Source organism: Streptomyces sp. NRRL F-5122 (genome assembly GCF_001507435.1).
Classification (GTDB): Bacteria; Actinomycetota; Actinomycetes; order Streptomycetales; family Streptomycetaceae; genus Streptomyces; species Streptomyces lannensis.
On record NZ_LMWH01000261.1, the window covers coordinates 1 to 41,830 of the forward strand.

Annotated in this window: 41 protein-coding genes and 2 pseudogenes; 21 read left to right on the plus strand and 22 right to left on the minus strand. The window is 70.6% G+C overall.

Going from position 1 to position 41,830, the window contains the following annotated elements:
* Both ADL25_RS34725 and ADL25_RS34730 read right to left on the minus strand, forming a co-directional pair.
* Nucleotides 1-616 (minus strand): maltotransferase domain-containing protein (locus ADL25_RS34725; RefSeq protein ID WP_159045068.1); only part of this gene is annotated, 616 nt, incomplete at its 3' end.
* A 110-nt stretch (nt 617-726) separates the two neighbouring features.
* Entirely contained in the window at nt 727-981 is a 255-nt protein-coding gene (locus ADL25_RS34730; RefSeq protein ID WP_059131919.1) for a DUF5133 domain-containing protein, read from the minus strand.
* A gap of 329 nt (nt 982-1,310) precedes the next feature.
* On the opposite strand from ADL25_RS34730, the gene ADL25_RS34735 reads away from it, so the two are divergent.
* Nucleotides 1,311-1,841 (plus strand): hypothetical protein, encoded by a 531-nt coding sequence (locus ADL25_RS34735; RefSeq protein ID WP_059131886.1) that lies wholly within the window; start codon nt 1,311-1,313, stop codon nt 1,839-1,841.
* 708 nt (nt 1,842-2,549) lie between these two features.
* Here ADL25_RS34735 and ADL25_RS46905 read toward each other — a convergent pair.
* Nucleotides 2,550-2,738 (minus strand): fumarylacetoacetate hydrolase family protein, encoded by a 189-nt coding sequence (locus ADL25_RS46905; RefSeq protein ID WP_079050770.1) that lies wholly within the window; start codon nt 2,736-2,738, stop codon nt 2,550-2,552.
* Nucleotides 2,739-2,880: 142 nt separating this feature from the next.
* Nucleotides 2,881-3,089: pseudogene (locus ADL25_RS50990) on the minus strand (RNA-guided endonuclease TnpB family protein); the annotation flags it as partial.
* Between the two features lie 71 nt (nt 3,090-3,160).
* On the opposite strand from ADL25_RS50990, the pseudogene ADL25_RS34740 reads away from it, so the two are divergent.
* Nucleotides 3,161-3,525: pseudogene (locus ADL25_RS34740) on the plus strand (transposase).
* Between the two features lie 33 nt (nt 3,526-3,558).
* Here ADL25_RS34740 and ADL25_RS34745 read toward each other — a convergent pair.
* Nucleotides 3,559-4,284 carry a fumarylacetoacetate hydrolase family protein gene (locus tag ADL25_RS34745; RefSeq protein ID WP_059131887.1) on the minus strand — a complete coding sequence of 242 codons (726 nt, stop codon included), beginning with the start codon at nt 4,282-4,284 and terminating at the stop codon, nt 3,559-3,561.
* Between the two features lie 227 nt (nt 4,285-4,511).
* Here ADL25_RS34745 and ADL25_RS34750 point away from each other — a divergent pair, with 227 nt between their 5' ends.
* Nucleotides 4,512-5,207: an alpha/beta hydrolase gene (locus ADL25_RS34750; RefSeq protein ID WP_059131888.1), complete on the plus strand. Its 696-nt coding sequence runs from the start codon at nt 4,512-4,514 to the stop codon at nt 5,205-5,207.
* Nucleotides 5,208-5,432: 225 nt separating this feature from the next.
* Here ADL25_RS34750 and ADL25_RS34755 read toward each other — a convergent pair whose 3' ends face one another.
* Both ADL25_RS34755 and ADL25_RS34760 read right to left on the minus strand, forming a co-directional pair.
* A complete protein-coding gene (locus ADL25_RS34755; RefSeq protein ID WP_059131889.1) occupies nt 5,433-5,756 on the minus strand; it encodes a DUF6191 domain-containing protein in 324 nt (107 codons plus the stop codon).
* A 52-nt stretch (nt 5,757-5,808) separates the two neighbouring features.
* Nucleotides 5,809-6,339, minus strand: coding sequence for an SMI1/KNR4 family protein (locus tag ADL25_RS34760; RefSeq protein WP_059131890.1), 531 nt, complete (start codon nt 6,337-6,339; stop codon nt 5,809-5,811).
* A gap of 102 nt (nt 6,340-6,441) precedes the next feature.
* Between ADL25_RS34760 and ADL25_RS34765 the strand changes: the two genes are divergently transcribed.
* Together ADL25_RS34765 and ADL25_RS34770 are read left to right on the plus strand one after the other, a co-directional pair.
* The gene (locus tag ADL25_RS34765) at nt 6,442-7,071 is read left to right on the plus strand and encodes a hypothetical protein (RefSeq protein WP_059131891.1); all 630 of its coding nucleotides are present in this window, start codon (nt 6,442-6,444) and stop codon (nt 7,069-7,071) included.
* Nucleotides 7,072-7,482: 411 nt separating this feature from the next.
* Nucleotides 7,483-9,552: a SpoIIE family protein phosphatase gene (locus ADL25_RS34770; protein ID WP_059131892.1), complete on the plus strand. Its 2,070-nt coding sequence runs from the start codon at nt 7,483-7,485 to the stop codon at nt 9,550-9,552.
* Between the two features lie 51 nt (nt 9,553-9,603).
* Here ADL25_RS34770 and ADL25_RS34775 read toward each other — a convergent pair whose 3' ends face one another.
* On the minus strand, nt 9,604-10,140 hold the full coding sequence (locus tag ADL25_RS34775; protein WP_059131893.1) for a hypothetical protein: 537 nt from the start codon (nt 10,138-10,140) through the stop codon (nt 9,604-9,606).
* A gap of 139 nt (nt 10,141-10,279) precedes the next feature.
* Here ADL25_RS34775 and ADL25_RS34780 point away from each other — a divergent pair, with 139 nt between their 5' ends.
* Together ADL25_RS34780 and ADL25_RS50005 are read left to right on the plus strand one after the other, a co-directional pair.
* Nucleotides 10,280-10,657: a VOC family protein gene (locus ADL25_RS34780; protein WP_059131894.1), complete on the plus strand. Its 378-nt coding sequence runs from the start codon at nt 10,280-10,282 to the stop codon at nt 10,655-10,657.
* A gap of 93 nt (nt 10,658-10,750) precedes the next feature.
* Nucleotides 10,751-11,191 (plus strand): ABC transporter substrate-binding protein, encoded by a 441-nt coding sequence (locus ADL25_RS50005; protein WP_059131895.1) that lies wholly within the window; start codon nt 10,751-10,753, stop codon nt 11,189-11,191.
* Between the two features lie 93 nt (nt 11,192-11,284).
* Here ADL25_RS50005 and ADL25_RS34790 read toward each other — a convergent pair whose 3' ends face one another.
* A complete protein-coding gene (locus ADL25_RS34790; RefSeq protein WP_059131896.1) occupies nt 11,285-12,202 on the minus strand; it encodes a DUF6891 domain-containing protein in 918 nt (305 codons plus the stop codon).
* Between the two features lie 233 nt (nt 12,203-12,435).
* Between ADL25_RS34790 and ADL25_RS34795 the strand changes: the two genes are divergently transcribed.
* The 3 genes from ADL25_RS34795 to ADL25_RS34805 are packed head-to-tail and all read left to right on the plus strand — an operon-like array spanning nt 12,436 to nt 13,809.
* Complete coding sequence (locus tag ADL25_RS34795) at nt 12,436-12,750, plus strand: hypothetical protein (RefSeq protein ID WP_199839260.1); 315 nt, start codon at nt 12,436-12,438, stop codon at nt 12,748-12,750.
* 46 nt (nt 12,751-12,796) lie between these two features.
* Nucleotides 12,797-13,084, plus strand: a complete 288-nt coding sequence (locus ADL25_RS34800) for a hypothetical protein (RefSeq protein ID WP_059131898.1) — start codon at nt 12,797-12,799, stop codon at nt 13,082-13,084.
* A 56-nt stretch (nt 13,085-13,140) separates the two neighbouring features.
* Nucleotides 13,141-13,809 carry a hypothetical protein gene (locus tag ADL25_RS34805; RefSeq protein WP_059131899.1) on the plus strand — a complete coding sequence of 223 codons (669 nt, stop codon included), beginning with the start codon at nt 13,141-13,143 and terminating at the stop codon, nt 13,807-13,809.
* Between the two features lie 168 nt (nt 13,810-13,977).
* Here ADL25_RS34805 and ADL25_RS34810 read toward each other — a convergent pair whose 3' ends face one another.
* The gene (locus tag ADL25_RS34810) at nt 13,978-14,739 is read right to left on the minus strand and encodes an SDR family oxidoreductase (RefSeq protein ID WP_059131900.1); all 762 of its coding nucleotides are present in this window, start codon (nt 14,737-14,739) and stop codon (nt 13,978-13,980) included.
* A gap of 292 nt (nt 14,740-15,031) precedes the next feature.
* On the opposite strand from ADL25_RS34810, the gene ADL25_RS34815 reads away from it, so the two are divergent.
* The 4 genes from ADL25_RS34815 to ADL25_RS34830 all read left to right on the plus strand — a co-directional run bounded on the left by ADL25_RS34815 (nt 15,032) and on the right by ADL25_RS34830 (nt 18,423).
* Entirely contained in the window at nt 15,032-15,490 is a 459-nt protein-coding gene (locus ADL25_RS34815) for an SRPBCC family protein (RefSeq protein WP_059131901.1), read from the plus strand.
* Nucleotides 15,491-15,659: 169 nt separating this feature from the next.
* A complete protein-coding gene (sthA, locus tag ADL25_RS34820) occupies nt 15,660-17,063 on the plus strand; it encodes a Si-specific NAD(P)(+) transhydrogenase (protein WP_059131902.1) in 1,404 nt (467 codons plus the stop codon).
* Between the two features lie 191 nt (nt 17,064-17,254).
* Entirely contained in the window at nt 17,255-17,875 is a 621-nt protein-coding gene (locus ADL25_RS34825) for an L-threonylcarbamoyladenylate synthase (protein WP_059131903.1), read from the plus strand.
* A 290-nt stretch (nt 17,876-18,165) separates the two neighbouring features.
* Nucleotides 18,166-18,423: a DUF1876 domain-containing protein gene (locus ADL25_RS34830; protein ID WP_059131904.1), complete on the plus strand. Its 258-nt coding sequence runs from the start codon at nt 18,166-18,168 to the stop codon at nt 18,421-18,423.
* 85 nt (nt 18,424-18,508) lie between these two features.
* On the opposite strand, the gene ADL25_RS34835 is transcribed toward ADL25_RS34830, so the two are convergent.
* Entirely contained in the window at nt 18,509-20,878 is a 2,370-nt protein-coding gene (locus ADL25_RS34835; RefSeq protein ID WP_059131905.1) for a glycoside hydrolase family 65 protein, read from the minus strand.
* A 76-nt stretch (nt 20,879-20,954) separates the two neighbouring features.
* Complete coding sequence (locus tag ADL25_RS34840; RefSeq protein ID WP_059131920.1) at nt 20,955-21,830, minus strand: universal stress protein; 876 nt, start codon at nt 21,828-21,830, stop codon at nt 20,955-20,957.
* A gap of 804 nt (nt 21,831-22,634) precedes the next feature.
* Here ADL25_RS34840 and ADL25_RS34845 point away from each other — a divergent pair.
* Both ADL25_RS34845 and ADL25_RS34850 read left to right on the plus strand, forming a co-directional pair.
* A complete protein-coding gene (locus tag ADL25_RS34845; RefSeq protein ID WP_059131906.1) occupies nt 22,635-23,090 on the plus strand; it encodes a Crp/Fnr family transcriptional regulator in 456 nt (151 codons plus the stop codon).
* 45 nt (nt 23,091-23,135) lie between these two features.
* A complete protein-coding gene (locus ADL25_RS34850; RefSeq protein ID WP_107116785.1) occupies nt 23,136-23,789 on the plus strand; it encodes a CBS domain-containing protein in 654 nt (217 codons plus the stop codon).
* 51 nt (nt 23,790-23,840) lie between these two features.
* On the opposite strand, the gene ADL25_RS34855 is transcribed toward ADL25_RS34850, so the two are convergent.
* From ADL25_RS34855 to ADL25_RS34885, 7 genes are all read right to left on the minus strand, one after another.
* Nucleotides 23,841-24,332 carry a hypothetical protein gene (locus ADL25_RS34855; RefSeq protein WP_234381160.1) on the minus strand — a complete coding sequence of 164 codons (492 nt, stop codon included), beginning with the start codon at nt 24,330-24,332 and terminating at the stop codon, nt 23,841-23,843.
* Nucleotides 24,333-24,542: 210 nt separating this feature from the next.
* Nucleotides 24,543-25,265: a CBS domain-containing protein gene (locus ADL25_RS34860; RefSeq protein WP_059131908.1), complete on the minus strand. Its 723-nt coding sequence runs from the start codon at nt 25,263-25,265 to the stop codon at nt 24,543-24,545.
* 325 nt (nt 25,266-25,590) lie between these two features.
* Entirely contained in the window at nt 25,591-26,031 is a 441-nt protein-coding gene (locus ADL25_RS34865; RefSeq protein WP_059131909.1) for a pyridoxamine 5'-phosphate oxidase family protein, read from the minus strand.
* Nucleotides 26,032-26,103: 72 nt separating this feature from the next.
* A complete protein-coding gene (locus ADL25_RS34870) occupies nt 26,104-26,781 on the minus strand; it encodes a helix-turn-helix domain-containing protein (RefSeq protein ID WP_059131910.1) in 678 nt (225 codons plus the stop codon).
* A gap of 6 nt (nt 26,782-26,787) precedes the next feature.
* Nucleotides 26,788-27,870, minus strand: coding sequence for a zinc-dependent alcohol dehydrogenase family protein (locus ADL25_RS34875; RefSeq protein ID WP_059131911.1), 1,083 nt, complete (start codon nt 27,868-27,870; stop codon nt 26,788-26,790).
* 662 nt (nt 27,871-28,532) lie between these two features.
* The gene (locus tag ADL25_RS34880) at nt 28,533-30,914 is read right to left on the minus strand and encodes a phosphoketolase (RefSeq protein ID WP_059131912.1); all 2,382 of its coding nucleotides are present in this window, start codon (nt 30,912-30,914) and stop codon (nt 28,533-28,535) included.
* A 657-nt stretch (nt 30,915-31,571) separates the two neighbouring features.
* On the minus strand, nt 31,572-32,480 hold the full coding sequence (locus tag ADL25_RS34885; RefSeq protein WP_059131913.1) for a universal stress protein: 909 nt from the start codon (nt 32,478-32,480) through the stop codon (nt 31,572-31,574).
* A gap of 407 nt (nt 32,481-32,887) precedes the next feature.
* On the opposite strand from ADL25_RS34885, the gene ADL25_RS34890 reads away from it, so the two are divergent.
* Together ADL25_RS34890 and ADL25_RS34895 are read left to right on the plus strand one after the other, a co-directional pair.
* The gene (locus ADL25_RS34890; protein WP_059131914.1) at nt 32,888-33,571 is read left to right on the plus strand and encodes a CBS domain-containing protein; all 684 of its coding nucleotides are present in this window, start codon (nt 32,888-32,890) and stop codon (nt 33,569-33,571) included.
* A 257-nt stretch (nt 33,572-33,828) separates the two neighbouring features.
* Complete coding sequence (locus tag ADL25_RS34895) at nt 33,829-34,530, plus strand: response regulator (protein ID WP_059131915.1); 702 nt, start codon at nt 33,829-33,831, stop codon at nt 34,528-34,530.
* A gap of 74 nt (nt 34,531-34,604) precedes the next feature.
* Here the strand turns inward: ADL25_RS34895 and ADL25_RS34900 are convergent, their stop codons facing one another.
* Nucleotides 34,605-36,320, minus strand: coding sequence for a GAF domain-containing sensor histidine kinase (locus ADL25_RS34900; RefSeq protein WP_059131916.1), 1,716 nt, complete (start codon nt 36,318-36,320; stop codon nt 34,605-34,607).
* Between the two features lie 225 nt (nt 36,321-36,545).
* Here ADL25_RS34900 and ADL25_RS34905 point away from each other — a divergent pair, with 225 nt between their 5' ends.
* From ADL25_RS34905 to ADL25_RS34915, 3 genes are all read left to right on the plus strand, one after another.
* Nucleotides 36,546-37,736 (plus strand): AI-2E family transporter, encoded by a 1,191-nt coding sequence (locus ADL25_RS34905; RefSeq protein ID WP_079050772.1) that lies wholly within the window; start codon nt 36,546-36,548, stop codon nt 37,734-37,736.
* 167 nt (nt 37,737-37,903) lie between these two features.
* The gene (locus ADL25_RS34910; protein ID WP_319115453.1) at nt 37,904-39,406 is read left to right on the plus strand and encodes a N,N-dimethylformamidase beta subunit family domain-containing protein; all 1,503 of its coding nucleotides are present in this window, start codon (nt 37,904-37,906) and stop codon (nt 39,404-39,406) included.
* A 111-nt stretch (nt 39,407-39,517) separates the two neighbouring features.
* Nucleotides 39,518-40,273 carry an NUDIX hydrolase gene (locus tag ADL25_RS34915; protein ID WP_234381162.1) on the plus strand — a complete coding sequence of 252 codons (756 nt, stop codon included), beginning with the start codon at nt 39,518-39,520 and terminating at the stop codon, nt 40,271-40,273.
* Between the two features lie 36 nt (nt 40,274-40,309).
* Here ADL25_RS34915 and ADL25_RS34920 read toward each other — a convergent pair whose 3' ends face one another.
* Entirely contained in the window at nt 40,310-41,008 is a 699-nt protein-coding gene (locus tag ADL25_RS34920; protein ID WP_059131917.1) for an SDR family oxidoreductase, read from the minus strand.
* A gap of 165 nt (nt 41,009-41,173) precedes the next feature.
* Nucleotides 41,174-41,755: a TetR/AcrR family transcriptional regulator gene (locus ADL25_RS34925; RefSeq protein ID WP_059131918.1), complete on the minus strand. Its 582-nt coding sequence runs from the start codon at nt 41,753-41,755 to the stop codon at nt 41,174-41,176.
* Nucleotides 41,756-41,830: the final 75 nt, after the last annotated feature.

Here is a 41,830-nt window from a genome sequence, read left to right on the forward strand (position 1 = left end):
CCCCCCGCACATCCGAACACGACACCCCCTCACGCAACGGAAACCGCCCCAACACCCCACCCACCTCAGGCGTCAACGCACCCGCCAGACGAGAGGCCGGCGGGCGGGACTCGTCACGAAGAGCGCGGACGGCGTCACGAACCGCCTCCCGCTGCGGTCCCTCCGGAACTCCTTCGGCTGCGCGCTCGTACAGGTCCGCGCCCTCCTCCAGGACGAGTTCGGTGTCGATACGCAACGGCACCTTGATCCGCGCGTGATGCCGCCAGGTGGTGACCGGATCGCTCCACGCCTCGACCACGTAGGTCCAGTTACCGACCGACGACGGAGTGACCTCGGCGCCCCAGCGGTCGGAGCCGGGTTCGAGTTCGTGCATCGGCGTCCACGGTCCGGGCCGGCCCTCCGGGTCCCTGAGGACGACATTGGCTCCGATGGCACCATGTCCCTCGGCGAAGACCGTGGCGGTGACCTGGAAGGTCTCCCCTTCCACCGCCTTGGCAGGGCGCCGCCCGCCGTCCACGGCGGGGCGGACGTCCACGACCGGAATGCGTCCGATCACGGTTCCGGCGCCCCCGGTGACGGGAGGTGCACCGCCACGGCGCACGGCCTGCCCTTCCATGGACTTCGCCTCCTCCGCCGTCATCGAGCCTCGGTGGACACCGGCTCTCCGGTCCTCGGGTCGCAGTCGGCCTTCCGGCCTTCGTTCCTCCGCCGCGCACGGCGGCCCCGCTACGCGTTCGCCGACGGTGCGGCACAGACATCACTGACGGGTCGCTCACGGGGCTCACGGGTGTTCAGATAAAGTTCGGCGGCGTCGACGGCCTCGCGCGCGCAGCGCTTGCCCATCAGCACGCACAGCGTGTAGCCCGTGTCCTCGAAGCTGCCGCGTACCGCCCGGTTGTCGGGGGACGCAAGCATCAGGCGTTCCCACGCCCGGTACCGCTCGAGATGCCTGGCGACCTCGTCCCTGGCTGGCAGCAACATGGCACCGGTCACCTCCCAACCTCTTCGCCCGAGCACGGTTCCGGACGGTTCGCGGGGTCGCGGTCCGGAAAGGTGCGCGAAGGCCGTGCACGGAGTGGGGTTGGTCCGTTACGGCGATCGAGACCTTCACCCATGGTGCACGGTGGGCGACGCAGCGTCCTGTTCAGAATTGAACCACTTTGGGTCGGTGTGCTTCGTGTTGCACGAATGGAGTAGTGCTCGCACCCTGGGACTGACTCAGGAGCGATGAATGCTCACGCTTCGTGTTCGGGTCTCGGCCCGCAGGGACGAGCAGGAGCGCGAGCTTCACCGGTGAGGAGCCAACGACGATGAAGACCGCAGCGCCCTACTACTACCACCTCGACGTGGAGATCAGCCCCGAGCGGATCGGGCATGTCAGGCGGATCCTGGCCGCCCATCTCCGGTACTGGGACCTGGAGATGCTCGTCGAGCCCGTCTGCCGATGTTCGGACGCACTGTTGCGCACCATCGACGCTCACGCGGCGGACAAGAACACCACCATCGAGATGTGGTGGAACGGACATCACCTCATCACCGCGGTCCAGGACAGCGAGCGGGACATCCGGCCGCACTATGCGCCAAGCGGCTGCCTGGCGCAGATCGCGGCGCTGAGCAACGGCTGGGGGTGCTGCGCGACCGATACCGGGGGCAAGATCATATGGTTCTCGCAGCGGGCACGGTCCGGCGATCACGCCCTGCTCGTACCCGTGGCCCCTTCGCCGAGCCTGCGGGAGACACGTCCGCTGCCCCGCGCGCTCCCCCTCACGGCGGACGCCGCCGCGCGGGAGCGGGAGGATGTATCGACCGAGTGGGCGGAACCGGCCACGGCCCTCGTCTGACACCGCCCTCCGGTGGGGCCGGGCCCCGCCGGAGAACGACCAAGTTCGATGAGTCCCACCGGTACGACGGTGCCCGCGCCCCACGGCGCGGGCCCGCCTTTCGTCTGCACGCGCAGGACGGGCCGGCACAGCCACCTGACAGTCGCGCCGCCATCCGTAGGCGACGGGTACCCCGGGAGCTGCTGCCGTACAGTCAGATGTGCGCCGGAGAAGGTTCGTTACCCGTGCCCGTGCGCCTCGCCGGGTGCGGGCACGCGTACGCAGGGCACGGCGGTCACGAACGGCGCCGGAGAGCCATCAGCCATCGTCAAGTGCCCCCGCTCAGGAACCATCCGTCCCCACATCGCGCGTCACCGACGGCCAGGGCCGCGCGGACGCTGACCGGCCGGTTCGACGAGCCGGCACCTACCGGGCAGGACCGTCTCTACAAGCCAAACGGCCCGATGACGCAGACCGAGCTCCTCGCCTGCTCGTCCCCCGGCCAAGTTGAGGCCCTTCTTGACGTAAGGCGCTCAGTGGTCTCGTGGGCGCGAGCACAATGCGGATACAGGCCGGTGGTCCGGGGCGGGGCCCAGAACGCAACTAAGCGGGTCCCTCTAGCCGGATGTTCCGGCGGGAGGGACCCGTCCTCGTGCGGCCCTTCCCGAGGCTGAACGAGCAGGGCAGTCAGTTCGGTTGTGGCCGGGCACAGGCATCGGGAGCAGACGGTCAGCGAGGTTCGTCGATGACAGGGTTCTCCAGCGTCCCGATTTTCTCGATCTCGACGCGAACGGTGTCCCCGGCCTTGAGATACATGCCGGGTCGATGCCAGGCGATGCCGCTCGGGGTCCCGGTGGACAGCACATCGCCGACCTCCAGGGTGAACGCGACGGAGAGGTACGCGACTTGCTCATACAGGTTTTGAAGTTCTCCCCTCCCTTCGCAAGCTCAGGAAGGGGATTCCCGTCTACCTTTCGGCGACAGGTTTGACGGATTTACCCGCCCTACGACCGCGCCTTCCGGCGGCCGGGATCTCCATGATGACGTAGCCGATCCGATACAGTCCGGCGTCGATGCCGACCTCCGGCCCCTGGCGGGGCTCGGGCCTGGCCTCCACGGTCTGCACGCGGAATGCGATGTGAGCCCAAAGCGTCCCTGACCAGCCGGGCGCCGGTGATCCGGTTCTCCTTGGTCGCTTTCTTGCCCACGGGCAGGTCTTAAGGTCCAGCGGAAGCGAACCCGGCCCACCTTGGGGACGTTGCGCCAGCCGGGCACGGTGCCCGAACTGCCGTTTCACCAGGCCGAGTTCGCTCACAACGATCACCATACACAGTTGGTCTATGTCACCACGCTGGAACCCTGATCCCGATGTCAGGACCGGACGCCCCGTCGTCACCAACCTTCACGGCCACTTGGCGTACGTCACCAAGTACCGGCGTAAGGCGTTCACCGACGAGATACTGACGCGCTGCGAGGAGATCATGCGAGAGGTGTGCACCGCCTTCGAAGCCGACCTGAAGCTGTTCAACGGCGAACAGGACCCGTCTCTGCCCGGCTGCTGCGCAGGGAGTACGACGCGCACGTGCGCCGGTACCTGTGGAGCGGACACTTCTGGTCCGGCTCGTACTTCGCCGGAAGCTGCGGCGGGGCGCCGCTGACCGTCGTACAGCAGTACATCGAGCGGCAGCAGCGCCCCGTGGGCTGAGGTATACAGTGCCAACCCATGCTCACGTGCGGGTCAGAGTGGGCTTGAGACGGCCTTCACCACCGCCCTGAAAGGCGGCGCACTGGCCAAGATCAAAGGTAGAGCATGTCCGCTGTATGGCCCTTCCTGGCGCAGGTCGTCACTGACGTACGTGCGCAACCGAAGATCAAGAGGGTCGCCGATCTCGTCCGGGGTGACGATCCATGGACCGATCGGGCGGTGGGTGTCGAATGACTTGCTGACGACCATGCCCGGCTCGAGGGTCTGCCAGTCGCGCATACTGACGTCGTTGACGATGGTGAAGCCTGCGGTCACATCCAGCACCGCGTGCTTGTCGTTCGGGACGTTCTTGCACCGCTTGCCGATGACCAGTCCGAGTTCGCCTTCGTAGTCGATCTCGTCCGGGGCGATTGCCGGAATCCAGATGGGATCGCCGGGCCCGATGATGCTGGTCTGCTGCTTGTTGAACCAGGCCTGCCGGGTCGGCCGCTCCATATGGGTCTCTTCAAGGTGGGCGGCATAGTTGTAGCCGATGGCGAGAAACCTGGGCGGCCTGGGCACCGGAGCGCACAGTTTCACCTCCGAGAGCAACACCCTCGGGGCCGAGCCGGAGGCGGCCCCCACGACCTTCGGATCGCGCTCCAGTAGTTCGATCATCGTGCCCAACGACGGATCGGCGGCCGTCAGGTCCACCATCTCGTCACCGTCGATGAAACCGACGTGCTGTCCCGTACCGCCGTCGAACGTCGCGAGTTTCATCGCTACACCTTTCGTAGCAGTGGCCGTTCGACCGGCTTGAGCCGTTCGGAGATATGCGTCTCTCAATTGCGCCGCGGGTCAGGACCTCCGGCAACTCAGGGACTTACCGCCCAGACGATTGACAAGCGTGGTTGTCGGTGAGCAATTCGCGAGCCTGCCGATGCGAGGCATTCTGCTGTCGGCCGATACTGTCGCGGCCCCGATGACATGGGCGACAGGATCGTCACATGCAGCCGATCTTCGTTCTCGTGCACAGTCCGTCCGTGGGCCCCTCGACCTGGCGTCCCGTGGCCGAACACCTCACGGCTGCCAGACACCAGGTACTGGTGCCGTCCCTGCTGCATGTCGGCGCCGGTTCTCCGCCGTTCTGGCCCCGCATCGTAAGGGCGGTCCGCGACGACCTCCGGCAGGTCCCGGCCGACAACCCCGTCGTGTTGGTGGCACACAGCAATGCCGGATTGTTTCTCCCGGCGATCCGCTCAAGCCTGGACCATCCGGTGACCTGCTCGATCTTCGTCGATGCCGCGCTGCCGGCCCGGATCGGACCTACCGCTGTCGCCTCACCGGAGGTGCTGGAGTTCCTCAACCCGATGGCCGTGAACGGCAGGCTTCCACGCTGGACCGACTGGTGGGACGAGGCGGAGGTCGCACCCATGTTCTCCGATCCCACGATGCGACAGACCGTGATCGAGGAGCAGCCGACTCTGCCGCTGTCCTACTACCAGCAGCGCGTCCCGGTCCCTGGCGGCTGGGACGACCATCCCTGCTCCTACCTGCTGTTCGGCCCTCCGTATGACGAATTTGCCGCCGAGGCACACGAACGCGGCTGGCGTGTGGCACACCTGCCCGGCGCACACCTGCATCAGATCGTCGATCCCGCCGGCACAGCCCGGCACCTCGTCGAATTGGCCACCACGACGTGATCCGTTCCCGATGCACGCACTGCCGACAAGCTGCGTGAGCAGGCCGACGGGCAGGTCCGTGCGGCGCCCTCCTCGGAGTGAATGCGCTGCCCCGTCCGCCCGGCTGGGTTCGTGCGTCGATCACGCTCATGCCGGAGGCCCTGTACTTGATCGCGTTCCGGTCGGGAGGGCGGGACAGGTTCTTCGCGGACGGAGCTGTTGGCTGCGGCCCGGCGGGACCTGCGGCTAACGCCGGCCGGCCGGTGGCATTCGGACGACCGCGGTCCCTCCGTCCAGATCCACCGTCGTTCGGTTCGGTGGCGCCCCGTCCTCCTCGTCGTCGCGCATCAGGAGTGCCGATTGACGCTCCTTCAGTTCGGACTGCTTGCCCGGCGAGAGGCTCGCGTGCAACTGCTCGAACCCGGTCGCCGAAATCTGGCCCTGCCGTGCTCCATTTCGCCACGGCAGGATGCCGGCCCTACCCAGACGCAGCAGCAGCTGGTCAACGAAGGCCAGCACGGTCAGGAGGATAACCAGTCCGGGCAAGGTCATGAAGACGAGCGAAGCCATGTCCTCAGTTTCCGGGTGACGGGGGTGATGACTCCAAGGCTCCTCTGAATCCTCAATGCTCAGCTCGGTCGACACCACTGACGAAGTGCCCTTCGGACGTCAGACCTTCGACGAATGAACGGACGTCCGCAGCAAGGCGCAGCTCCAGGTCAAAGTCAGCATCGAGCCAGGTGACCGCGGGCTCGCCCAGCCTTCCGCACTCTCGGTAGTCAAGGGCAATCCAGCAGTGACCATCGCCGAAGAGCAGTACGACCGGTGAGGGAAGGCCCCATTCCTCCACCAGGTATGGAGTGTCCAGGAGAGAGACCATGCGCTCTCGGCGACCTATGCCCATCAATTCACCGAAGGGCACATGGTCCACACTCCAGGAAGTCGGCTGGTCGGTCGGGAAGGCGTTCCATCCAGACGACACCTCGCCACCGTTTTGGACTCTCAGAAGTTCGAGCAGCGACACGGGAAGCGCCACGCCAAGCACCTGCTCGGCTTCTGTGACGGCCTGGTCCGTCAGCGACGGCTGGACACCGTACGTTCCACCGCTCCACAACGCTGCCTTGACTTCCTCAAATCGCGCCACGATCGGCATCCTACGAACCGTCACCGCACCGGCCGACCTGGGAGACGTGAGAACTCCGGCTCCTTGGAAATGCCGAGGCGGCCACACCGTCCGAAGCGCGACACTGGAGACGTGCTCATCATGGAGCCCGTGCTGGAGACCTACGAGGCCACCGACTTCGCTCCGTGGCCCGTTGTCGACCCGCCCGCAGACCACCTCCTGCCCCTGTCCGGCCGGCTGTCCGTGCGCGAGCTGGGCACCGCGATGGCAGTCCTGACCAGCTACAACAACAGCGATCACAAGCGCCGAGACCTCGACTCCAAGGACGGCACAGCGCAGGTCAGGCATCTTGTGACGACCGAATGTGTCATCGCTCCCGGCGGCCTGCTGATTCGGGACACCGAAACCGGAACCACGGCATCGCCCGGATGCTGCTTCGGTCTGGAGAACTGGCGAGACTGGCTCGTTCTGATGGACGGCGAAGAGCCGTGGCTCGGTCACGATCCCACGCCGCGCGTCGAGCACGTCGGAGCGATCGTCCGGTTGTGGCCCGATGTGGATCGCCTGGAAGGGCTCCCCATCGAACTGCCGCGGGCACTGCTGCCGGAGCTCCTGGGCTCGGTCCGGAACCAACTCGTCGGTTTCCTGACTTGTGTCGAAGGGTGGGCAGCCCGTTACGCCCCGCCCCTCGCTGCCGCCGTGGTCGCAAAGCTCGACGAGGACCTGACCATCGGAGCCCCCGTCCCGGGATGCCGGAGCTGAGACGCCGGCCTCATCAGCCGTCGCGTTGATGCGGCAACGCCGTGATCGGACAGACGACGGCGGTCGCAGAGCGAGTACGGCAAGGTAGTCGTGTCCGTCGCTGGGATGCCGGTCGATCAATGCTGGACGATGAGCCGCGCGTATACCGCTCAACGCCAAGGCCCCGCCGTCTCCGCGCTCAGCTGCATGTCTGGATGCTTGCGCGCTGCTGGACGGTGTCCCAGCCTGAACGCCCACCGTGACAAGCGCTGCACGGTCTGCGCCCTCCCCACCGGAACCGCGTCCTGACAACGGAAGGCACTCGTCCGTACACCCAGCGGATCCGGCCGGCGCCGCCACCGCCTCCGTCTCGCGGGCGAGGGAGCGCCACGTGGGAGCCAGGGGCAGGCTGGATAGTGGAGGTGGCTTGCCGTGGCTCAAGACGAAACCATTTCGCCCGCCGAGGACGCGGCAGTTCTGGAAGCCCTGTTCGACCATTCGCCCACGGGACTGTTGATCCTGGATCCCGAACTGCGAATCCTGCGGATCAACCTCACCAGGCCGGCCCTCCACAACGTCGACCTCGCCCAGATCGTCGGCCGGCACATCACCGACGTCTACGATCTTTCGGCTCCCGGTGAGGTGCAGGAGATGCTGGACGGCGTGCTGGAGAGCGGCGCGCCCGCACAGGGGTACCTGGTGAGGGTGCGTTCCAAGGGAGCGACAGGGCCGGAGTACCTGTACTCCGTCTCCGTCTCTCGTCTGGAAAGCCCGCAGGGAAGGGTCTGGGGGCTGCTGGCGGAGATGCTCGATGTCACCGAGCGCGAAAAGGTGAGCGCCCGTGTGCACGTCTACGGTGCGGTGCGCCAGTACGTGGGACAGACCCTCGATGTGGTGACCACCTGCGAGGAGCTCGTGCGCGAGTTGGTGCCCGGCGTCGCCGACATCGCCGTGGTGGAGGTGGTGGACGCGGTGGTCCGTGGTGAGAACCCTCCGCCGTCCCCGCTGCAACGGGAGGTGCCGCTGCGCCGTGCCGCCGTCTGTCGCAGTGGCGGCGAGGAGCAGATTCAGGCGCATCCGGTGGGTGACGTCCGCGCCCTGCCGTTCACGACGCCCTATGCCCAGACCCTGGCCGATCTCGAGCCCCGCCTCGTGGCGCTGGGCCCGGACACGCCCTGGTTGGCGGCCGACCCACGGCGGGCCGAGGCGATCCGTGCGGCCGGGGCCCACAGTCTGATCACCGTGCCCCTGACGCTGCGTGGGACCGTACTGGGACTGCTCAGCCTCTACCGCACCCGCCAGACGGACGGCTTCGAAACGGGTGATGTCACCCTCGCCCTGGCGGCCGCCGCTCACACCGCGCTGTGCATCGACAACGCACGCCGCTTCACCCGTGAACACACCATCGCCCTGACGATCCAGCGCCATGCGCTGCCTCTCACCCCGGCGACCCCGACCACGGTGGAGACCGCGCACATGCACGTGCCCTCCGAGACGGGCGGAGGCGGCGGGTTCGACACCTTCGCCCTGTCCGGCGCCCGGACCGCGCTGATGGTCGGCGAGGTCGCGGGCCAGGGTATCCACGCGGCCACCACACTGGGACAGATTCGAACGGCCATCCACTCCCTGGCGTCACTCGACCTGGAGCCCGACGAACTGCTCGCACGCCTCAACGACACCGCCATGAGCCTGGCGGAGGAACGTGCGGTGCTGCCTCCCGCCGACCGTCTGCCGCTCGCCGGAAGCTGTGCGTACGCCGTGTACGACCCGCTCGCCCAGACCTGCACCATCGCTCTGGCCGGACACCCACCACCCGTCGTCGCCCATCCCGACGGGACCACCGAGATCCCTCGGGTGCCGAGCGGACCTCCCTTGGGCAGCGCCGAAGGACCCCCCTTCGCCACCACCACTCTCTCCGTCGCCGACGGCAGCGTCCTCGCCTTCTACACCACGTCCCTCCCGCACATCTCGCCTTCCCCGGACACCCTGCAACGGGTGCTGGGCCACCCCGAGCGGCCACTGCAGGATCTCTGCGACGACGTGCTCTACCGGCTGCGGAACGACTCCCGCCACGGTGATGTGTTCCTCCTGCTCGCCCGCACCCACGCGTTGCCCGACGACCAGGTCGCCGCATGGCAACTCGAATTCGCGCCCAGAGCGGTCGGCACGGCCCGCAGCCAGGCCCAACACCAGCTCGCTCATTGGGGGGTGGACAAGGAGACCGCCTACACCACCGAAACGATCGTCAGCGAACTGGTCACCAACGCGGTCCGCTACGGCACTCCGCCTCTCCGGTTGCAACTCATCAAGGACCGCACACTCACCTGCGAGGTCCATGACGGCAATCCCCTCGCACCGCGGTTGCACCACGCGAAGACCATCGACGAAGGCGGGCGCGGCCTGTTCATCGTCGCCCAACTCGCCCAGAACTGGGGCGTGCGCTACGGCCTCGACGGCAAGACCGTCTGGGCCGAGCAGCCTCTGTCGACGACCCGACGCTGAAGCGCCGGGCTTGCACGTCGAGTTAATGGATGGCCCCGGCCCGGACACCTCTCACCGCCAGGGGCGCGCCCGGCGCTTGGTCTTCAGTCGCGCTCGTTCACGCAGCAGGGCTTGGTAGTGGATCGACTTCTCGCCGCCCGGATCGAGGTACTCGCAGATGTCGGCCACCGTGTCGGCGTCGTCCGCGCTGCCCGTCAGACCGATCCCGACGAGCAGCCAGAAGCCCTCTATGGCCGTGGCGCGGCACTCATCCCCCAGCGCCCACCCTGACGGCCACGCACCGCCGTCCCCCGCGCCGGCAGCTATGTGCAGCAGCGTCTGCAGCAGAACACCACGGGCCGACGACGAGAGCTCACCTGGCAGGGCGGCCATGATCACGCCGACGGCCGGCGCCGTGCACTCCGTGATGTTGGTGTCGCCCTCCACATGACCGTCGAGGGTGTACCCGATCATGTCCCGAGGAGTCTCCGCGGTGATGACGGTCTCGAAGAGCAGAGGTACATGCTCGGCGGAGTCACCACACATGCATGCCAGGGACTTCCAGTCGTGCCGCGCCAACTCGGCGCGCACCAGGGCACTGACTGCCATCCGCAGTCCCTCCAGAAGGTCGGTGGCCGGCGTCGGACTTCATGTTCTCCTCAGCTCGACGTGCGAGCGCCTCAGGGCCCCTCGCCGCGCTCCTCGATATCGAGGTTCGGGGCCGTCGGCCGGCACCTAGGATCTACCCGTGATCGCTGACGTGCAGTGTGTGGTGCTCGACTGTTCCGAGCCGACGGAACTCGCCGAGTTCTACCGGGCGTTGCTCGGTGGGGCCGTCAATCAGGAGGATCGGCGGTGGGCCCTGGGCGACGGCTGGGCGACCTTGCACACGCCGTCCGGACTCGTCCTGGCCTTCCAGCGGGTGGCCGACTACTTGCCGCCGCGATGGCCCGACGCGACCCGCCCGCAGCAGTTCCATCTGGACCTCGGTGTCGCGGACCTGGACCGAGCGGAGGAACAAGCGCTGGCCTCGGGGGCGACGGTGCTGGACGTCGGTTCCGGAGGGCGGAGTTGGCGTGTCTACGCCGATCCGGCAGGGCATCCGTTCTGCCTGGTGCGGCACTGAGGACAGGCAGTCAGCCCCGGTCGCACCACCGAGCTGTCACGAGCGGAGCCCGCGCTGGTCGCGGCCCGGGCGGCCCGGGTCCTGGAACTGCCGGTGCCGCAGAGCACGGTCGTCGACGGAGCCGCGCAGAACACTGCGGCGGACGCCATGACGCATACCGCCGGGCCGGCGGGAACGCCGACGACCCGCCACCGGCAGCGCGGTGCTCGGTGTCGCCGCGGCGGGTACGGGCGGTTGGTGGCGCTGGGGGGCCGAGCCCGGTACGGCACCGCTCCGGTCCCCTGGGCCGCCGAGGCGTACGACGCCGTACGCTTCGCGGCTCACGGCCTGACCGCCGCGGGCGACTACGCACGCTCCGCCGTGCGCTCCGAACTCCTGCGGCACTCTTGGCAGGGCATCACCCGCAGGATCAGCTACGACCCGGACTCCCAGTTCTTCGAGGCCGTCGAGGACGCGGGCGCGTTCCTGTACAGGGTGACGGACCACACCCTTCGCTTCGTGTCCCGGGCGGACGACATCGGCAGGACGACGTGAAGGGCGCGGCCCCCAGGGCCTGTCGTTTGGATCGTGCCGGCGTCGGCCGAAAGGCGCGATCTCTGCCGGCCGGCCTGACCCGAACGACAGACCCTAACCAACCAGACGGCGACGCCAGTCGATCGGGGTGACGGTGATGGCCCGGTGCGGATCCCGGTCCCACTCGGTCTGCAGACCGGCTCCGCGGAGTGCGGCGACGACCTCGTCGCCGATCGCGGCGGTGGTCTCGGAGGAGCCGTCGAAGCCGCCGTAGAGAAGCATCAGGCCCTGGCCGATTACGGCGGAGTCCGTGCACTGCGTGTGGAAGTAGACGAACCCGCGCGCGTCGGGCCCGCTTTCGGCACCGATCTCGGACTGACCGCAGCTGCGGCAGCAGGTGAAGTTCTCGCGTGCGGTGATGCCGGCCGCCTCCAGCACGGCGAAGGCGCGCGCGAGCCGCTCGGGGTCGGTCTCGCCGTGCCAGGCGGCCTGCTCCGCGACGCGCTCCCGCCACAGCCGGTCGGCCAGCGCCTCCGCCTGTTCGCGCGACACGGGTCGGCGGTCCTCGGTGACCAGGTACTCCTCGGCGAGTTCCGCCAGTTCGGCACGGGAGGCGTAGCCGCCGTTCAGTACCACCCGAACGTGTCTCTCCAACTCCGCGCGCTCGTCCTCCTCGAGGTCGAGCGGCGGCACCACACGGGCGGGGCCCATGTCCAGCAGTGACCAATCCGTACCCGCGTCCCAGCCGGCCTCCTGGCGTGCCCAGCCGGTGAGCACCGCGATCACGGACTGGGGGCTTTGCGCCGATGTCTGGAAGTGCCGTTCGGCGGTGCCGTCGCGGTGCTCCAGTGTGTAGTCGCCACCGGCCGGGTGCCAGACCTGGGCGAAGACATCGGGCAGGTCGGGTATCCGCTGGATCACCAGGAACCGGTCACCGTCGTCGCCGATACGCCGGACCAGCCCGGCCAACTCCTCGGCGGACACACGCACGTGCCGCTCCCCGTTCTCCGTCCGCACCGCGATCTCGAGCATGCCCGAACTCTGGCACACACCACTGACAACCGGTCTGCCGGAACCACCACGCGACTCCGGAAGGCGGCCAGGACTCGCGTGCCGCCGGTTCGCCCGTCCCTCGGCCCGTTGCATCAGAAAGCCGCGTCGCGCGGTGTCCCCCCGCACGCCATGAAGATGTAACGTACATGACAAGCTTCGTCTCTACGGTTTACGCGCGTCAACCCGTCCCCCGCCTGGAGGAGTCGATGACCATGAAGTACGTCAAGAACGCCCTCGCGGTGGCTGCCGCCGCCGTCGCCGCGGTCGCCCTCCCGCAGTCCGCCGCCAAGGCCGACGTCCCACCGCAGCACGCGATCATCGTGTGCCAGAGCGCCAGCTTCTACGCCAACTACAACAGCGCCTCCGGGCCCACCGGTCTTCTGCGCACGCTCACCTACGGCAACAAGGTCGGCCACACCATCGGCGCCCACCCCGTCTACAACGGCTGGGCCGCCACCTTCGACTTCGGCCCCAACGACTGGGGCTATGTGCGCTACGAGTGCATCGGCGGCTACGACTCCTGGTGAGCACCGACCGCCCCGCCCCCACACATCGGCAGTGAAAGGAATACCCATGCCCACACTCCGTGTCACCCGTGCGGCCGCCCTCGTCACCGCGTCCTGCGCCGCACTGCTCATCGGCGCCGGACCGTCACTCGCCGCGAACGGCACCGTAGGCGTACGGGAGACCGTCTGCGCCAACGACCTCTACGTCCGCACCGACCCGGGCGGCGCCTGGACGGGCACCCTGTACAAGGGGCAGACCTTCCTGGTCGAGAGCAAGCAGAGCGGCTGGGCGTACGGCTTCGCCTACGGCGACATCAACCGCCACGGATGGGTCCAGGACGGCTGGTTCTGCTGACCTCACCAGCCGCCCCCACCACGGCCGCACCCTTCGAACCAGAGGAGTACGCAGGCATGCTCCGCAACCTCATGGGCCCGCGCACCCTGCGCCGCTGCGCCCCGGCGGCGGCCGCGCTCACCGTCCTGGCCGCCACCCCCGCCATGGCCGGGAACGTATGGCAGATCCAGACCGCGAACTCCCCCACCACCGGCGCCCCGATCACCGGTGGCGGCAGCTGGATCGTGAACAAGCAGAGCGGCTACTACCTCGGCCGCTCCCTGCCCGGCTGGGAGTTCGACAACGAGCAGACGACTCCGGCCAACTGGCACTATGGCCGGGCCATCACCGGACTCAACATGTGCGGTTGGGCGATGCCCGGTTCCATGGCGACCCTGGTGCGCAGTGTGACCGACTCCTGCTCCGACGCGACCAAGGACACGCTCTCGCACCGACTGACCGTCGGCCGTGACTTCAACGCCCCCGCGCACGCCACCGGCGACGGCACCGCCTCCCCCGCCGACACCGGCTGTACGCTCTACTACAACTACTTCCACGGCACCGACTTCACGTCCAACGGCGGCCACTGGGCCGACGCCGCGGGCACCGCCTCCGCCACGGTCATGTACCGCTTCACGACCCGTGACGGGCGGGCCGCGGTGGTCCGCGACCCGAGCCGCGGCTGGGGCTTCCTGCCGATCGGCTGTGTCACCCGGCCGTCGGCGCTGTACAACGACAACGACTGAGACGACGACCGTCGTACGGCCTGGGGCACCGGGCCGTACGACCCTCTGCGGGTGGCGGCACCGGCACGTCCGTGCATGAACCGGGGCCGCCTGGCCGCACGACCCGCGCGCTCAACCGCCGTCCGATCTTCCGGAACCGCTGCTCATCCCCGCACGCGCCGTCTCGCGTCAGTGGGGCAGGAGTTGCTGGCCGCCGTCGATGTCGTACGTCGCGCCGGTCAGCGCGTCGTTGCACATGATGTGCACGGCGAGTGCGGCGACATCGGCCGGGCCGACCACCCGTCGGATGGGCAGAGTGGCGCGCAACTCCTCGCGGCGGGCCTCGAGCCGATCGCCCAGGAGCGCGGCCGACAGCGGGGTGTCGACGAATCCGGCGGCGATGAGGTTCACTCTGATCGGCGCCAGTTCCAGCGCCAGGTCGGCGACGAGGGCGGGCAGCGCCGCGGTGAGGGCGGACACGACCGCCATGCCGACGGCGGGGCGCCGGGCACCGGTACCGCCCATGAACACCAGCGTTCCTCCGGCCCTGACCTTGTCACGACTGCAGAGGGCGACCCCGAGTGTCATGGCGAGGCGCCGGCTGAAGTCGCTGCGGGCGGCGGCGAGGTCCATCTCCGCCAAGGGCATGTATGTGGGGCCGCTGCCGGTGACCATCACATGGTCGATCGACCCGGGCAGGTCCTGGAAGAACTGCTCGAGGCGGTCGGTGTCGGTGACGTCGAACGCCGCAGTGCCGACGGGCTCCAGCTCGTGTGCGGCTCGCTCCAGCTTCTCGGGGTCGCGGCCGACCAGGATCACCTGTCCGCCGTCCGCGCGCACCTGACGGGCGGTCTCCAGGCCGATGCCCGCGGAGCCGCCGATCACCGCGACGGTCTGGTCGGCGAGTCCGGGTCTGCGGTGGTTTCCGGTGCCGCCGGATGCGGCCGTCACGCCGCATCGCCGCCCAGCGCGGTCGCGTCGCCCTGGTGGTCCCCTCTGCTGCCCGTCATCCGTACCTCCGGGTGTCGGTCCCTCGTCCCATCGTCGCGCCTCGGGCCGCTGATCGCCTGCCGGCCGGGCACGGCTGTCGTCCCGCTGTCGCCGACGGCGACGTCGTCACGGACCTCCCCAACGCCCGGGCTGCGGGGTCCAGGTTCGGAAGTCCTGGCAGTTCCGCCCGATCGCCGCCGCATCCGCCCTGGCGGTGGAAGGATCGCCCTGCCGAATCGAGGAGGGGTCCCGGGTGCCGTCCACCGAGCTGCAGCACACCTTCCACATCGCCGCGCCGCCGGAGGAGGTCTTCGCGCATCTGGCCGAACCGTCGCACTACATCGGGCTGTCGCCGCTTCTGGTCGCCGTCCGCGATGTGCGCCGCGACGGCGGCAGCGTGCACTACACGGCCGTGGAACGCTTCCGGTTCCTGGGCCTCCTGCGGCACGACAACATCATCGGTGTCACGCTCGTCGCCGCTCCGGACGGGCTCCCGGGGTCCGCCGAGATCTCCGGCGAGGTCCGCAGCCCGGGCCGGGTCCAGATGGGCTACCGGTTCACCATCGATCGCCATGACTCGGGCAGCGTCGTCATCGACACCCTGAACCTGCGGACGCCTCCGGGCCTGCTGCGTTTCGCCGCCTCCCAGGCACGAGCGGTCCAGCGGGCCCGGGCCCGTGTTCTGACGGAACGCCTGGCGCGGCCCGCCTGACGGCCTCCCGGCGCGCCGCGTCCGGCGACCCCGTGAGAGTGGGCCCCGCGGGAAGCATGTGACACGTTCCGTCACCGTGGGACCGCCCGCGGCGCAGGGGCACTCGCGGCACCCGTCCCGTCAACTCGGCTCTTTCGGCCAGGGGGTCGGGCCTGTCAGACTCCGGAGCGTGCCCGACTTCGACATGCTCGTCATTGGATCCGGCCCGGGTGGCCAGAAGGCCGCGATAGCCGCGGCCAAGCTCGGCCGCCGGGTCGCCGTCGTCGACCGCCCCGACATGGTCGGCGGAGTCTCCATCCACACCGGGACCATTCCCTCCAAGACCCTGCGCGAGGCCGTCCTCTACCTCACCGGCCTGACCCAGCGCGATATGTACGGACAGAGTTACCGCCTCAAGGAGGACATCACCGTCGCCGACCTGATCACGCGCACCCGTCATGTGGTGAGCCGCGAGGTCGACGTCATCCGCAACCAGCTCGCCCGCAACCAAGTGTCCCTGTTCGCCGGTACCGGCCGGTTCGCGGACCCGCACACCGTCTCCGTCCTCGAACTGAACGGCAACGAAAAGCTGTTGAGTGCCGAGCACATCGTGATCGCCACCGGAACGCGGCCGGCCCGGCCGGCGAGCGTCGAGTTCGACGGTCGGTCGATCATGGACTCCGACAACGTTCTCGACCTGGAACGGGTACCGCGTTCGATGGTCATCGTCGGGGCGGGGGTGATCGGCATGGAGTACGCCTCCATGTTCGCCGCGCTGGGCAGCAAGGTCACCGTGGTCGAGAAGCGGCCGGGAATGCTCGACTTCTGCGACGTCGAGGTGATCGAGTCGCTGAAGTACCACCTGCGGGACCTGGCGGTCACCTTCCGTTTCGGCGAGACCGTCGCGGCCGTCGAGCGGCACCCCAAGGGCACCCTGACCATTCTGGAGAGCGGCAAGAAGATTCCCGCCGACGCCGTGATGTACTCGGCGGGACGACAGGGGCTCAGCGACGAACTCGACCTGGACAAGGCGGGTCTCACCGCCGACAAGCGCGGCCGCATCAAGGTCGACGAGCACTACCGCACCGAGGTGCCGCACATCTACGCGGTCGGCGATGTGATCGGCTTCCCGGCCCTGGCGGCCACCTCCATGGAGCAGGGCCGTATGGCGGCGTACCACGCCTGCGGCGAGCCCGTGCACGGGATGTTCGACCTCCAGCCGATCGGCATCTACACCATCCCGGAGATCAGTTTCATCGGCCGGACCGAGGACCAGCTCACCGAGGACCGCGTGCCCTTCGAGGTCGGCATCTCCCGCTACCGGGAGCTGGCCCGCGGGCAGATCATCGGTGACTCGCACGGCATGCTGAAGCTGCTGGTCTCCCCGGAGGACCGGACCCTGCTCGGTGTCCACTGCTTCGGCACCGGGGCCACCGAGCTGATTCACATCGGCCAGGCCGTGATGGGGTGCGGCGGTACGGTCGACTATCTCGTGGACGCGGTCTTCAACTATCCGACGCTCGCGGAGTCGTACAAGGTCGCCGCGCTGGACGCGACCAACAAGATCCGGCAGATCGACCGGCTCAAGGACTGAACCGCCGGTCATGACGGTCCTGTGTGCCCGGCCACCGCATGTCGTGGCCGGGCACGCAGGACCGCAGGACAAGCAGCCGGGCACGCAGGATCGCAGGACGGAGTGTCCGACACGCCGGGCGTCCGGCGTCTTCACGCTCCCGAGGGGTCCTCGCGTGGACAGCACCCCCTCCGGTCGTCGAGACTCGGCGGATGGCCAAGTACTTCGACGTTCACCCCGACAACCCCCAGCCACGCACGATCGGCCAGGTCGCCGACAGCATCCGTGACGGCGCGCTCGTGGTCTATCCGACCGACTCGTGCTTCGCGCTGGGCTGCCGCCTGGGCAGTCGTGACGGCATCGACCGTATCCGGGCCATCCGCCATCTCGACGACCGGCACCACTTCACGCTCGTGTGCCGGGACTTCGCGCAGCTGGGCCAGTTCGTGCACGTCGACAAGGACGTGTTCCGAGTGATCAAGGCGTCGACACCGGGCAGTTACACGTTCATCCTCCCGGCCACGCGCGAGGTGCCGCGCAAGCTGCTCCACCCGAAGAAGAAGACGGTCGGCGTCCGTATCCCCGATCACGTGGTGGCGCAGGCGCTGCTGGCCGAGCTCGGCGAGCCGCTCCTGTCCAGCACACTGCTCCTGCCGGGCGAGGAGGAGCCGATGACGCAGGGCTGGGAGATCAAGGAGCAGCTCGACCACGTCGTGGACGCGGTCGTCGACTCCGGTGACTGCGGCACCGAGCCGACCACCGTCGTCGACTTCTCCAGCGGCGAACCCGAGATCGTGCGCAAGGGCGCGGGCGACACATCACGGTTCGAGTGAGGTGCGGGCCGTGCCGGTGCCCCGGCGGAGTTCACGCCGGTCGCCGCCGTCGAGCGCGGTGACTGCGTCGGGGTGAGCGGCCGCCGGGCACGTCGGCGGCCGCCGATCACCCCGGTGCGCCGATCGGCGGGCATCCGGACGACTGGACCGGCGCCCGTCGGCAGGCGCAGGCTGAGAAGGGGGACGCTCGACGCGGGCCATCCGGTTCGGAGGACCCGCGGGCAAGGCTCTCGGCGCGCGACCTCGAGCCTTTCGGCCGCGCCGCACCTCAGCGCACGGAAGTGATCACTATGGAAGCCAAGCAGTGGACCGTGCAGATCTACATCACCGAAGAGGGCGACGACACCCATGCGCGTGCCGTGCTCAGCACCCAGGACACGTCGATCGTCACGGGCCGGGGCACCGCCCGGCGCAATCCGACCGACCGGCCGATCCCGGAGATCGGCGACGAACTCGCCGCCAGCCGCGCGCTGGAGGACCTCGCCATCAGGCTGCACGACGTCGCCTCCGACGACATCGTGGCACTGGCGGGCCACGTGGTGCCTTGACCGGGCACCGAGCACCGACCCGGTGCGCGCACGGTGACGGGAGTGTGCGGCCCGGCCCGCGCGGACCCCGTACGGCGCGTGCCCTTCAGTCCGGGAGCGGCACCCGGCGTGTCTCGCCCGGCTCGATACGCAGCGCCCGGCCGGGCAGCCGGATATCGATGGGGGTGCGGTCGGACGGCGGCACCGCGATCTCGAGCCCGCCGCAGTCCACCCGCATGCGCACGCCCCAGTGGCTGCGGTAGCGCACGGAGAAGCCGAACGACGACAGTTCCGGCAGCGGCACGGGGTTGAGCAGGAGTGCTCCGTCGCGGGACTCGAGACCGGTGAGTCCGCGCTGGACGAGGTCGAGGGTGCCCGCCATGGCCCCGAGGTGGATGCCCTCCCCCGTGGTTCCGCCCTGCACATCGGCGACGTCGCCGAGCAGCGCCTCCTGGCAGCACGACCATGCGTCGGCGCGCCTGGCCCGGGCGAGGACCCAGCCGTGGACCAGGCCGCTGAGGGTGGATCCGTGACTGGTGCGGGCCAGGTAGTAGTCGACGGTGCGCCGCCAGATGTCCGCGTCGAGCCGGTGGCCCAGCCGGGCGAACAGCTCCTGGAGCTCGTCGGGCCCGAACAGGTAGCCGAGCATCAGCACGTCGGCCTGCTTGGACGCCTGGTAGCGGTTGGCGCTGTCGCCCTCCGCCTCCAGGATCCGGTCCAGACGGCGGATGTCGCCGTACCGCTTGCGGTAGCCGTCCCAGTCGAGTTCCGCGAGATCCCCGTAGCCCTGGAACTGGCTGACGACGTCGTCGTGGAACGGCACATGGAGCGTGCGGGACAGCTCCTCCCAGCGGTCCGGTTCGCCGGCGTCCAGCCGGGCTCGCTCGACGAGTTCCCGCCGGCGCGGTTCGGGGAGCTCGCGCAGCACCTGCAGCGCGCGGGTGAGCACCCATGCGGCGGTGACGTTGGTGTACGTGTTGTCGTCGATGCCTGGGGCGGGCGCGTCCGGGTAGGCGTCGTGGTACTCGTCGGGTCCGACGACGCCGCGGATACGGTGCCGGCCGAGGCTCTCGTCGTAGGTCGCCGAGTCGGCCCAGAAGCGGGCGATCTCGAGCAGCATTTCGGCGCCCTTGGTGTGCAGGAACTCCGCGTCGCCGCTCACCTCGCAGTACTGCCACACGTTGTACGCCACGGCCGAGCCGACGTGCCGCTGCAGCCTGGTGTGGTCGGGCAGCCAGCGACCCGAGCGCGGGTTGAGGTGGACCTCCTGGGACTCCTCGCGCCCGTCGCTGCCGCTCTGCCACGGGTAGAGCGCCCCGCGACGGCCGAGGGCGCGTGCCGCGGCACGGGCCTGGTCCAGACGCCGGTGGCGGTAGCTCAGCAGGGACCGCGACACCTCGGGGAAGTGCAGGTTGAGGTACGGGAGCACGAACAGCTCGTCCCAGAAGACGTGCCCGCGGTACGCCTCACCGTGCAGTCCCCGTGCGGGTACCCCCACGTCCAGTTCCGCGGTGTGCGGCGAGAGTGTCTGCAGGACGTGGAAGAGGTGCAGCCGCAGCACCCGTCCGGCCTCCCCGGGCACGTCCAGGTCCGCACGGCGCCACAGCTGGTTCCAGGCGGTGAGATGGGTGGCGAGCAGTTCGTCGAAGCCGGGGGCCGCGGCCACCCGGTCGATCGCGGCGTCCAGCGGGTCGCTGATGGCACGGTCGCGCGAGGTGTGCAGGGCGACGGTCTTGTCGACGGTGACGGTCCGTCCGGGTGGCAGGTACAGACGTGCGGACTGCACGGCACGGACGGCGGGGTGCCGCGTGGTGACGAAGGCGTCGACGGTCAGGCGGGCCGCCAGACCGACCCGGATGTCGGAGGTGCGGGTGCGGCAGCGCAGCCAGGCCGTGTCCGGAGTCGCGGTGCCGGTGTGCACATGGACGAGATGGCAGCCGTCCAGGTCCTGGTAGCGCGGCACGCCGGCATTGGTGACGCCGCCGTCGAGTGCGGCCTCGACCTCAAGCTCGACGGCGGTGCCTTCGGCCGTGAACTCGGTGCGCAGGGCGGCGAGATGAGGGTCGGCCATGTGCACAAGACGCCACTGGCGCACCGACAGCGTGCCCGGCTCGCCGTGGCCGTACCGGGTCCGGCGCTCCAGCAGGCCCGAGGACAGGTGAAGCGTCTGGTCGTGGCCGAGCACGGTTCCGCTGTCCGGCGTCAGCCACTGTTCCCCGGCCGGGCGGAACCGCAGCGGAAGCCAGTTGGGAAGGTTGACCAGGTCCTCGTTCTCGATCCGGCGTCCCGCCACTTCCGAGGTGAGCCGGTCGTAGCAGCCGGCCACGTAGGTTCCCGGATAGTGCACATCGTCGGCGACGCATTCGGGCAGTGCCCCGCGCGTGGCGAAGTAGCCGTTGCCCAGTGTGCACAGGGATTCCCGCAGTCGTTCGTGCACAGGGTCATAACCCTCGTACTTCCAGGTCCAGCCGGCCACTGCGGGGTCCTTCCGCGAGCGCTGCTGCGAGGTCGGGTACTACGCCGTCGGCACCAGTCTCGACCGTTCCGGACCTTCACACCCGTCGCGGCACGACCGCGACCGGGCAGTCCGCGTGGTGCAGCAGCGTCTGGGCCACCCTGCCGAGCCGGAGGCCGAAGCGGACCGGCCGTCGCCGCGCGCCGATGACGACGAGGTCGGCGGCGGCAGAGCGCTTCAGCAGCACCGTGCGGGCCGGGCCCTCGACCGTGTCCCGGCGCACCGTGACGTGCGGGTGGTCCCGGATCGCGTCCTGCAGCAGGACGTCGAGGAGGGCGGAAGCCCGTTGCTCGTACCGGCGTGCGAATGCCTCGGTGAGCCGGGGGTGGTCGGTGCTCTCGTGGGCCGGGAAGCGCCAGGCCCGAACGACGTCCAGGACGCAGCCGCGCGCCTCGGCCTCACGGAAGGCGAAGGACAGGGCCTCGCCGATCGCGGCCGGATCCGCGGCCCCGAGCAGGATCCGCTCGTGCACGCCGGTCAGGCCGGCCTTGTCCCCGCGGACCACGATCACCGGGCAGCGGGCCCTGGCGGCCACGGCCCGGCTCACGGAGCCGAGGAGCAGGCCCTTGAACTCGCTGCGGCCGCGGGATCCGGTCACCAGCGCGACGGCGTGGTAGCCCTCGCGCAGGAGGGCGTGGACCGCGCCCTCGGCCTGGACCTCCGAGGAGACCTGCACCCGGGGGTCGCGCCGGCGGGCGCGCTCCGTAGCCGAGCCGATGATGTCCTCCGCCATCATCCACCCGGCAGGCCGCTCCTGGCCTTCGGGCGTCGTCGCGCTGTCCCGGGGTTCCGGCGGGGCCGCGTGCACCAGCCGGAGCGGCAGACCGCGCCGGACGGCCTCGTCCACGGCCCAGTCGACGGCCGCCAGGCTGAAGTCCGATCCGTCGACGCCCACGACCAGGGGCAGCTCCATCCTCTCCACCGCCTTTCGCCGGGCCGCCGAGGCGAGCACAGGGCTCCTCCGTCTCACGGTCGCATCCGGCCACCCGTGAACTGCAGGGGCGGTTCGGCCCTCGGCGGGGACGTTCGGCCCCGGCGACCGCCGGGAGGCGGCGGGCACGGCATCAGGGCCGCTCCCAGCGCCATGGGGGCCGGTCGGCCCTGGCGGTTCCACGGCACACGTGGTGTCCTGAAGACGACGGGAAGGACCCGGCGACCGACGCGGAGAAGCGGCTGACGGCCGCGCACCGCGCAATCTGGATCCGGGAGAACCGGATGGGGTCCTTCCCGCCCCGATGCCCCAGCGGCCTTCGAGGACTCCGGTGCGCCCCTTCGGCGGGAACGCCCGATGCCGGCCGCGGCCCGCGTCGGCAGCGCCTCCGCTCGCGGTTCCGCCGGCCTCGACCTTTGACTGCATCGCCCGCGCCCCATGGAGTGGGCGCCGTCACACCGCGCCCGGTGGGCCCGTTCGTCCCGCTCATCGGGCGGGGCGGCGCGCTGCCTCGAAGGTGGGGCCGAAAGGCCCCCCGTCGGGACCGGGCGGCCCGTGTTGCCGTACACCGTGGGACGCCCACGCTGGAGACAGGAAGTCCACGGCATTCCGGAGGGGCACGATGACGAGCCGTCCTGCGAGCGCCGTCCCGGACCGGATGGGGCTCGATGTCCCGGTCGAGCCCGTGGCCGCGCGGGAGGGCCGTCCGCTGCCCCGACGGCGGTCCGCTGTGCGCGTGGGCCCCGGCGACCGGCTGCGGCGCCCGGAACGAAAGGACACGGAGCGATGACCTCTGCCACCACCATGACGGCGGCTCTACCGGCCGCCTACCGTGAACGGCTGATGCGGATCGCCCGCGAGGTCTCCTTCGACGAGGGGACGCGGCTGTTCGAGGAGGGTCGGCACGCCGACCGGTTCTGGATCGTCCGAACCGGCACCGTTGCGCTCGACCTGCATGTGCCCGGTCGTCGTTCCGCCGTCATCGAGTCGCTGGCCCGCGGTGAACTGGTCGGGTGGTCCTGGCACTTCACCCCCCATGTGTGGCAGATGGGTGCGGAGGCGATGACTCCGGTGCGCGCCTACGAGTTCGACGCGGCGACCGTCCGGACGTTGTGCGACGAGGACGCCGAGTTCGGCCGCGCCATCGCGGTGTGGGTCGGCCGGGTGCTCGCTCACCGGCTGCACGCGGCCCGCACCAGGCTGCTCGATCTGTACGCCCCCTACGGCAGCGGATCCCGCTGAGGGCCGACACCACCCGACCGCACTCGACACCTCGAGGAGGAGACCGTGACCGGTAGCCCGCACCTCGTGGACGATGTGATGACCCACTCCGTCGTCGCCGTCGGCCGTGCCGCCCCGTTCAAGGACATCGTGAGGCTCATGGAGCAGTGGCAGGTCAGTGCCCTGCCAGTGCTGGAGGGCGAGGGCCGCGTGGTGGGTGTCGTCTCCGAGGCGGACCTGCTGCCCAAGGAGGAGTTCCGCGACACCGATCCGGACCGGTACACGCAGCGGCAGCGCCTGTCCGACCTGGCCAAGGCCGGAGCGATGACCGCCGAGGAGCTGATGAGCGCGCCGGCCGTCACCGTGCACCCGGGGAGCACCCTGGCCCAGGCGGCCCGCATCATGGCCCGGCTCGGGATCAAGCGTCTCCCGGTCGTCGACGGCGAGGGCATGCTCGAGGGCGTCGTCAGTCGCGCGGACCTGCTGAAGGTGTTCCTGCGGCCCGACAACGACATCGCCGACGAGGTCCGACGCGATGTCGTCGACATCCTCTTCCCGGCTCCGGCCGAGCCCGTCCACGTCATGGTCACCGAGGGTGTCGTCACCATCACGGGGAAGGTCCCGGACGCCGCCCTGATACCGGTGGCCGTCCGCCTGGCCCGCGCCCTCGAGGGAGTCGTCGACGTGGACTGCCATCTGTCCGGGAGCGAGGTGGGATGACCCGCGCCGGGACGGACGCCCGGTCCGTCCCGGCGCTGAGCCCCGGTCCGGTCAGCCGATCGTCCTGCGCCACCTGGGACCGACCGACTCCCACTCCCGGTCCCATTCCTCCATCCGCCGGCGATCCAGCCGTCCGCGCGCGAACAGTCCGCACACCAGCATCCCGCCTGCGGCACAGGCCCCGACGAGCGAGCCGACGAGTCGGGCCTGCACACGGGCCTGATCGTCACCGACCGGCTTGGCGACCAACTCGCCGCCACGGCTCGTCCACACGGTGACCGCGGTGCCCGCCCGCTGCCCCGGCTCGACCTTCGTCAGACCGGTGTGCGTGACTCCGGCGACGGTCCAGCTCACCTTGGCCCACACACTGCCGTCGCTGTACTCGGGGACCCCCTGCGGTGCCCTTGCCGCGTCCTCGACCTGAACGGCCTGCACCGGGTGCGCATGGGCGTTGCGCACGGCCACCGCGTGATCCGCCGCTCCGGCCGCCGTCCGTCCCGCCACCACTCCGGCCAGCAGGACGAACACCCAGGTCGCGAGCACGATCCACGCTTCCAGACGGTCGCTGCGACGGCGGAGCGGATTACGCCGCCACCGCCATGTCCACGCCCTTGCCCTCTCCTTCGCCCTTGCCTTCGCCCTCACCCTCCAACTGCGACGTGTCCTCGCCATGGGTCGTCACCTTCTTCCGCGGCTGCGGACCGTGACGTCTCCCGCCCGGATGCGGGGGACGCCCCTGCGGTGCGCGTCGGTTCACGTGATGCTTCCGGCTCTCCAGGGCCATCGAGCGGTGTCGCCCTCGGGGAGGTCGGGGTCCAGATCCGGTACTCGAGGCGGTCCCGCGAGCGCGCAGTCCACGTCCACCACGCCCTCGATGCCCAGAATGAGCCGGGAGACGACGGGGACGAGCGTGGTGTCCCGGACTCGGCCGGTGAGCCGTACGACGCCGTCGTGCACCTCCACCCGGACCGGCTCCAAGGGAGCGGGGAAGAGATGGGCGACGACCTCGTCCCGGATCTCCTCGGCGATGTCCTCGTCGTCCCGAAGGAACACCTTGAGCAGATCGGAGCGGCTGACGATGCCCAGCAGCGTGCCCTCGTCGCTCACCACGGGCAGCCGCTTGACCTTGGCCCGCGCCATGGTGCGGGCGGCCTGACCCAGGGTCTCGTTGGCACGGACGGTGACGGCCGGCGCGGTCATCAGCTCCTCCGCGGTCACGGCGCCGGCCTTCACCAGGTCGGACAGGCGGTCGAGGCGGTCGTAGCGGTCCGGATCGCCGCCGCGGAACTCTTCCTTCCGCAGCAGATCGGCCTCCGAGACGACGCCCACGACCCGGTTCTCCTCCCCCACGACCGGCAGCGCGCTGACGTTCCACTGCCGTATGGCCTTGACGATGTCCTTGAAGGTGGCGGTGCGGTCGAGCGCGACGACCCGCTGGGTCATCACATCGCTCACGAGGTGGGGAGTGCCGTGCATGGTGTCCTCCGGTGGTGCTGGGCGGGGACAGGGTTACGACACCTTCAGGGTGGATCACCGGCCGCAACTCTGCATGGGCCGAGTGGCCCTGCACCCTGTCCCGACCGGCTCTCGATCGGCGTATCGTGCCGCGAAGCGCCTGGTCAGCTGGGTGATGCGGGTCGTTCGGACGCCTTTGACGACGGATCTCGCGGGGCCGTGACCGCCCCGCCTCGCCACAGGTGTCACGACACGCCCGCGGACGGCACCGTCCGCGTCTGTCCGCCGTGGCCCGGGCGCGTCCGGGATCCGTAGCCGCAGAGCTGCCGCGGTGCCGTCGGTCCGCTCAGCGGGACGGGTCGAGCCCGCGCAGAGTGCGGCCGCCCATCAGTGCCCGACCCGTCACCAGCTCGGGCTCGATGCGTACGAAGACCTCCTCCGGCGACGTCACCCAGGAGCGCGGTCCCGTCCGGGTCAGCCGCTCGCGTTCCACGGGATCGGTGACCACCGCGGCCGACCCGGTCACGACGACGCTCCAGCCCGAGTGCGCGACCGCGTCGACCTCGTCGGCCTCGAAGGCGACCACCGACCCGTCGATCGCGCGGACCAGCTCCGAGGCCGCCGATGTGCGCAGCAGCACCGCGCCGTCACCGTCGAGGCTGAAGTTGAGCGGAAGGACCGCGGGCAGCGCCTGGCGGGTGTGGACGATACGGCCGACCGGGACCTTCGCCAGCAGACGCAGGCACTCCTGGCGGTCGAGTTCACGGAAGCCGTCGTTCGGATACATGAGTCAGTCCGTCTTTCGCCTGGGGCGGCGGCGCGGCCGTCGAGACCTCGTCCTCGGCGCTGCTCGGAGGCATCAGGTCACGGTGATGCGCCGCCCGGTGATGGTGTCGGGGTCGATACGGATCCACAGGTCACGCTCTCCGCCCGCCCATGGGGCGCTGTACGCCTGCTCGTCCAGGCGCCGTATCTCTTCAGGGTCGGTCACGGTGTCGGCGTGGCCGCGCACCAGGACGCTCCAGCCCTGGCTGAACGCGGGGTCGATCCGGTCGACCTCGAAGGCCACCCGGGCGCCCGCGACCCGGGACGTGGCGTGCTCGGGGGCGGTTCTGAAGACGATGGCTCCTGCGTCGACCCCGTAGTTCACGGGGAGGATCTCCGGCCCCGTGGCCGTGTCGACAGCGAGTCGCCCCACACCGTGCGTGGAGAGCAGGTCGTGACATTCCTCCGGGGTCAGCTCGGTGAACTGCGGGTGCCGCCCCGCCTGTCCCAGACCGGGCGGCAGATCGACGTCGCCGCCGGTCAGCTCGAGCACCGTGGTCTCGAGCGCGCCGGCCAGACTGAGGAGGCTGCTCATACCCGGCGCGGCGGTCGGCTGCGACTCCAGGTACTGGAGGTAGCTGGGTGCCATGCCCGCCCGGTTGGCGGTCTCCTCCAGGGACAGTCCGAGTTCTTCGCGTCGCAGAGCGATCCGGCGTCCGAGGTTGCCCGCGGGATGGCCCGCCACCGTGCCCGACGGTCCCCGTGCGGCCATGGTCCGTCACATCCTCTCTCCGGCCGCCCGGACGGCGACCACCTCGTGCTGCTGACCGCCCAGTACCACCTTGAGGGCACCGGTGTCGGCGCCCCGGCCGAAGACGTCGTACGCCTCCTCCATCCGGTCCAGCGGGAAGGTGTGCGTGACCAGGGCGGAGGTGGGCAGCCGGCCGGCGGCCGCCATCTTCAGCAGGGTGGCCGTGGAGTAGGTGTCGACCACCCCCATGGTGATCGTCACGTTCTTGATCCACAGATCCTCGAGGTGCAACGTGACGGGCTTGCCGTGCACACCGACGTTGGCCACGTGTCCGCCGGGCCGCACCATGCGGGTGCACAACTCGAAGCTCTCCGGAGCGCCGACCGCCTCTATGGCCACGTCGGCGCCCAGACCGTCGGTGAGGTCGGCGACCAGTTGCTCGGGGGCCTCCCCGGGATCCGCCACGGCGTCGGCACCCAGGCACTTGGCCGCCGCCAGCCGGGTGCCGGCGATGTCCACGGCGATGACACGTTCGGGGGCGAACAGCCGGGCCGTGGCGATCGCGGCGAGCCCGACGGGACCGGCCCCCACGACGGCGACGGTGTCACCCGGCCGCACATGCCCGTTCATGACACCCACCTCGTAGGCGGTGGGGAAGATGTCCGCGAGCAGTACGGCGTCCTTGCTGTCCACCGTGCCGGGCAGGGCGTGCACCGACAGGTCGGCATAGGGGACGCGCACGTATTCGGCCTGCGTACCGTCGATCACATGGCCGAGGATCCAGCCTCCGCCGCCGCGGCACTGGCCGTACGTCCTCTCCCAGCAGTAACCGCACCGGCCGCAGGCGGTGATGCAGGAGACCAGGACGCGGTCCCCGGGCTGCACGGTGTGCACGTCACGGCCCGTCTCGACTATCTCGCCGACCGCCTCGTGCCCGAGGACCGTGCCGGGGCGCACCTCGGGCACATCGCCCTTCAGGATGTGCAGGTCCGTGCCGCAGACGGTGGCGGTGTCGACGCGGACGATGGCGTCGGTCGACTCCTTGATGTCGGGGTCCGGCACCTCCTCCCAGGCGGAACGTCCCGGGCTGTGGAAGACGAAGCCCTTCATGTCGAACCTTCCTTCCTCTCCCCGGGTCGCAGTGCCGGGGACTGTCTGGAAGCCGGAACGGCGCGGGCGACCGGCACGGCGCCGGTGTCGCCCGGCAGATCCAGCTTGTTCCGGCCCTCCGGGGATCCGCTTGGGCCGGTCGGCCCTCATCAGGCGCCGGACGGGACCGTTCCGGGCGGGGCACTTGCCGGCTCAGGGCCGGGGCGCCGGGCGGGTGGCTTCCGGTCGGCACCGGCGTCTCCTCGACGTGCGAGACGCCGGTCCGGGTGTGCTGCGACCGGGCGGACGCGGACCATGAGCGATCACGCCGGTCGCCGCTTGTCCGCCCTGCTGCCCGACGCCGACGGCCACGACGACGTCACCCTCCTGCTCACGCAGTTGCCCGCGGCGCCACTGGCCACGGCCTCGACCGACCTCCCCGCCGAACCCGAGTCCGTGGCCGTGGGCCGCGACTCCTGGACAGGACACTCGGTATGCGGGGGTGCAACGGCGCGACGGTCGACGCGCGGCTGCTGCTCTCCGAGAGGCTCACCAACGCCGTGCAGCACGCGCAGGGTCCGATCGGCGTGCATGTGTGCCGCACGGACACCGATCTCACCGTCGAGATCAGCGACCGCAGCCCGCACCTGCCCCAGACGCACCTCGCGGCGGACGACGACGAGTCAGGACGCCCAGCTCCAGTCGGCGACCTCCGGCAGGTCCGTGCCGTGTTCGCGGATCCATGCGTGGTGGCGGGCGCGGACGTCAACCATCTGCTGACGTACGCCGGCGGCCCGCACGGCCAGTCCGGGCACGCGGTCGATGACATCCATGACCAGTCGGTAGCGGTCCAGGTCGTTGCGGACCACCATGTCGAACGGCGTGGTCGTGGTCCCCGACTCCCGGTACCCACGCACATGCAGGTTGCCGTGGCCGTGCCGGCGGTAGGCGAGCCGGTGAACCAGCCACGGATAGCCGTGGTAGGCGAAGATGACGGGCTTGTCGGCGGTGAAGAGGCCGTTGTACTCGAAGTCCGTCATGCCGTGCGGGTGTTCCTCCTGCGGCAGCAGCCGGGTCATGTCGACCACGTTGACGACGCGCACGGCCAGCTGGGGCAGGTGGCGGCGCAGCAACTGCGCCGCGGCCAGCACCTCCTGGGTCGGAACGTCGCCCGCGCAGGCGAGGACCACGTCCGGCTCGGAGCCGTTCTCGGTGCCCGCCCACTCCCAGATGCCGGCGCCGCGCGCGCAGTGGACGCGGGCCTGGTCCATGGAGAGCCAGTCGAAGCACGGCTGCTTGCCCGCCACGATGACGTTGACGTAGTCGCGGCTGCGCAGGGCGTGGTCCGCCACCGACAGAAGGGTGTTGGCGTCCGGCGGGAGATAGACGCGGACGACCTGCGGGCTCTTGTTGAGGACGTGGTCGACGAAGCCCGGGTCCTGGTGGGAGAAGCCGTTGTGGTCCTGGCGCCACACATGGGACGTCAACAGGTAGTTGAGGGAGGCGACGGGCGCGCGCCAGTTCAGCTCGCGCGATGTCTTCAGCCACTTGATGTGCTGGTTCACCATCGAGTCGACGATGTGCACGAAAGCCTCGTAGCAGGAGAACAGGCCGTGCCGTCCGGTGAGCAGATAGCCCTCCAGCCAGCCCTGGCACAGATGCTCGGAGAGGATCTCCATCACCCGGCCGTGCCGGTCCAGGTGCTCGTCCACCGGGAGCACCTCGGCCTGCCATGCCTTGCCGCTGGCGCCGAAGACGGCATCCAGCCGGTTGGAGGCCGTCTCGTCGGGCCCGACCAGGCGGAAGTCGCGGCGCGCCGTGGTGTCCTTCATGATCTGTTCGAGCAGGCCGCCCAGGACGCGGGTGGGTTCGTGCAGGGTCGCGCCGGGCTTGTCGACGGGCACCGCGAAGTCGTCCAGGGAGGCGATCGGGAGTTCACGCACGAGCAGCCCGCCGTTGGCGTACGGGGTGGCGCCCAGCCGCCGCGCTCCGTCGGGCACGCAGGCCAGCACGTCGGCAGACGGCCGGCCGTCGGTGTCGAAGAGTTCCTCGGGCCGGTACGACCGCAGCCAGGCCTCCAGCTGCCGCAGGTGCTGCGGGTTCTCGCGGACGCCCGCCAGCGGGACCTGGTGCGCCCGCCAGGTGCCTTCGACGGGCACGCCGTCCACCTCGGCCGGCCCGGTCCATCCCTTCGGGGTGCGCAGCACGATCATCGGCCAGTGGGGTCGCTGCGTGACGTCCTCCTCGCGCGCCGTGCGCTGCAGCAGTGCGATGCGGTCGAGCGCCTCGTCGAAGGCCTGCGCCAGCGCGCGATGGACCTGGACGGGGTCGTCACCGGCGACGGTGATGGGTTCGTGCCCGTATCCCCGCAGCAGCTCGCCGAGTTCGGGCTCCGGGAGCCGGGAGAGCACGGTCGGGTTCGCGATCTTGTAACCGTTGAGGTGAAGGATCGGCAGGACCGCGCCGTCGTGCACCGGGTCGAGGAACTTGTTGGAGTGCCAGGACGCGGCCAGCGGCCCGGTCTCCGCCTCTCCGTCACCGATCACACAGGCGACCAGCAGGTTCGGATGATCGAACGCGGCGCCGTAGGCGTGTGCGAGGGAGTAGCCGAGTTCACCGCCCTCGTGGATCGAGCCGGGCACCTCGGGTGCGACATGACTGGGTACTCCGCCCGGGAACGAGAACTGCCGGAACAGCCTCTCCATCCCCCGGGCGTCCCGTGTCACGTCCGGATAGGTCTCGCTGTAGCTGCCTTCGAGCCAGGAGTTGGCGAGTACCGAGGGCCCGCCGTGTCCGGGCCCCCATACGCACAGGGCGTCGATGCCGCGCGCCTTGATGACCCGGTTGAGGTGGGTGTGGACGAGGTTGAGCCCGGGCGAGGTGCCCCAGTGGCCGAGCAGCCGCGGTTTGATGTGCTCGGGCTTCAGGGGTTCGGTCAGCAACGGGTTGGACATGAGGTAGATCTGTCCCGCGGCGAGGTAGTTGGCGGCCCGCCAGTGGGCGTCGAGCGCACGCAGTTCCTCGTCGGTCGGTGCGGTGCCGTGGTGCTGTGCGGCCTCGGGCATGGGTGACTCCACGGGTCGTCGACGGTGCTCATCGGGGCGGCGGGTCCGCCACGGTGGGTGCGGGTTGCTGCGGACTGCCGGTCACGCTCTTCGGGCAACGACGGCGACCGGGCTGCCGCGGCACCGGCAGGGCACGGGGGTCCGGTTCGTGCTCGTCGGGCGCCTGCCTCGCGGCGTGTACCGGTACCGCGTGTGCGAGAGTGGCGCGTACGACGCGACCGGCCGGGAAGCGACGCCGCTCGTCGTCCCGGTGCCGAGGACCAGCGGTTCGGCCGCCTTCGCCGGATCCGCGGGTGCCGCGTCCGGACCGCAGTTCCGGTACCCGGTGCCCACTTCACCTCCGCGGCGGCCCGGGTCTCGGCCGTTGTGTCGAGGCCGACGACGGGGCGGGGCATGGTGTCCACCTCCTGGTCGTGGTTCCCGGTCCCGGTGTCCGATTCCAGCGTCGTGGCGCCAGGGGAAGGCGGGGCAGGGGCCGCAGGTCCCGAACCGGGGCCGATCGGCCCATGAGCCGCCGCCCCGAGCAAGGCGGACGTGCGGACGTGCGGCGGGTGGTCCTGCCGGCAGCGTCGGCGGACCCGACCATCGATGTGCGGTCGCGGCGCACGGGCCGAGCGCGGGCGACCGCGTCGTGGTCCGTACGGACCGGGGCGCGGTTCAGGAGTGCGGGACGACGGCGACCGGGCAGCGGGCGTGGTGGAGCAGGGCATGGGTCACGGAACCGAGCTGCGTGCAGAGCCTGGTGTCCCGAGTACGGCGCCCCACGACCACGAGGGAGGCATGGGCGGACTCCCGCACCAGCTCCGCTGCGGGCCGCCCCGCGGTGACGGTCTCGGACAACGTGACACCCGCGCACTTCTCCGCCCAGGGGCGCAGCATCGCCGCCATCAGGTCCTCTTCGTCGGCGAGCAGCTCCGTGTCGTGCCCCGCGCCGGAGCGTCCTTCGGCGGCGTTGTCCAGCGCGGCACCGAGGGCGTGGACCACGCGCAGCGACGCCCCGCGGCGCCGGGCGGCGTCGAAGGCGAACGCGATCAGTTCGTCGCAGGGGTGCCGGGTGTCCATCCCGAGGACGACGTCGCGGTACGGGGTCTCGGGTATCTCCTCGGGAGAGACGCCGTCCAGGGCCGGCAGATGCTCGTCGGTGCACGCCTCGAGGGCTCTGACGAGCACGACGGGGCCAGGGGACCTGGCGACGACACGCTGGGACACCGACCCCATCACGAACCCCGCGGCACGGCCGAGGCCACGGGACCCAAGTACGAGCAACTCCGCGCCCTCGGCCTCCCCGAGCAGCACCGTGACCGGGGAGTCGGGCACCAGCAGATCCTCCACCGGCAGTCCCGGATGCGCGGCACGAACACTGCGGACCACCCGCTCCAGGGTCTGCTCCGCCCGGTCCCGCGGGCCGGGTTCCACGGCCGCGGACGGCGCAGGCGACACCGGCCACTCACCGGCGTGCACGAGGCGGAGCGCGGCACCACGACGCAGCGCTTCCCGGGCCGCCCAGTGGGCGGCCGCCAGGCTCTCGTCGGTCTCGTCGACTCCCGCGGTGACGTGCCGAACCATGGTCCGCACCTCCTGCGTCCAAGATGTTCCGCTCTTGCCCTCGAGCCTCCCGTGCGTACGGCCCGTGCCCGGTGCGCCGGTCCATGCCCGATCCGCCGGGACCGGGCCCGTCGTCCGCGGCGGCGAGGTCCGTCCGCGGTGCCGAACAGCCGGGCCCGGGGCCGGGCGGCCCATGGCCCGCACCCGGATCCGGAGAGAGTCTGGAGTCGACGGGTCCTCGCATCTGGAGGCCGTCGCGAACGACCCTCTGACAACCAGCATGCTCCGCGGGCAGCCCACCGGGCACCGCGAGCGTCCGATCCGCACGACCCGCGGGGTGCGCTTCCCGCCGGGAACACGACCCGGGAGCACTCCCGGCTCTCCGGGACAGCCCACGGCGACCGCCGCCCCCGACCGGAGGAGACACCATGTACGGCACCCCTCACATCGTCAGCGATGTGATGACCCAGACGGTCGCCGCGATAGGCCGCCGTGCCCCCTTCAAGGAGATCGTGCAGATGATGGACGACTGGAGGGTCAGCGCCCTGCCCGTCCTCGAGGGCAAGAGCCGCGTCGTCGGCGTGGTGTCGGAGGCCGACCTCCTGGCGAAGGAGGAGTTCCGCGACGACGGCTCCTCGGGACACCGCCCGCCCGGAGGTTCCCCGTTCACCCGGTTGCACGGGCCCGCGGACCCGGCCAAGGCGGACGCGGTGACGGCCGAGCAGCTGATGACCGCGCCGCCGCTGACCACCCGTGCCGACGCGACGCTTGCACAGGCCGCACGGACCATGGCGCGCCACAAGGTGAAAAGGCTCCCCGTCATCGACGAGCTGGGCGACCTCCAGGGCATCGTCAGCCGCGCGGATCTGCTGAAGGTCTTCCTGCGGGACGACGAGGAGATCGCGGAGGAGATCCGGCGCGAGGTGGTGGCGTATCTCTTCCGGCCCCCGGCCTCGTCCGTGCGCGTCGAGGTCGAGGACGGGGTGGTGAAGCTCGGCGGCCGGATCCGGGACACCTCCTTGGTGCCGGTGGCCGCACGTCTGGCCCGGGCCGTCGAGGGCGTCGTGGACGTGCAGTTCCACCTCGCGGAACCTCAGGCCGTTCCGACATAGGCGGCGCGGCACCGCATCCGGCGTGCCGGTGTGCGCCGGATGCCGGCGCCCCGGGACGTCGTCCGTCGCACGCACCCTGCGCGGGACCGGCCGTGCGGCGCGGCGGCATGAGTCGCTGGTCCGGTACGAGGGGGCCGGTGAGGGAGCATGGTGGTACCGGGGGCCGGTCGGCCCTAGTGCTCACCGTGCCCGCCGGACGACGATCGTCGGCACGGGCAGTCCGCGGTCCGCCCTCCACCGGGAAACGAGAGGTACCCATGGCCGAGGCACGTACCTTCAGCGAGCAGCATCCGATCCGGGTCTTCCTGCTGGACGACCACGAGGTCGTACGACGTGGCCTCGCCGATCTGCTGGACACGGAACCCGACATCTCCGTCGTCGGGGACGCCGACACGGTCGAGCACGCGCTCGCCCGCGGACCGGCGGTTCGGCCGCACGTGGCCGTCCTGGACGTACGCCTTCCGGACGGCGACGGCATCACCGTCTGCCGCGAGCTGCGCAGCCGGATGCCGGAGCTGGCCTGCCTCATGCTGACCTCGTTCGACGACGAGGACGCACTGCTCGACGCGATCATGGCGGGGGCCTCGGGTTACGTGCTCAAACAGATCAAGGGGGCCGACCTGGTCTCGGCGGTCCGCACCGTCGCCTCCGGCCAGTCCATGCTCGACCCCGCGACCACCGCCCGGCTGATGCACTCGCTCCGCGCCGACCCCGCCGAGCAGCCCGCCGTGGCACCCGAGCTGGCGGGCCTTTCGCCCCGCGAGCGGGACATCCTCGCGCTCATCGGGGACGGTCTGACCAACCGGGAGATCGGCAAGAAGCTCTACCTGTCGGAGAAGACCGTCAAGAACCACATCTCGCGGCTGCTCGCCAAACTAGGCGTGCAGCGCCGGGTCCAGGCCGCGGTCCTCGCCTCGCAGCTGGAGGGGCCCGTGCCCGGGGACCACTCCACCCACTGAGCCGCGGCGTCCGGGGCCGCAGGGCGCTCACCGTGGGGTGCGGCGTTGCGGCGCCGGACGATCGGGCCGCGGGCTCAGCGCACCGGCACCCGCCACACCAGGCGCGTGCCGCCGCCGGGACGTTCGCCCACGGTGAGAGTGCCGCCCAGCGCGTTGGCCCGTTCCTCCAGGTTCCGCAGCCCGCTGCGGGCCACGCCCGGAGGTACGCCGCAGCCGTCGTCGGCCACCGTCAGGGTCAACTCGCCGTCGGCGAACCTCAGGTGGACGTCCACGGAATTCGCACCGGAGTGCCGTGCCGCGTTGCTCAGGGCCTCGCCGAGTACGGCGAGCGCATGGTCGGCCACATCGCCGGGGACATCGGTGTCCACCAGTCCCTCGATGCGCAGCGCGGGAGTGAAACCGAGCGTGCCGGCCGACACCTGCACCGCCTCCGACACACGCCTGCGCAGTCCGGCCTTCTCCGGCCCGCCGCCGTGCGCGCGCAGCCCGAAGATCGTCGAACGGATGATCTTGATGGTTTCGTCCAGGTCGTCGACGGTCCGTGACAGCCGCTCGGCGGCTTCCGGGTGGTCCACGAAACGCTGGGTGCTCTGCAGGGTCATCCCGGCCGCGAACAGCCGCTGGATCGCGAGGTCGTGCAGATCGCGGGCGATCCGGTCGCGGTCCTGCAGCAGCGCGATCTGCTCGGCGTCCCGGCGCCGCTCGGCCAGTTCCAGCGCCAGTGCGGCCTGCCCCGCGAAGCCGAGGAGGGGGCCCGCGTCGGTGTCGGTGAACGGCGTTCGCCCCGCGGTGCGCCCGAGCACCAGCACCCCGATGGACTTGCCGCTCGCCACGAGCGGCACGCCGACCACGGACCCGAGCCCGGCCCACAGGACGGAAGCCTGGTCGATCCGGGGGTCCTGCTGGATATCGGGGCTGATCACCGGCTCCGCCGTGCTGAATGCGGCTTCCACGAAACCGTCCTGCCCCGACATCACCAGACCCCTGCGCCGCTCCGCTTCGGCACCGACGGCGAACAGCGGCCGCAGCACCTCCTCCCCGGCGACCCGCTCGGCGATCATCCCCACATCGGCGGAGACGATGCCCCGCGCCTGCTCCACGATCAGTTCCAGCACGTCCGCGCTGGGAGCGCCCGACAGCAGCGCGCTGGTGACCTGGGAGCTCGCCCGCAGCAGGCGCTCACGCAGCCGCGTCTCCTCGTAGAGCCGGGCGTTCTCGATGGCGACGCCGGCCGCCACCGCCAGGGTGGAGAGCACAGCCTCGTCCTCGGCGTCGAACTCCGCGGCAGCGCGCTTCTCCGTGAGGTAGAGGTTTCCGAAGACCTTGTCGCGCACCCGGATGGGCACGCCGAGGAAGGAGTGCATCGGCGGATGGTGGTCGGGGAAGCCGTAGGACGCCGGGTGGTCCGAGAGCTCCGCCAGACGCAGCGGCTCCGGGTGCCGGATCAGCTCACCGAGGATGCCGTGCCCGCTGGGCAGCGCCCCGATCTTCTCCCGTTCCTCGTCGCCGACGCCGATGGTGAGGAACTCGGAGAGCATGCGGTCGTCGCCGATGACGCCCAGGGCGCCGTACTCGGCGTCGACGAGCACGACCGCGGCCTCGACGATGCTCCTCAGCGCCTGCGGCAGATCGAGTTCCCGCCCGACCGACAGCACGGCCTCAAGGAGGCGGTGCACCCGGTCCTGGGTGCCTCGCGCCGCATCGATACGGGCCTGCAGTTCGTCCAGCAGTTCGTCCAGCCGCAGCTTGGGCAGATACTGCTCGGCCGGGACACGTCCTTCCGCGCTCATCGCTCTCCTCCGACCGAATCACTCAGACAAGGTGCGGATCACCGGCAACTTCCAGGCCCTTACGATACTGGCTGACGGGCCGGAGCGAGGGTCGTCGCTCACCTGGAGTGACCAGCTGTCCGGCCGCCCGAACTGCGGGAGCTCTCCTCCGCCGGCCCTCCCCCGACGTGCGCGGGCGCGTTGCACGCAGCCCCATGTCCACTTTGCCCCTACTGTGCTGGGGAGATGACCGGCAGTCAGGACGCGGGAGACGCGGTGGCGGATGCGGGCGACTCGGGGCGAGAACGCAGGAAGGGCGCCGTGGGGCTCGGCAGCCGGCCGCCCCGCTCCGTTCGTGTCGCCCGCCGCGCCCCGGCCGCCCCGCGAGTCGTCCCGGCCGAACACACGGTCCCCTGGTTGCGGGTCGCGGCCGCCTACGCATGGCGCCTCGTGCTTGTCGGGGTCGCCGTCTACGGCGTCTTCATCGTGCTGGGGCGCTTCCACCTCGTTGCCGTTTCCCTGTTTCTCGCCCTGGTCGTCACCTCGGTTCTGCACCCCGTCGCCGACCTGCTGAACCGGTGGCTTCCGCGGCCCCTGTGCGTGGCGATCGCCCTGGTCGGCAGCCTGATCCTGGTCCTGGCGCTGCTCGCCCTGGTGGGCGAGGCGGTGGCGGGCGCATGGTCGGGGCTGACCGGGGAGTTCCGCGGCGGCATCCGTCAGATCCAACGCTGGCTCGAACGGCCGCCGTTCCGGGTCAACCACGGCACCCTGTCCGGCCTCCAGGACCAGATCTCCTCCTACCTCGCCTCCCACCGCGCCGACCTGCTCAGCAGAGCCGTCAGCGGCCTGGGCAGGGTCGTCGAACTGATCACCGGGGCCGCCCTCGCGCTGTTCTCCTCCGTGTTCTTCATCCACTCGGGCGAACGCCTGTGGTCCTGGGCACGCGACGCGTTCCTGCCCGTCGGCGCGCGCCCGACGTGGGACCGGGCCGGACACGCCGCCTGGCGGACGTTCGCCGGGTACACCCGGGGCATCATCATCGTGGCGGCCACCAACGCCGTACTCGTGGGGATCGCCCTGTTCGCGCTCCGGGTGCCGCTCGCGCTGCCGCTCACCCTGCTGGAGTTCTTCGCCGCGTTCGTGCCCCTGGTCGGCTCGCCGATCGCGCTCGGTGTGGCGACCGTCGTCGCCCTCGCCGGACGCGGCCCCCTCACGGCCGCGGCCGTTCTGCTGCTCATCGTGGTGATCGGGCAGATCGAGGGGCATCTGCTGCATCCCCTGGTGATGAGCTGGGCCGTTCGCCTGCACCCCCTCGTCGTCGCGGTGTCCGTCATCGCGGGCGGCATCGTCGCGGGGGTGATCGGCGCCGTCGTGGCCGTCCCGTTCGTCTCGGTCGCCTGGGCGGTGATACAGGCGCTGCGCTCCACGCCCTCGTAGCGTCCGGCGGTCCGGGGCGCGCGGCCCGCGGCGCCGTGCCACGCTGGCCTCGGGGCGGTGACGCGTCGGCCGGAGGTACGGGAGGCGATGTGGGCCCCGAGGAACGAGGCACGCCGGAGGACGCCCGACCGCACCCACGGTCACTGGGACGCAGACGCTTCGTCGGTGTGTGCGCCGCCGCCGGGATCGCCTCGGTGACGGCCGCCGCCTGCGATCCGGCACCGCCGGCGCGTGGGCACCCGAAGGGGGTCGCCTCCCACCTCCCGGAGGTGGAACGGGACCTTCATGGGTCACCCGACTGGCGTATCGGCAGCGAGGGCCCGGCGACGGCCGTGGCCGGCTACGCCGACCGGGTGAGCGTGGTGCCGGGCGAGGAGTGCGGCCTGTACGTCTCGACCACCGCGCGCTCCTTCCGAGTCTCGGCCTTCCGCGTCGGCTGGTACGGCGGGGCCGGGGCAAGCCTCGTCTGGCGCTCGCCCCGCGTACCGGGCCGCGTCCAGCCCGAGCCGCGCCTGCTGCCGCAGACCCGCACCGTCCGTGCCGACTGGCCGCGCACGCTGACGTTCAGCACGGCCGGCTGGCCCGAGGGCGCCTATCTGCTGCGCCTGGACGCGGACAACGGACATCAGCGCCATGTGCCGCTGATCGTGCGTTCCACCCGGGGCGCGGGGCGGACGGTGCTCATGCACGCCCCTGCCACCTGGCAGGCCTACAACCGGTGGGGCGGCTACAGCCTCTACGACGGCGCCTCCGGCGGTTACGCCACCCGCTCCCTCGCCGTCACCTTCGACCGGCCCTACGACGCCGACGGCGCGGAGAAGTTCCTCGTGTACGAACGGGCGGTGGTGGTGCTGGCCGAACGGCTCGGCATACCGCTGGCGTACACCACGGGCACCGACGTGCACCGCGACCCGGAGGTTCTGCGCGGCGCGGCGGCCGTGATCGCTCTGGGCCACGACGAGTACTGGACCCCGGAGCAGCGCCGGCACGTCACCCAGGCCCGCGACGTCGGCACCAATGTCGCCTTCCTCGGCGCCAACACCTGCTTCCGCCGGGTCCGCATCGAGCGGGGCGAGACGCTGCCCGACCGCACCGTGGTCTGCTACAAGTCCTCGGTCCGGGACGACCCCTGCTACGCGACGCGGCCGGCCCTCGCGACCACCGACTTCCGCCGGGCCCCGGCGGCCGATCCCGAGTCCTCGCTCACGGGCGTGCTCTACGAGGGCTACCCGACGGACGCGCCGTACGTCGTCCACGCGGCGGACCACTGGCTGTACGAGGGAACCGGGGTGCGCCCCGGCGACGGCTTCGACCACCTGGTCGGTGTCGAGTACGACCGGGTGACGCCGGGCGCCTCCGTGCCCGAACCGCTGGAGATAACGGCCCATTCGCCCCTGGTGTGCAACGGTCTGCGCAGCCACAGCGACTCCGCCTACTACACGGTCCCGGGCGGTGCCGGCGTCTTCGCCACGGGCACCATGCGCTGGGTGGAGGCGCTCATGGCGGGCACCGCCGACGGCGGTCGCGACCACGGCATGGACGCCCGTACCGGGGCCTTCGTGACCCGCACGACGGAGAACCTCCTGCGCGCCTTCGCTGAGGGCCCCGCCGCCCGCCACCGGCCCGCGCCGCGGCCGAACACGGACGAGGTGTACGGGAGCACGGGCTGAGGAAGGGGCCCGGGGACGCCGCGGGCGGACGGTTCGCGCGCGAGCACGGCCGTCTGCCGGCGGCACGGTGACCGGCGATCGGCGTGAGGTCCGGTGTGACAGCATGAGCCAGTGATCAAGCCACCACCGGGATCCTCCGGTGTCGACCTCCTGGACGTACGCGGCATCCGATTCGTCGAGACCGCCGCTCCGTGGCTGTCCTCCGAGGAACAGGCGGCCCTGGACCGCGTCTGGGAGGACGCGGTCCGGGCCAACCCGAACCTCTTCGACGGCCCCGTGGCGGCCTGCGCCGGGCTGGAGCGCGAGGACCCGCACGGCCTGGTCATCACCTGGGCGCGGACGACGTACCGGCACTACGCCCTGCGGCGGGTGAACGGAACAGCCCGCCGTCTGCCGGCCCTCTTCGTGAGCACGCTCCAGCCGACGGAGGACGGGCGTCTGATGGTGGGAAGGATGTCACCGGCCACGGCCGCACCCGGCCGCTGGCAGTTGCCGGGCGGTTCCCTGGAACCTCCGGTCGGCGACAGGCCGCTCGATCTGGCCGCGCTCCGCGGGCACGCCGCACGGGAACTGGTCGAGGAGACCGGGGTCGACACACCCGCCGAGGACCTGACCCTGTGGCGTGTCACGCTCGGCGCCGCCGGCAACGTCGGCACTCTCTTCACCGCGCCCAGCCGGCCTGTGTCGCTGCTGCACGACCGCTTCCATGCTCTCGTGGCCTCGGAGAAGGCGCTGGGCCGCGAACCGGAACTGGACCGGTTCGCCCTGGTCCGCTCGCCCGCCGACCTGGCCCGGCTGGCAGGACCGCATGTGGAGTACCTGGAACCGGTCGTCCGGCTGTACACGGCAGCCACGCCCCCTGCATGACCCGGCCGCACCCTTCCTGAGGCCGCTCCCCCGGGGCTACCGGAGCTGCTCGTACAGCGACTCCAGGTCCCCGGACAGTGCCGCCTTGAGACCGCGCGTGGCGTCGTCGACCAGCACCTCGTGGGCTCCCGCCTCGATGCCGTCCAACGCGGCCACGGCGACGTCGCGGGGGCTGGACTTGGGGGCGTCGACGTGCGCCGCCATGTCGGTGTCGACATACGCCACATGCAGGCCGGTGACCGTGATGCCGCGCGGCTTCAGGTGCAGGCGCAGGGAGTTGGTCTGCGACCACAGCCCGGCCTTGGAGGCGCTGTAGGGGGTGCCGTCGGCCAGCCAGGACAAGGCGGAGTGGAAGTTGAGGATGTGACCGCCGCCGTTGCCCTCGATGATCGGCACGAAGGCGCGCGTGACCAGCAGCGGACCGTAGAAGTTGATCTCCATGTCGCGGCGTACGTCGTCGATCGACGAGTCCAGGTACGAGGCGTGACTCGAGGCGCCGGCGTTGTTGATCAGGACGGTGACGTCCCCGGCCTGAGCGGCCACGGCAGCCACGGAGGCGGGGTCGGTGACCTCCAGCGCCAACGGCACCGCGTCGGGATGCGTCACCGTGCGGGGGTCGCGCGCCGTGGCGTAGACCTTCCCCGCGCCGCGCGCGTACAGCTCCTCGACCAGGGACTTTCCGATGCCCCTGTTGCCGCCGGTAACGAGGACGGCCGCGCCCTTGAGAGCAGTCATTTCTTACCTCCAAGACAGAAAACCGATCGGTTTTACGACACCGTAAACCGATCGGTTTCCCGCACGCAAGACGCGGCCCCGCTTTTTAGTTTGTTTTTCCAACCCATGGCCTGCGGGGGCAGCGCACCGGTCCCGCTCACGGCCCCCGCACCCGTCATCGACGGGTCAGCGCACGCCCGCGGCATCGAGGAGGGTGTCCACCATCGGACCGACGAGGCCGACCAGGGAGTCGGCGCGAATCCCCGCACGGGCGCTCGCCCCGTCGAAGACCAGCACCAGCCGGCGGGCCAGCAGCTCGGGATCGGCGGCTCCGCCCTGTTCGGCCTCGGCGCGGAAGAACTCCGCCAGCTCCTGCTTGACCCGGCTCGCGACGCGGCTGGCCGGGTGATCCGGGTCCTTGAGCTCGACCTGGACGGCCAGATACGGGCAGCCGCGATAGTCCGGCAGGGCGGCCTGCGCCTCCACCTGCTCGAAGACGTACCGGATCCGCTCGCCAGGTGAACGCCCTTCGTCCGCGCCGGGCAGGAGCGGCGCCATGACGGCGGTAGCATTCTCCTGCAGGCTCGCCGCCAGCAACTCGTCCTTGCTCTCGAACAGCTGGTACATCGAGCGTTTGGACACGCCCGCCGCCTTGCACAGTGCCTCGACACCGACGCCGACACCCTGCAGATAGGTGAGCGTGGCCGCCGCTTCCAGCAGTCGCTCCCGGGAGCTCTGTTTCACGTCAGTGGTCCTTACCTTGGTCATCGGTTTGGTCCAGCCATTCGTAGGGTTGGGGCATCCGGGGGTGTGAGGTGTGGCTTTCAGTGGTCTGCCGACCGT

Bases quoted from the DNA above. Each gene is read 5' to 3' on its own strand.
- ADL25_RS34730 (WP_059131919.1), bottom strand. From the start codon at position 981: ATGTTGCTGCCAGCCAGGGACGAGGTCGCCAGGCATCTCGAGCGGTAC.
- ADL25_RS34735 (WP_059131886.1), top strand. From the start codon at position 1,311: ATGAAGACCGCAGCGCCCTACTACTACCACCTCGACGTGGAGATCAGC.
- ADL25_RS34745 (WP_059131887.1), bottom strand. From the start codon at position 4,284: ATGAAACTCGCGACGTTCGACGGCGGTACGGGACAGCACGTCGGTTTC.
- ADL25_RS34750 (WP_059131888.1), top strand. From the start codon at position 4,512: ATGCAGCCGATCTTCGTTCTCGTGCACAGTCCGTCCGTGGGCCCCTCG.
- ADL25_RS34755 (WP_059131889.1), bottom strand. From the start codon at position 5,756: ATGGCTTCGCTCGTCTTCATGACCTTGCCCGGACTGGTTATCCTCCTG.
- ADL25_RS34760 (WP_059131890.1), bottom strand. From the start codon at position 6,339: ATGCCGATCGTGGCGCGATTTGAGGAAGTCAAGGCAGCGTTGTGGAGC.
- ADL25_RS34775 (WP_059131893.1), bottom strand. From the start codon at position 10,140: ATGGCAGTCAGTGCCCTGGTGCGCGCCGAGTTGGCGCGGCACGACTGG.
- ADL25_RS34790 (WP_059131896.1), bottom strand. From the start codon at position 12,202: ATGCTCGAGATCGCGGTGCGGACGGAGAACGGGGAGCGGCACGTGCGT.
- ADL25_RS34795 (WP_199839260.1), top strand. From the start codon at position 12,436: ATGAAGTACGTCAAGAACGCCCTCGCGGTGGCTGCCGCCGCCGTCGCC.
- ADL25_RS34800 (WP_059131898.1), top strand. From the start codon at position 12,797: ATGCCCACACTCCGTGTCACCCGTGCGGCCGCCCTCGTCACCGCGTCC.
- ADL25_RS34805 (WP_059131899.1), top strand. From the start codon at position 13,141: ATGCTCCGCAACCTCATGGGCCCGCGCACCCTGCGCCGCTGCGCCCCG.
- ADL25_RS34825 (WP_059131903.1), top strand. From the start codon at position 17,255: ATGGCCAAGTACTTCGACGTTCACCCCGACAACCCCCAGCCACGCACG.
- ADL25_RS34830 (WP_059131904.1), top strand. From the start codon at position 18,166: ATGGAAGCCAAGCAGTGGACCGTGCAGATCTACATCACCGAAGAGGGC.
- ADL25_RS34840 (WP_059131920.1), bottom strand. From the start codon at position 21,830: ATGGAGCTGCCCCTGGTCGTGGGCGTCGACGGATCGGACTTCAGCCTG.
- ADL25_RS34845 (WP_059131906.1), top strand. From the start codon at position 22,635: ATGACCTCTGCCACCACCATGACGGCGGCTCTACCGGCCGCCTACCGT.
- ADL25_RS34860 (WP_059131908.1), bottom strand. From the start codon at position 25,265: ATGCACGGCACTCCCCACCTCGTGAGCGATGTGATGACCCAGCGGGTC.
- ADL25_RS34865 (WP_059131909.1), bottom strand. From the start codon at position 26,031: ATGTATCCGAACGACGGCTTCCGTGAACTCGACCGCCAGGAGTGCCTG.
- ADL25_RS34870 (WP_059131910.1), bottom strand. From the start codon at position 26,781: ATGGCCGCACGGGGACCGTCGGGCACGGTGGCGGGCCATCCCGCGGGC.
- ADL25_RS34875 (WP_059131911.1), bottom strand. From the start codon at position 27,870: ATGAAGGGCTTCGTCTTCCACAGCCCGGGACGTTCCGCCTGGGAGGAG.
- ADL25_RS34880 (WP_059131912.1), bottom strand. From the start codon at position 30,914: ATGCCCGAGGCCGCACAGCACCACGGCACCGCACCGACCGACGAGGAA.
- ADL25_RS34885 (WP_059131913.1), bottom strand. From the start codon at position 32,480: ATGGTTCGGCACGTCACCGCGGGAGTCGACGAGACCGACGAGAGCCTG.
- ADL25_RS34890 (WP_059131914.1), top strand. From the start codon at position 32,888: ATGTACGGCACCCCTCACATCGTCAGCGATGTGATGACCCAGACGGTC.
- ADL25_RS34895 (WP_059131915.1), top strand. From the start codon at position 33,829: ATGGCCGAGGCACGTACCTTCAGCGAGCAGCATCCGATCCGGGTCTTC.
- ADL25_RS34900 (WP_059131916.1), bottom strand. From the start codon at position 36,320: ATGAGCGCGGAAGGACGTGTCCCGGCCGAGCAGTATCTGCCCAAGCTG.
- ADL25_RS34905 (WP_079050772.1), top strand. From the start codon at position 36,546: ATGACCGGCAGTCAGGACGCGGGAGACGCGGTGGCGGATGCGGGCGAC.
- ADL25_RS34920 (WP_059131917.1), bottom strand. From the start codon at position 41,008: ATGACTGCTCTCAAGGGCGCGGCCGTCCTCGTTACCGGCGGCAACAGG.
- ADL25_RS34925 (WP_059131918.1), bottom strand. From the start codon at position 41,755: ATGACCAAGGTAAGGACCACTGACGTGAAACAGAGCTCCCGGGAGCGA.